Source organism: Megasphaera paucivorans, from assembly GCF_900103535.1.
Lineage (GTDB): Bacteria > Bacillota > Negativicutes > Veillonellales > Megasphaeraceae > Megasphaera_A > Megasphaera_A paucivorans.
This window is the reverse complement of sequence record NZ_FNHQ01000014.1, coordinates 1-57,671: the sequence shown is the minus strand read 5'-3', so window position 1 is coordinate 57,671 and position 57,671 is coordinate 1. Positions and strand designations below refer to the sequence as shown.

Annotated in this window: 54 protein-coding genes, 1 tRNA gene, 1 pseudogene and 1 riboswitch (1 of these 57 running past the window's edge); of the genes and pseudogenes, 10 read left to right on the top strand and 46 right to left on the bottom strand. The window is 41.3% G+C overall.

Annotation, left to right across the window (positions count from 1 at the left end; translation table 11 throughout):
• The 3 genes in view from BLR11_RS07805 to BLR11_RS07795 are tightly spaced (at most 2 nt apart) and all read right to left on the bottom strand, a layout consistent with a single transcriptional unit that may run on beyond the window.
• On the bottom strand, positions 1–1,004 hold the 5' portion of the coding sequence (locus BLR11_RS07805) for a histidine phosphatase family protein (RefSeq protein WP_091650347.1). It extends 79 nt beyond the left edge of the window; the window shows 1,004 of its 1,083 coding nt (coding positions 1–1,004); it begins with the start codon at positions 1,002–1,004; its stop codon lies off the left edge, out of view.
• 2 nt (positions 1,005–1,006) lie between these two features.
• Positions 1,007–1,843 (bottom strand): TylF/MycF/NovP-related O-methyltransferase, encoded by an 837-nt coding sequence (locus BLR11_RS07800; protein WP_091650342.1) that lies wholly within the window; start codon positions 1,841–1,843, stop codon positions 1,007–1,009.
• A 2-nt stretch (positions 1,844–1,845) separates the two neighbouring features.
• On the bottom strand, positions 1,846–2,769 hold the full coding sequence (locus tag BLR11_RS07795; RefSeq protein WP_091650339.1) for an NTP transferase domain-containing protein: 924 nt from the start codon (positions 2,767–2,769) through the stop codon (positions 1,846–1,848).
• Positions 2,770–3,148: 379 nt separating this feature from the next.
• Between BLR11_RS07795 and BLR11_RS07790 the strand changes: the two genes are divergently transcribed.
• Positions 3,149–3,784: a helix-turn-helix transcriptional regulator gene (locus BLR11_RS07790; RefSeq protein WP_091650336.1), complete on the top strand. Its 636-nt coding sequence runs from the start codon at positions 3,149–3,151 to the stop codon at positions 3,782–3,784.
• 92 nt (positions 3,785–3,876) lie between these two features.
• On the opposite strand, the gene BLR11_RS07785 is transcribed toward BLR11_RS07790, so the two are convergent.
• On the bottom strand, positions 3,877–4,731 hold the full coding sequence (locus tag BLR11_RS07785) for a hypothetical protein (RefSeq protein ID WP_091650333.1): 855 nt from the start codon (positions 4,729–4,731) through the stop codon (positions 3,877–3,879).
• A 302-nt stretch (positions 4,732–5,033) separates the two neighbouring features.
• Here BLR11_RS07785 and BLR11_RS07780 point away from each other — a divergent pair, with 302 nt between their 5' ends.
• Complete coding sequence (locus tag BLR11_RS07780) at positions 5,034–6,158, top strand: M20/M25/M40 family metallo-hydrolase (protein ID WP_091650329.1); 1,125 nt, start codon at positions 5,034–5,036, stop codon at positions 6,156–6,158.
• Positions 6,159–6,909: 751 nt separating this feature from the next.
• Here the strand turns inward: BLR11_RS07780 and BLR11_RS07770 are convergent.
• The 6 genes from BLR11_RS07770 to BLR11_RS07745 form a co-directional block, all read right to left on the bottom strand.
• Entirely contained in the window at positions 6,910–8,370 is a 1,461-nt protein-coding gene (locus tag BLR11_RS07770) for a sodium:solute symporter family protein (protein ID WP_091650326.1), read from the bottom strand.
• An 18-nt stretch (positions 8,371–8,388) separates the two neighbouring features.
• A complete protein-coding gene (locus BLR11_RS07765) occupies positions 8,389–8,634 on the bottom strand; it encodes a DUF3311 domain-containing protein (RefSeq protein WP_091650323.1) in 246 nt (81 codons plus the stop codon).
• A gap of 91 nt (positions 8,635–8,725) precedes the next feature.
• A complete protein-coding gene (locus BLR11_RS07760; protein ID WP_091650321.1) occupies positions 8,726–9,907 on the bottom strand; it encodes an amidohydrolase in 1,182 nt (393 codons plus the stop codon).
• Between the two features lie 272 nt (positions 9,908–10,179).
• A complete protein-coding gene (locus BLR11_RS07755) occupies positions 10,180–11,373 on the bottom strand; it encodes an MFS transporter (RefSeq protein WP_091650318.1) in 1,194 nt (397 codons plus the stop codon).
• Positions 11,374–11,469: 96 nt separating this feature from the next.
• A complete protein-coding gene (locus BLR11_RS07750) occupies positions 11,470–13,047 on the bottom strand; it encodes a thiamine-phosphate synthase family protein (protein WP_091650316.1) in 1,578 nt (525 codons plus the stop codon).
• 306 nt (positions 13,048–13,353) lie between these two features.
• Positions 13,354–14,124 carry an SDR family NAD(P)-dependent oxidoreductase gene (locus tag BLR11_RS07745; RefSeq protein ID WP_091650313.1) on the bottom strand — a complete coding sequence of 257 codons (771 nt, stop codon included), beginning with the start codon at positions 14,122–14,124 and terminating at the stop codon, positions 13,354–13,356.
• A 227-nt stretch (positions 14,125–14,351) separates the two neighbouring features.
• Here BLR11_RS07745 and gdhA point away from each other — a divergent pair, with 227 nt between their 5' ends.
• On the top strand, positions 14,352–15,701 hold the full coding sequence (gdhA, locus tag BLR11_RS07740) for an NADP-specific glutamate dehydrogenase (RefSeq protein ID WP_091650312.1): 1,350 nt from the start codon (positions 14,352–14,354) through the stop codon (positions 15,699–15,701).
• Between the two features lie 113 nt (positions 15,702–15,814).
• On the opposite strand, the gene BLR11_RS07735 is transcribed toward gdhA, so the two are convergent.
• Positions 15,815–17,722: a fructose-1,6-bisphosphatase gene (locus tag BLR11_RS07735; RefSeq protein ID WP_091650309.1), complete on the bottom strand. Its 1,908-nt coding sequence runs from the start codon at positions 17,720–17,722 to the stop codon at positions 15,815–15,817.
• 145 nt (positions 17,723–17,867) lie between these two features.
• A riboswitch (M-box (ykoK) riboswitch) is annotated at positions 17,868–18,029 on the top strand.
• A 335-nt stretch (positions 18,030–18,364) separates the two neighbouring features.
• Between BLR11_RS07735 and mgtA the strand changes: the two genes are divergently transcribed.
• The 3 genes from mgtA (at position 18,365) to BLR11_RS07720 (ending at position 21,949) form a co-directional block, all read left to right on the top strand.
• Positions 18,365–20,962 (top strand): magnesium-translocating P-type ATPase, encoded by a 2,598-nt coding sequence (gene mgtA, locus BLR11_RS07730; protein WP_218118748.1) that lies wholly within the window; start codon positions 18,365–18,367, stop codon positions 20,960–20,962.
• Positions 20,963–21,081: 119 nt separating this feature from the next.
• Complete coding sequence (locus tag BLR11_RS07725) at positions 21,082–21,570, top strand: HD domain-containing protein (protein ID WP_176762911.1); 489 nt, start codon at positions 21,082–21,084, stop codon at positions 21,568–21,570.
• A 25-nt stretch (positions 21,571–21,595) separates the two neighbouring features.
• The gene (locus BLR11_RS07720; RefSeq protein ID WP_091650397.1) at positions 21,596–21,949 is read left to right on the top strand and encodes an arsenate reductase family protein; all 354 of its coding nucleotides are present in this window, start codon (positions 21,596–21,598) and stop codon (positions 21,947–21,949) included.
• Positions 21,950–22,005: 56 nt separating this feature from the next.
• Here the strand turns inward: BLR11_RS07720 and BLR11_RS07715 are convergent, their stop codons facing one another.
• The 5 genes from BLR11_RS07715 to BLR11_RS07695 form a co-directional block, all read right to left on the bottom strand.
• Positions 22,006–23,172, bottom strand: a complete 1,167-nt coding sequence (locus tag BLR11_RS07715; RefSeq protein WP_091650302.1) for an amidohydrolase — start codon at positions 23,170–23,172, stop codon at positions 22,006–22,008.
• A 12-nt stretch (positions 23,173–23,184) separates the two neighbouring features.
• Positions 23,185–24,132 (bottom strand): AEC family transporter, encoded by a 948-nt coding sequence (locus BLR11_RS07710; protein WP_091650299.1) that lies wholly within the window; start codon positions 24,130–24,132, stop codon positions 23,185–23,187.
• A gap of 15 nt (positions 24,133–24,147) precedes the next feature.
• Positions 24,148–24,933, bottom strand: coding sequence for a carbon-nitrogen family hydrolase (locus BLR11_RS07705; RefSeq protein WP_091650297.1), 786 nt, complete (start codon positions 24,931–24,933; stop codon positions 24,148–24,150).
• Positions 24,934–24,952: 19 nt separating this feature from the next.
• A complete protein-coding gene (locus tag BLR11_RS07700) occupies positions 24,953–25,396 on the bottom strand; it encodes a cupin domain-containing protein (RefSeq protein ID WP_091650295.1) in 444 nt (147 codons plus the stop codon).
• A gap of 111 nt (positions 25,397–25,507) precedes the next feature.
• Positions 25,508–27,439 (bottom strand): heavy metal translocating P-type ATPase, encoded by a 1,932-nt coding sequence (locus tag BLR11_RS07695; protein ID WP_091650292.1) that lies wholly within the window; start codon positions 27,437–27,439, stop codon positions 25,508–25,510.
• A 237-nt stretch (positions 27,440–27,676) separates the two neighbouring features.
• Between BLR11_RS07695 and BLR11_RS07690 the strand changes: the two genes are divergently transcribed.
• Both BLR11_RS07690 and BLR11_RS07685 read left to right on the top strand, forming a co-directional pair.
• Positions 27,677–28,585 (top strand): ketopantoate reductase family protein, encoded by a 909-nt coding sequence (locus BLR11_RS07690; RefSeq protein WP_091650289.1) that lies wholly within the window; start codon positions 27,677–27,679, stop codon positions 28,583–28,585.
• Between the two features lie 25 nt (positions 28,586–28,610).
• Positions 28,611–29,525 (top strand): ketopantoate reductase family protein, encoded by a 915-nt coding sequence (locus BLR11_RS07685; RefSeq protein ID WP_091650286.1) that lies wholly within the window; start codon positions 28,611–28,613, stop codon positions 29,523–29,525.
• A gap of 72 nt (positions 29,526–29,597) precedes the next feature.
• Here the strand turns inward: BLR11_RS07685 and BLR11_RS07680 are convergent, their stop codons facing one another.
• The 13 genes from BLR11_RS07680 to BLR11_RS07620 all read right to left on the bottom strand — a co-directional run bounded on the left by BLR11_RS07680 (position 29,598) and on the right by BLR11_RS07620 (position 41,063).
• Positions 29,598–29,933 carry a hypothetical protein gene (locus BLR11_RS07680; protein ID WP_091650284.1) on the bottom strand — a complete coding sequence of 112 codons (336 nt, stop codon included), beginning with the start codon at positions 29,931–29,933 and terminating at the stop codon, positions 29,598–29,600.
• An 11-nt stretch (positions 29,934–29,944) separates the two neighbouring features.
• Positions 29,945–30,844 carry a hypothetical protein gene (locus BLR11_RS07675; RefSeq protein ID WP_091650281.1) on the bottom strand — a complete coding sequence of 300 codons (900 nt, stop codon included), beginning with the start codon at positions 30,842–30,844 and terminating at the stop codon, positions 29,945–29,947.
• Between the two features lie 9 nt (positions 30,845–30,853).
• On the bottom strand, positions 30,854–31,795 hold the full coding sequence (locus BLR11_RS07670; RefSeq protein ID WP_091650279.1) for a phosphodiester glycosidase family protein: 942 nt from the start codon (positions 31,793–31,795) through the stop codon (positions 30,854–30,856).
• A 35-nt stretch (positions 31,796–31,830) separates the two neighbouring features.
• Positions 31,831–32,643: a polysaccharide deacetylase family protein gene (locus tag BLR11_RS07665; protein WP_091650277.1), complete on the bottom strand. Its 813-nt coding sequence runs from the start codon at positions 32,641–32,643 to the stop codon at positions 31,831–31,833.
• Positions 32,644–32,766: 123 nt separating this feature from the next.
• A complete protein-coding gene (locus BLR11_RS07660; protein WP_091650275.1) occupies positions 32,767–33,732 on the bottom strand; it encodes a C-terminal binding protein in 966 nt (321 codons plus the stop codon).
• 143 nt (positions 33,733–33,875) lie between these two features.
• Positions 33,876–35,414, bottom strand: a complete 1,539-nt coding sequence (locus BLR11_RS07655; RefSeq protein WP_176762910.1) for a PhnE/PtxC family ABC transporter permease — start codon at positions 35,412–35,414, stop codon at positions 33,876–33,878.
• Positions 35,411–36,160 (bottom strand): phosphonate ABC transporter ATP-binding protein, encoded by a 750-nt coding sequence (phnC, locus tag BLR11_RS07650; RefSeq protein ID WP_091650270.1) that lies wholly within the window; start codon positions 36,158–36,160, stop codon positions 35,411–35,413. The genes BLR11_RS07655 and phnC overlap by 4 nt, the downstream gene beginning before the upstream one ends.
• 13 nt (positions 36,161–36,173) lie before the next feature.
• Positions 36,174–37,196 (bottom strand): phosphate/phosphite/phosphonate ABC transporter substrate-binding protein, encoded by a 1,023-nt coding sequence (locus BLR11_RS07645; RefSeq protein WP_091650266.1) that lies wholly within the window; start codon positions 37,194–37,196, stop codon positions 36,174–36,176.
• Between the two features lie 310 nt (positions 37,197–37,506).
• Positions 37,507–38,802 (bottom strand): L-cysteine desulfidase family protein, encoded by a 1,296-nt coding sequence (locus BLR11_RS07640; RefSeq protein ID WP_342707192.1) that lies wholly within the window; start codon positions 38,800–38,802, stop codon positions 37,507–37,509.
• Between the two features lie 246 nt (positions 38,803–39,048).
• Entirely contained in the window at positions 39,049–39,381 is a 333-nt protein-coding gene (locus BLR11_RS07635) for a CGGC domain-containing protein (protein ID WP_091650263.1), read from the bottom strand.
• A 48-nt stretch (positions 39,382–39,429) separates the two neighbouring features.
• Complete coding sequence (locus tag BLR11_RS07630) at positions 39,430–40,395, bottom strand: permease (RefSeq protein WP_091650262.1); 966 nt, start codon at positions 40,393–40,395, stop codon at positions 39,430–39,432.
• 33 nt (positions 40,396–40,428) lie between these two features.
• Positions 40,429–40,671, bottom strand: a complete 243-nt coding sequence (locus tag BLR11_RS07625) for a thioredoxin family protein (protein WP_218118747.1) — start codon at positions 40,669–40,671, stop codon at positions 40,429–40,431.
• Positions 40,672–40,733: 62 nt separating this feature from the next.
• Complete coding sequence (locus BLR11_RS07620; RefSeq protein ID WP_091650259.1) at positions 40,734–41,063, bottom strand: ArsR/SmtB family transcription factor; 330 nt, start codon at positions 41,061–41,063, stop codon at positions 40,734–40,736.
• 925 nt (positions 41,064–41,988) lie between these two features.
• Here BLR11_RS07620 and BLR11_RS13960 point away from each other — a divergent pair.
• Positions 41,989–42,162, top strand: a pseudogene (locus BLR11_RS13960) (IS256 family transposase); the annotation flags it as partial.
• A gap of 358 nt (positions 42,163–42,520) precedes the next feature.
• Here the strand turns inward: BLR11_RS13960 and BLR11_RS07610 are convergent.
• The 17 genes from BLR11_RS07610 to BLR11_RS07530 form a co-directional block, all read right to left on the bottom strand.
• Positions 42,521–42,609: transfer RNA gene (locus BLR11_RS07610), tRNA-Ser, on the bottom strand.
• Between the two features lie 58 nt (positions 42,610–42,667).
• Positions 42,668–43,777: a [FeFe] hydrogenase H-cluster radical SAM maturase HydE gene (gene hydE, locus BLR11_RS07605; protein WP_091650254.1), complete on the bottom strand. Its 1,110-nt coding sequence runs from the start codon at positions 43,775–43,777 to the stop codon at positions 42,668–42,670.
• A gap of 24 nt (positions 43,778–43,801) precedes the next feature.
• Positions 43,802–45,067, bottom strand: a complete 1,266-nt coding sequence (gene uraA, locus BLR11_RS07600) for a uracil permease (RefSeq protein ID WP_091650252.1) — start codon at positions 45,065–45,067, stop codon at positions 43,802–43,804.
• 28 nt (positions 45,068–45,095) lie between these two features.
• Positions 45,096–46,337: an FtsW/RodA/SpoVE family cell cycle protein gene (locus BLR11_RS07595; protein ID WP_091650248.1), complete on the bottom strand. Its 1,242-nt coding sequence runs from the start codon at positions 46,335–46,337 to the stop codon at positions 45,096–45,098.
• Complete coding sequence (gene trmB / locus BLR11_RS07590) at positions 46,321–46,995, bottom strand: tRNA (guanosine(46)-N7)-methyltransferase TrmB (RefSeq protein WP_091650244.1); 675 nt, start codon at positions 46,993–46,995, stop codon at positions 46,321–46,323. Before trmB ends, BLR11_RS07595 begins: the two co-directional genes overlap by 17 nt.
• Before the next feature lie 112 nt (positions 46,996–47,107).
• Positions 47,108–48,253 carry an HAD family hydrolase gene (locus BLR11_RS07585; protein WP_245675117.1) on the bottom strand — a complete coding sequence of 382 codons (1,146 nt, stop codon included), beginning with the start codon at positions 48,251–48,253 and terminating at the stop codon, positions 47,108–47,110.
• An 11-nt stretch (positions 48,254–48,264) separates the two neighbouring features.
• Entirely contained in the window at positions 48,265–48,984 is a 720-nt protein-coding gene (gene hisIE, locus BLR11_RS07580) for a bifunctional phosphoribosyl-AMP cyclohydrolase/phosphoribosyl-ATP diphosphatase HisIE (RefSeq protein ID WP_281240848.1), read from the bottom strand.
• Complete coding sequence (gene hisF / locus BLR11_RS07575) at positions 48,981–49,745, bottom strand: imidazole glycerol phosphate synthase subunit HisF (RefSeq protein ID WP_091650239.1); 765 nt, start codon at positions 49,743–49,745, stop codon at positions 48,981–48,983. The genes hisIE and hisF overlap by 4 nt, the downstream gene beginning before the upstream one ends.
• Positions 49,746–49,787: 42 nt before the next feature.
• A complete protein-coding gene (gene hisA, locus BLR11_RS07570; RefSeq protein WP_091650236.1) occupies positions 49,788–50,507 on the bottom strand; it encodes a 1-(5-phosphoribosyl)-5-[(5-phosphoribosylamino)methylideneamino]imidazole-4-carboxamide isomerase in 720 nt (239 codons plus the stop codon).
• 3 nt (positions 50,508–50,510) lie between these two features.
• On the bottom strand, positions 50,511–51,125 hold the full coding sequence (gene hisH, locus BLR11_RS07565; protein ID WP_091650234.1) for an imidazole glycerol phosphate synthase subunit HisH: 615 nt from the start codon (positions 51,123–51,125) through the stop codon (positions 50,511–50,513).
• A gap of 3 nt (positions 51,126–51,128) precedes the next feature.
• Positions 51,129–51,713 carry an imidazoleglycerol-phosphate dehydratase HisB gene (gene hisB, locus BLR11_RS07560; protein ID WP_091650231.1) on the bottom strand — a complete coding sequence of 195 codons (585 nt, stop codon included), beginning with the start codon at positions 51,711–51,713 and terminating at the stop codon, positions 51,129–51,131.
• Positions 51,700–52,782 (bottom strand): histidinol-phosphate transaminase, encoded by a 1,083-nt coding sequence (hisC, locus tag BLR11_RS07555; RefSeq protein ID WP_091650228.1) that lies wholly within the window; start codon positions 52,780–52,782, stop codon positions 51,700–51,702. The genes hisB and hisC overlap by 14 nt, the downstream gene beginning before the upstream one ends.
• Positions 52,779–54,065 (bottom strand): histidinol dehydrogenase, encoded by a 1,287-nt coding sequence (hisD, locus tag BLR11_RS07550; RefSeq protein ID WP_091650225.1) that lies wholly within the window; start codon positions 54,063–54,065, stop codon positions 52,779–52,781. Before hisD ends, hisC begins: the two co-directional genes overlap by 4 nt.
• Positions 54,066–54,077: 12 nt before the next feature.
• A complete protein-coding gene (gene hisG / locus BLR11_RS07545) occupies positions 54,078–54,713 on the bottom strand; it encodes an ATP phosphoribosyltransferase (RefSeq protein WP_091650222.1) in 636 nt (211 codons plus the stop codon).
• Between the two features lies 1 nt (position 54,714).
• Positions 54,715–55,929, bottom strand: a complete 1,215-nt coding sequence (locus BLR11_RS07540) for an ATP phosphoribosyltransferase regulatory subunit (RefSeq protein WP_245675116.1) — start codon at positions 55,927–55,929, stop codon at positions 54,715–54,717.
• A gap of 125 nt (positions 55,930–56,054) precedes the next feature.
• The gene (locus BLR11_RS07535) at positions 56,055–56,270 is read right to left on the bottom strand and encodes a DUF951 domain-containing protein (RefSeq protein ID WP_091650218.1); all 216 of its coding nucleotides are present in this window, start codon (positions 56,268–56,270) and stop codon (positions 56,055–56,057) included.
• A 2-nt stretch (positions 56,271–56,272) separates the two neighbouring features.
• A complete protein-coding gene (locus tag BLR11_RS07530; RefSeq protein WP_091650215.1) occupies positions 56,273–57,157 on the bottom strand; it encodes a mechanosensitive ion channel family protein in 885 nt (294 codons plus the stop codon).
• 266 nt (positions 57,158–57,423) lie between these two features.
• On the opposite strand from BLR11_RS07530, the gene BLR11_RS07525 reads away from it, so the two are divergent.
• Positions 57,424–57,671, top strand: a 248-nt coding sequence (locus BLR11_RS07525; RefSeq protein WP_176762909.1) for a UPF0236 family transposase-like protein, incomplete at its 3' end; no start/stop codon positions are given.

The following is a 57,671-nucleotide window of genomic DNA, read 5'->3' as shown; positions in this document are numbered from 1 at the left end:
GCTTCTGCCGTGAGGCACTTGCTCCAGCTTGAAGCAAACCGTTCTTCCAATGTAACTTTTTTATTACCGCATACTCGTTTATCGGCCAAATACAGAATGCCGGCTTCATCAATCCCCCCCGTTATTTCCCTTATGCAATGATGCTGTTCTATGGCTTGAGCAATTTTCATGTATCCTCGTTCTCGTAAGATAGTCGCTGCCATTTGTGGATGTGCACGTCCTGAAGATCGGCACAGATCATGAAGAAGTGCGGCAGCATGCAGTACCTTTTGAGAAACAGCCCCCTTTCCATCAAGCAGATAATTACTAATGCGCCGGCATTCATCCCATACAGCAAGACAGTGTTCTCGCACGTTTATCGGAGTGCCGCAATCATCCCATAATTCATGAATCTCTTTTATTGAAGGACCATCATCAGGCATTTTGCCAACGGCTGTGACAATAAGTTCATTCTCCGTATAATTAAGGACAGTAACACTGCCATAGGGTTGACGAAACATGGCATCAATTTTAGGATTCAGTTTCATAAGCCGGTACATCAAAGCTCGAATACTTCCTTCATGTGTCACTACAACAGCATTGTGTGCCGTTTTTTTTAAAATTCTTAAAACAACCTGCTGCATCCTATCGGCAGCCTGCTCCAATGTTTCCGCACCCAGTGGAACAACAGCCCAATCCTCCCCCCTTTTTTGATATAAATCAGGGTATTGCTGCCGAATTTCCTGAAAGCTTTTTCCTTCCCATGAGCCTACATTAATTTCTCTTAGCGCCGCCATTTCTTGGACAGGAATCCGTTCAGACGCAATAATTTCTGCTGTTTTTTTACTGCGCAATAACGGACTGCAGTAAATACTTTCAATGAACTCAAAATATGGAATCCATGCTTTGGCTTGTTTTATTCCCTCATCACAAAGAGGAACATCCGTCCGACTTCCGATACAAAAAGTTTTGTTATCAGGAAAAAACGGTTTTCCATGCCTGATCAAAAAAACATATTGCCCCATAATTACTCCTTTACCACAATAGCGGTACCATGGAAATCTCCTAAGGGAACAAGTGCTAAACGGCCATGCTTTTTCTCATAATCAGCAACTGCTTTTCGTATTCCTTTAAAGCGATTTGAATCCCAATCATGAATAATCAAAATTCCACCTGCCGCCATGCGCGGCAAAAACCACTCAAGAGCCGCCAATGTCGGTTCATATAAATCTGCATCCAGACTGACCAGTGCAAATACGTCCTGTATGTTTTTACACGTTGACGGAAAGTATCCCTGAAAAATCTTTGCATTATCTTTATGAGGAAGCCGTTCCCATACCTCTGCCGCGTTTGTATCAGAAAAATCATGCATATCGGCTTGAGAAAAGCCGCATTCTGCTTCTGTTCTAATATCGCGGTCGTCAAATCCGGAAAACGTATCAAATAAATACAATTTTCTATCTGGAAAAAGTTCATTTAACATAGCCGCAAACGCTCCTTTATACACGCCTAATTCAGCAATGGAACCTTCCACATTACAAATCCGTTCTGCTGCACGAAAAAGTACCGCGCTGCGCATATCCATGACATCTATAAAATCGGATAAAGAAACTATTTGCCCAACAAATCCGAGATTTTGTATCTGCTGTTTTAACTCTTTTGTCCGTACTGTATCACGCACTGCAATAACAACAATATCAGGACGAAGCCGCAGTGCTTTTTCCACTGAAAAGATGGGAATATTATATATATGTCCCGATACCGCATTATCTCCAAATGCCAGTATCCTAAACAGCGTATGGTTAATTAGTGCTGCCGTCGTCTTTCCTATTTGTCCCGCTCCCAGTACCACGATAGTCTTCATCTTCAGGGCTCCCAATTAAAATAATCGTCAAATGTATCTTCCGCATATTTTTTAACTGCCTTTGCATATTGTTCATAACAAAATAAAAGTTTTCTGCCATCTTCTGTAAGAATACTCATTCCGCCGGCTTCTCCTCCATGCTGTCGTTTTAAAAGAGGAAATCCGAGCCGCTCTTCCAATGCTGCCAACATCTTCCATGCTTTGCTATAAGAAATGCCGATTTTTTCACTAGCCACTTTGACAGTTCCTGAATATGCAACCATGTGAAGCAGCAATGCTGCATTTTTATCAAAAAGACGGCCTTCACGCATAAGAGATACATCCACTGCCGGCCTAAAAAGAAGTTTATTATTACGTTCCAGCAAATCCTTATATTCTTCCTTGGTATCTGCATCAAGCAAAATTCCTTCATCCTCCACGGCAATAAGCTTAATATCTTCGGCATAAAGATCAATCGCCGTTTTTAACCCACCGTTTCCCTTGTATTTTATAATTTTGTCGACAAGTGCACCGGATAACAAAACAGGATGCCCCTCCCGATTAAAATATACAGGTTTGGTCACATCCGATACGGTGTCAAGCAATTGCCGTACCGTGTCATATGTAAATAAAGGGATATCAGCCGGTGTAAAAAAAACACGATCACACAAGTTTCGGATAAAGGAAAAGCCCAGTAAAGCAGAGTCAAACATTTCGGTATGCTCATAATTGGGATTACGTACACAAATAACACCCATTTTAGCTATATGCTTTTCCAATAATTCAGCATGAAATCCGGTTACAACAACGATGGGAAAAACTTCAGCTTGCTGAAAATTCACAATCACTCTGCCAATAATAGACATGGCCCCCATACTCATCAAAGGCTTAAAATCTCCCATTCGCGATGACATTCCCGCTGCTGCAATGACTGCACCTGTTCTCATATATAATCCCCACCAATCGAGTTGTATTTTTTTATAACTCGCTGTTGTTTTGGTATATTATTCGTGATGTATCAAAAGGAATTTCTTTTGATACATCACGGTAACATATACTACAATCTGACATTTTCTTCATTGTATCATACGGTTTTTAAAAATAAATATGATAAATTCAAAAACATCATAGTATGCATTTTTGGTAATATAGATATTACAATAATGCATTTTTATTATTAATTATATTAAGAAACGTCTGCAATTTTTCATTATATTACTCAAATATAACTTAAATTTTTTTTGATTTATCAAAAAGAGTATGTTATATTGAAATCAAATCAAAAATTTCGTTATTTTATAAAAGAAAACCGAGGTGGAAAATGCAATGCTGGATCAAACACTGCTTACCCTTCTAGAACCCGTCGCTAAAGGTATTACCATGCAATTCGGTACAAATTGTGAAGTCGTTATTCACGACGTAAATGATACTTGCATGAACGCGTCTGTTATTGATAATAAAAATGGTCAGATTATTTCCCATCAAACAAATGATGACTCTTCTAACACTATGGGCGATGTATTTTGTGAAGATCAAAACAAGCCGAAAGAATATGCCAGTTACATAACAAAACGAACCGATGGCCGCATATTGAAATCTACAACGGTTTATTTGCGGGATGCTAAAAAAAAAATAATTGGCAGCTTTTCTATCCATTATGATATTACCAGTCTCATGCTGATAAAAAATGCATTAAATCCACTTACTTCTGTTCCCTGTTCCGAAAACAATCTGTCCCATACACCACTTCATGTAAATGATTTGCTTACCCGCTTAATCGAAGAATCCGTCCAAAAATCCGGAAAACCGGCAGCTTGTATGACTAGAGAAGATAAAATTGAAGCAATTAAATTTTTAAACACCCGGGGAGCCTTACTTATCACCAAAGCAGGCGATAAAATTTCTAAATATTTCGGTATTTCTAAATACACATTATACAGTTATCTGGATAGCGACGACTAAGTTTCTCAAGGGATAGCATAAAAAAAAACGATCTGCCACTTATGCAGATCGTTTTTTTTATATCAATATGTTTGCCAACAATATCGTACGTGTTAATTTTGTAAACCTGGCTTACAGGACATCTGCGGATGCATCGCTTCCATGATAGTTTTTAAACGTTCAGGCGCTATTCCCGTACTTTGAGACATATCTGTCATCATTTGCTCTGTATCATTCCGTTTTCTCTGCCAAAAATCATCCTGATGAGTTTTAAAATAATTTTGGATAGAATCTGCTTCAGTTTGTGTCATCTTTCCGTCTTTAATCATTTGCTCCATCATAATTTTATAATTGGCATATTGCGGCATCACCATAAAATGAATCTCTTTCAAACGTTCTGCAGAAATTCCCGTTTCCTCGGCCATTTTCTGCAGCATATTCTGCGAATCCGGACGTTCTCCGCTCTGTCGGTTCCATCCCGGTTTATGATTTACAAAGAAGTGGTGCATAGAATCCGCTTCCGCCTGTGTAATTTGCCCTTCCTGAACTAATTCTGCTATACGAGTTTGCATTGGCTGAGATACTTTATCATAGTCAGGTCTGGCAAAAATTTCTTTTATTGTTTGTTCTGAAATCCCTGTTTTATCAGGAAGGTGTTGTATCCATACTTCCCGTTCTTTTATCAGCTGATTGGTATGTTCTTGTATGATATTTTCTAATTTATCTGCCTGCTCCTGCGTGATTTTTCCTTCAGTTACCCTTGCCGTAATTCGTTCATGAAGAGAATCGCAATGATTGAATCCTATTCCATGTTGTCCTTGACTGACCCGATTAGTATTTGCCATAGGTGACACGACAAAGTTATTGGCCGAAACCGATATATACGGCAAAGACATAACAATAGCTGCTGCAGCACTTGCTAACATGCCTGCCATTATTTTTTGTTTTAAATTTTTTTCTATATGCATTGCATTCCACTCCCTTCTGTTACTACGTTAAGTATAAACAAATAGTATTACAACTTTGTTACAATTATTATACAAAAACAATGTGTTCTCTCCAGAACATCGTCTTTATTCTTTTTCCTCCCTACAGTATCTATTATGTTAATAGTTTTTAATGCAGCGCTTTGATTCTTCTGTTTCTCAGTTTAAAAAATATAAAGCCAAACTTTTTATTACATCATGCAGATAGTTATTGCTTTTTATTATAAAGACATTATAATATCCTTAGGTTCATTAAAAAGAACAACATAATGAGGGGGATTACCATGAACAAACCATTAGAACTAGCCGTACAAAAATTCATTACCGACAATAAGAAAGATTTAGTACAATTAATCATTGATATAAGTGCAATTCCATCTCCGACCGGCTCAGAACAAAAAAAAGCAGAGTGGATTCTGGAAAAATTGAATAGCTGGGGAGCAGACGGCGCTTACATAGATGAAGCTGGCAATGTAATATATCCCTATCATTTAGAAAAATCTGATACATTTCCGCTGTATAATGCTCATATAGACACTGTTTTCAACAATGTCACCACAATTGAACCAAAAATTGATGGGCATACACTTTACGCTCCTTCTTGCGGCGATAATAGTTCCAGTGTAGCCGGATTGTTATTTCTCATCCGTATGCTTCATACATTAAAAGTCGACTTACCTACAGGCATTCTTTTTGCCTTTAATGTTGGCGAAGAAGGGCTGGGAAATTTGAAGGGCAGCCGCTATCTTGTTAATACATGGAAAGAACATCTCAGTGAAGTGATCGCTGTCGATGGCAGCTGTAACCAATTTGTCAATCTTGCTGTAGGTTCTCGGCGCTATACCATTTCCATTACAGCAGAAGGCGGCCACAGCTGGGAAAAATTTGGCAACAGCAATGCTATCGCCGCAGCCTCTTCCATTATCTGCCAGTTGTACATGCAGCAAGTACCGACAACACCGAAAACTACATATAATGTAGGCACTATCTGTGGTGGTTCAACGGTAAATTCCATTGCGGAACAAGTAGAGTTTACCATCGATCTGCGTTCTGAATCAAAGGATGAATTAGAACGTATTGATGGGCATCTAACAACTATTTTACAAAAAGCGGATACAGAAAAAATACAAATCAAACAAACACTTATTGGGGAACGGCCTTGCAGTCAAGGAATCACCCAAGCAGAGATCTATGATCGTATTGCCGCTATTCGTGAAAACAACCAGCAGCCGATGAAATTTCATGCTGCCAGTACAGATGCTAATATTCCTTTGAGTATGGGAATTCCGGCCATTTCTTTTGGTATTTGTGAAGGAACCCGTGCACACTCCATCTATGAATCTATTGATTTGGATACGTTAGAAGGGGGAATGAATCAGTTGGCAGCATTTTTATTTTTTCATATGTAATAAATTTTTATATAAAAAAGCGTGGCAGTGAAATACCACCTCTATAAAAACAAATGAGGATCGCTTGCTCAAACGAGCAGGCGATCCGCATTTTGTGTTAAAATTTTACATACTCACATAAAAAATTCAAACATATATTATTCTAAAACAAAACAAGCAGTTTTACCACTATTTATTTCAGATTATCTGAATATCTGTGATCCCGTGCTGATTTTTGGTCGATTCATGGAGGAAATCGACTTGGAGAAATACCTGAGAAATTGTTCAGCGATATCAACAACCATATATTTGCCAAAGATCATGTGGATTTGACTCATCTGTATATAGACAGTTCGAAATTTGAGATAAATGCCAATAAATACAACTAGGTATGGAAAAAGCAACGGAAAAGTCACGAATTTACTCGATGAAATCAACGATGAGTTTGCCCGCTTTTGTATCAAAATTAATCCGAAGATACTTTTGGTATCATGAAAAATAACCGCTGGTACACAAAAATTATTCGAAAAGGCATGGAACAGGTACGTTTAGAGGTTTTTCGGGTTTCCATCGGGCACAATCTTTATAAATACCCCAATAAAAGACTACGCTTGAAGAAAGCCGCATAAACTGTAAAAAAAAAGTTTTTATGGAAAAAATGACTGTATGCCCTTTTTTCAGTAATTGCCTGTCAGCTACCTCAAGGTGCATAAAAAAAGAAGCTGTGGATAAAATGATTTCTCATTTTTTCACAGCCACTTTTTTATTTTAATTATTGAAGTTTCGTTTTTCCTTCTTTAGTCAAAAGACTGACTACGATAAAGACGATAAAGTTACAAACAAGAGCTACGAAACCAGCATTAAAGTGAATACCCATCAATGGGAACGGATCCATTTTATTCAACATCAAATAAAATACCAAGAATTCACCGACAAGAAGTCCGCAAATAGCTCCCAATTTACTAGATTTAGGCCAAAACATACCAAATACAATAAGCGGGAAAAACTGGGTAACTCCGGAATAACCGGTAAGAAGCAAATTAACTAAAAGGTTAGCATGGAAAATAGACAAATATAATGCAACAGCCGTCAAAATAAGAATAAAATACCGAGCAGCCTGTTTCATATGTTCCGGAGACACATTTTCATCTCCGCCACGGAACCCTTTAATATAAATATTACGAGATATCAAAAGTGATGTAGATAAAAGCAAGTCCGCCGCCGGAATCATACAAGCCAGCGCACCGGCACCACCTACAATACCCAAAACCCAAACGGGGAAGGAATCTTTTACCAAATATAAAAACGCCATATCTGCTACAGGCAATGGATTATTCATATACACCAACAACGCAGTAAAACCAACAAGCATAGGGCATATCAGCAGCAGATGATATACTGGAAGCCATACAGCATTGTGACGCGGTACATCCGGATCTTTAGCACTAAACGTATTCGTCGTAAAATGAGGCCACATATAAAAACCTGCCGCCATTACACAAAGCGTCGACATGGCCCAGCCTACATCCAACACTTTTGTACTTCCCGGGAAAATCAAATAGGTCGGATTAATTGCTTCAATCTTGGCAAACATTTCTCCTACACCGCCAAAATAATGGAAGGGGAGATAAATACCAAAGAAAAGCATAGCAAGCATCATTGCTATATCCTTAATAAGAGCAGTAGAAGCAACCCCTCTTAAACCACTTAAAAAAACAAATGCAGCCACCATGACAAATGCAATCAACATAGCGGTTATACGAGAAATCTCACCCAGCGAAGCTACTTCCACAATAAGGCCAAGTGCTGTAAGCTGCAACTGAAGATACGGCAATAAAAACGCAACGCCAATACAAGATACCAAAATCCCCAAGGGACGGCTGCTGTACAAATATTCGACCAAATCACCTTGTGTAACAAGTAAATGACTGTGTCCATATACACAAATTTTCGGCAAAATGTAATATCCTACCATATATGCCAAAGAGCCATATCCCAAAATATAAAAGGACGGTCCTCCCTTTGCATAAGCCCAGCCGCTGGCACCTAAAAAAGCAAAGGCTGTATAAACTTCGCCCGCCATAATAAACCAATTCAGCCAACGGCCAAAATTACGATCACCGACAGCCCAGCTTTCAGAATTCATTTTATGTTTCATACCGGGGATAGCTCCCAGTACAGAAATGCCAACGATAAAAATAAACAATATAATAATTGCACTACTATTCTCCATGAATGAGTACCTCCTCTCTTAATTTTCCTTTGATTTATGACCGTCTAACGCATGTTCAGCCGCTTCTGCATCAGCTTTTGCATGATTCTTCTTGTCTATCATATAAAGCGTATGAATACAAAACACAGATATAATGACACCAAGCTGGATCCAAAAAGCAAGAAACGGTACGCCAAAAATCATGGGATGTACCCGATTAACCCATGGCAATGCTCCAATAATCCAAATAAACGGCACTGCTGTCAAAAAAATTCGTAATGCCATAACAAAACCCCCTTCTTCATAAAATAGTATCCTAATATAACAAATATCACACAAATCCCACTAAACGCAAGAAATGGTGTCTCCTTACAGATTAATCGCAATGCGTTTTCAGCCAATCAATGGCACTCTGGGCATATACACCGGAACCTCCGGATAAAATCGAATCATCTATGGTAAAGTTATTACTGTGATGGGAATTGACGGCTCCAATCGCTGGGTTATTAAATCCCACAAAAGCAAAGCATCCCGGCTTATGTTCCTGATAGCGGGAAAAATCTTCGCCGCCCATGGTCTTCTGCATGTGAAATAAAGCCTTTTCTCCCAGAACTTTCTTAACAGCACCTTGCGCAATAGCTGAACATTCTTCATCATTCACCGTAGGCGGTACCATAATCCAATACTCAAATTCTGCCGTGGCCCCATACGCATGAGCCGTGTCCATGATAATACGTTCCATGGATTCCTTGAGGTCTTTTCCTACCTCCGTATTGAAATAACGAGTCGTCCCTTCCAGAACGGCTTCTCCTGAAATAATATTAAAACGGTCTCCGCTATGCAATGTTCCTATCGTCAATACGACCGGATCAAGTGCATTGTAACGGCGAGATACCAACGTCTGCAAATTCATAACGATTGCCGAAGCCGTGACAACTGCATCGATAGATTCCTGCGGTTGTGCCCCATGCCCGGATCTGCCATGGACCTTAATAATAAATTGCCCGCCCGCAGCCATACGGTCGCCTGCTTCTACAGAAATTTGACCGGCCGGTACATCAATCCAAATGTGACCACCAAAAATAGCGCCAATTTCATTATACCAATTCCCAAAATTAATCATATACTGCGAACCGCTGCCCATTTCTTCTGCCGGCTGAAAAACAAGATATACTTTACCGTATATATCATCTTTAACATCCAAAAGCATACGTGCTGCGCCCAAAAGCATCGCAATGTGACTATCATGACCACATGCATGCATTTTCCCTTCATTTTTAGATTTAAAGGGAACGTCATTCATTTCTGTTACATTCAATCCGTCTATATCGGCACGCAAAGCTACTGCTTTTCCCGCATGCCCTCCTTGTATCACGGCTACAAGCCCTGTGTTTTTTTCCGGATTGATAGTGTAGGGAACCCCCATTTTATCAAGCTCGTCAGCAATACGTCTCGTTGTTTCCACTTCTTCGTAACTGAGTTCAGGATATTGATGAAAATAACGCCGCAAATCGCGAACATAATCCTGATATTTTTGAACTAAATCCTTTACTTCCATTATTACCTTACCTTCTTTGTATTAAAATATTAAAGTTTAATCCACATTATACAATACAATCAAACTAGTTACAAGTAATTAATTACATTATTATTACAAAAACATTTCATTTACATTACGATTTATCATTATTATTCACTTTTATACCTGTTATGTCACATTAGATTATGTGATACTAATGCCGTTATTTGGCACATTATCTTCTATATAATAAAAATAATAATATACAATAAAAATATATTAAAAATCACAATTATTTTTTTCAATTTAAATTAAATTTTCATTTCAGACACTGAATATACCATTTTCCAACACCAAACAGCATTTATTAACAATACTCCCGCTGTAACAAAAAATACATTTTGGATTCCTATTGCTGCCGCCAAATGCCCCCCAAAAAAAGATCCGGCAAACATTCCCATAAATTGCGCCGATTGATTAAATCCGTAAATGCGTCCCAAACATAAGGACGGGGTATACTGCCGAATCAAATTATTGACAGACGGCAGCATACCCGCCAATGCGATTCCCAAGGCAAAGCGCAATATGCCAAGTTCCACCGGACTTGTTACTAATCCTTGCGGAACAAATGAAATGCCCGCTAAAATAAGAGAAAAAAATAATACCTTCTGCGATCCTATCCGATCAGCCAGTCGTCCAATGCGGGACGCCGTAAGCATGCTGGCAAAGCCTGTAGAAGAAAAAACAGCTCCGGCTATCAGTGCCAAGTGATCAGAAGACGCGACCAATTGTGCAATATACACGGTAATAATAGGTTGGATCGACATAGTAGCAAACTGCATAATCAGTGTAGTTATAAAAAGTCCGAAAATTAATTGCGGCTGCGGCAATCGATGAAACGTATCTTTTAACGTCAATGAGGCTGCCTGCACATGCGGCTTACATGTTTCATGAATTTTAAAAAGTGCTAAAAATCCCAAAAAACAGAAAAATCCTATAACAAAAAAAGTATGGCGGATACCGATGAGTTCCGAAAGGAAGCCGCCCAATAAAGGTCCCAAAAGAGTTCCACTGACCTGGCAAGTAAAAAACATGCCTAAGGCCCAGCCGGAATGATCCCGTGGTGATTCTTGGGCAATAAGCGGAATAACTGCCGCTTGAAAACCGCTCATAGCCCCTTGGGCAAGACGTAAGACCGCTAATTGATAAACATTCTGTGCAAATCCCATTCCTGTCATGATAACCGCCAGCCAAAGACTCGCCCGCAGCACCATCGGTTTACGCCCATACCGATCCGATAATCGTCCCCATATAGGAGAAAAAACAGCCAAGCTAATAAAGTTGCACCCGAAAATGATGCCTGACCAGCGTTCTATTTGCTCTATGTCATGTATCCCCAGTTCCGCCACATACAGCGGCAGCATGGGCGCCATTTGACTCATTCCCACGGACACTATAAACCCTGCACAACAACATATCCATAAATTTTGTTTCCATTTTTCCATATCCACGCCTGCCTATATTAATGTAATTTGACAATATATTATAGCATGGCACCTAGGATTTATCACGTTTTATACAAAATAATATTTACAGTATTTTTATATTGACTTATAATTTTTTTTAATACTTAGTACTTTTCTTTCTAAATCTATCAAGGAAGTACCTATAACTAAAATTAATGTTTCCAGATTAATTCGATCCGGGGTCGTCAAAATATCGGGAAGTACATCACAATGTGCTAAAACCGTATCCAAATCAATCAGAAATTCATTCCCTTTCTGTTGATAATTTTTACACGGCGGCATATCAATAGTAGTAAGTCCTGCCATATCACAAGCCTGCAAAACCGCCTTGTTCTTACGTAAATTCATTATACAGGCTGCTTCAGGAAAATACTTGCGCACTTCAAGAATGGATTCTCCCATATGGACACTTGCCCCCATTTCCGGTTCGCTTACTGCAACCGCCGTATCCTTAACACAGATAATTCTGCCAGGTATTCCTGCCACCTGGCTAAGTTGTTTGCCATTCTTTTTCACACAAGCAATATTAGCTCCAATTTCCGGTAAAAGTTTATAAATATTCTCATCACAAAATATAGCTGCAGTTTGTTTCAATGCCGCACACAACTTTTCTTCCTCTGATTGTATCTTATTCGCGTGAAGTGCTGCTGCTTCAAAAAAAACATCCCAGAATTTGTCTCTGCTTGGCGGCACGAGTTCTTTTAAATCTCCATTTTCTAAATACATACAACCCTGTGATGATTTTGTAATGGTTCCGATAATCCGGGCCTTTATCCCTGCTTTTTCATAGTCGTTCAAAAGCTTTTCGGTTGTTTCCGGTGCACAGGTAAGCACTAATGTCCCTTCACTAATGATTTCCCATGTATTCAGGTTAAAATACCCGCAAACAGCTTCTATATCATGCGGCCGCAATAAATCTTTTGTATTAATGACGACTCCCTTTCCGGAAGCCTGCGCAATTTCCCATACACCACGTTTTACGCCTCCCTCCGTGGCATCATGCATAGCATGAACGCCACGATTGTGTGCCGCTATGCAGGCATCCTTTACAACCGAAACTTCATGCATCCGCGCAAGGGATCGTTGTAAATCGTCTGTATCTATATTGTCCTTGAGAATCTCCTGTAACTCAAATGATAATAAGGCAGCGGCTTCTACTCCGCAGCCTTTAGTAATAATAACATTATCCCCGTCTTGTGCTCCCATCGGCGATATATAGGTATCACCGGTTCCCCATACGGTGATACCGCCAATAGTAGGTACCGTAACGGCTCCATAAAAACCGGTATGTCCCCCTACAATCGTAATGCCGATTTCTTTCGCATACCGACTGATAGCTGCAATAAGTTCCGCAATATAATCTTCCTCCGTATCCGGCGGCAGCAGTAAGGAATATGTCATATAACGAGGTTGTATTCCCATAACGGCAATATCACTAGCCCCTATATGAACGGTTACAAAGGCAAAATCATCGGCTGTCATAGACAAACTGGGAAAAATCGGATCTTCAGCAACTGCCATATATGAATCTGAAAGCCTCAATATGGCCGCATCGACTCCCATATGAGGTCCAATAACGACAGATTCTGCCTGCGTTCCTGTCTGAGTCAGCACATGTTTTCGAAAAAAATCATCATTTACTTTTCCTATCATTGGTATTCCCTCCTGTATCATACTTTCAAAATAAAATAATTTTAATTGCCTTTATTCACTTTTCCATAAAATCAAAAATAGCAGCAAAAAAAGAGCGGTTCTCTTACCCGCCCTAAAAAACGCCAAAAATGCGCACCTCCGGAAGAGTAAGCGGTCGATACTAACAGTATCCTCTCAACCTGTCATACAGGCTCCCATCGCATATTGGTCATCACTATATATGTTCTGCAGCAAAGCCAGGGCGCTCCCCCTCACTTCACAAGTAAACCAGCTTTAGTATATAGCACCCTAAACACACTGTCAAATTCACAGCTTGCGAAAAAATTCCCACAACTTCATACTACTTTGCACTGTCATGATTTTTGATAAAATAAGTCCAGCTTTACTAATCAAGCCAGGTACAGAAGTCATATGTCCCAAAGAAGAATCTCTAAGTGCCTGCCGTACAACGCTTTTACCCTGTAAAGAAAATAGATAATTTGTCACATAGGCTTTCTTTTCCGTTTTTTTGGCTTTTTTGATAAATTCCGTATCCTTGATCCAATAAGGACAGATGGCCGTAACCACAATATCGTGGTTACGCAATTCTTCGTGAAGAGCGCAACTATAATGATAAAGAAATGCTTTGCTTGCAGCATAGACATTTAAATACGGCAGCGGTTGAAATGCCGAAGCCGAACAAATTTCCAATATTCTTCCATGACTTGCCATATACGGAATTACCATTTCCGTAACCCATACAACGGCCTTGCAATTCAAGTCTATCATTGCCATACTATCAAAAATCGGAATGTCCTGCCCATATCCAATTCGGCCAAAACCGGCAGCATTAACCGCGATATCTACTATCGGTCGTTCTTTATCAAATATATGCTGAAGAATTTCCAAGGATGACTGCTGCGTTAAATCCAGTACAATAGATCGAAAGGGCGTTTGTATCTGTTTTCCTAAACTATCTAAGGCTTCCTTGCTACGCGCAATCCCCCAAATTTCATCTACTGTCCGTAATTGATCTATTTGCATGACAAATTCGTACCCTAATCCACTAGATGCGCCTGTTATCAATGCAATTCTCATATATATTCCCCCTAAAAAATGACCTGCCAAAACTATTTTCTAATGTAAAAGCGCTATCGTTTCGTCATTAAAATTGCATTATAGTTATTTTTATTATGTTTTTCCAGAATAATATATATAATTTTATCTTGTATACAGTATTTTTATTAAAATTATTTTGATTATTTTTAATTTTATTGTATACTGTAACTTGTATTATCGATATAAGCCCAAAGGAGCGAATACACATGGCAGATATGAACAAGTATGTTAATAACGTATTAGAAATGGTAGTTTCAAGAGACCCTGAACAAAAAGAATTCCACAATGCCGTACGCGAAGTATTGACATCAATTATACCCGTTTTGGAAAGTGACCCGAAGTATTATAACGCTAAAATTCTTGAACGTCTGGTCGAACCGGAACGCATCGTTATCTTCCGTGTTCCCTGGGAAGATGATAAAGGAGAACTCCATATCAATCGTGGATATAGAGTTCAGGCAAATAGCGCCATCGGTCCGTATAAAGGCGGTTTGCGCTTTCATCCCACTGTAACTCTTAGCATTCTAAAATTCTTAGCATTTGAACAAATTTTTAAAAATGCGCTGACGGGTCTTCCCATCGGCGGCGGCAAAGGTGGCTCTGACTTTGATCCAAAAGGAAAATCAGACAAAGAAGTCATGCGCTTTTGTCAAAGCTTTATGACGGAATTGCAGCGCCATATCGGACTTAATACCGATGTTCCTGCGGGTGATATCGGTGTAGGCGGACGGGAAATCGGTTATCTTTTCGGGCAATATAAACGGCTTCGCAATGCCAATGATGCCGGTGTACTTACCGGTAAAGGCTTAACCTACGGCGGCAGCCTTGTGCGTACAGAGGCTACCGGGTATGGTCTTCTTTACCTCGTAAAGGAAATGCTTGACGACAACAACATCGATATAAAAGGCAAAACCATCGCGGTATCCGGTTCCGGCAATGTTGCCATTTATGCCATCCAAAAAGCGCAGGAATTAGGTGCCAAGGTCGTGACCTGCTCCGATTCCAATGGGTATATTTATGACCCTTCCGGCATTGACCTTGCTCTCGTGAAAGATATCAAAGAAGTTCGCCGGGCCCGCATTCAAGAATATATAACGCATCATCCTCATGCAGAATATCACGAAGATCCGTTCAGCGAATGGAATGTAAAATGCGACATCGCACTTCCTTGTGCCACACAAAATGAACTGGATCTTGCAAGTGCTGCCGCACTTGTAAAAAACGGAGTAATAGCTGTCGCCGAAGGAGCCAACATGCCTTCTTCATTGGAAGCCATTCAATATTTCCAAGAACACGGCGTCCTTTTTATTCAGGCAAAAGCCGCAAATGCCGGCGGCGTTGCTGTTTCCGCATTAGAAATGTGTCAAAATTCTGCACGGTTGGAATGGGATTTTGAAGCAGTTGATCAAAAACTTAAAAATATTATGACAAGTATTTATCACCAAGCTAAAACAAACGCAAAAAAATATGGCGTAGAAGGTGACCTTGTTGCTGGTGCCAATATTACTGCCTTCCTCAAGGTAGCCGACGCTATGATTGCACAAGGAAATTATTAAAATCGATACCGACGTAAGGAAAAACTATATTAATACAGGGTTGAGCGAAATATTTGATTTTCTTTTCGCTCAGCCCTGTATTTTTTCTATATACCATCATACATTACTTGTTTTTATACTTTTCGTTCCAAAATCAGCCCATTGCGATAGGCACAGAGGAGAGCTTTCAAATCTTCAATCATCGTCAATATTTTTTTCCCATTATCTGTATCACCAATCATAACACGCTGCGGTTCCATTTCCACTTGTGTTGAATCGGAACCAATATCGGCATTGGTCATAAGGACTTGATGAACATCTTTAAACGGGTAATGCGCTTTTATGCGCATTCCGTGAGAGTTGAAAATCAGCGTATATCCGGCAATGCCCGTAGATGATTGATAGGCCCGGCAAAAACCGCCATCAATACAAAGCACTTTCCCTCCTGCCCGGATAGGACTTTCTCCTTGTACCACCTTTACCGGTGTATGACCGTTAATAATGTGCCCCTGCGGAGAATCAATACCAAATTCATGGAGAATCCGAACACACGTATCTGGATCCTTTTCCCACGTATAATAAGGATCCTGCGGCTCTTCCCAAGTCCTTTTATCTTCAATATATGTCCGTTCAAAAGTCTTAACCACACGTCCGGAAACAGGAGACTTATCTCCACACCAAAGATACCACATATAATCCAGGCTATCCTGATCGCGTTGTTCATATGCCTTGCGTGCTATGCGATCTGCATAATCCATAAACGTCTTTCCTTTATATGACCTGCCATTATAAAACATTTCACGAAATGTTCCATCCTCATTGATGGGTATTCCTCCGTGAAATAAAAGATTTCCGTTAAAGCAGCGATACATAGATCCATGACTATAAAGAAAACTCATATGGCGGGCTAAGCGCTCACTTTCCAAAAAAGCCGTACGCAAATCAATAACGATTTGGTGTTCTTCCGGTGACAACGTATACGGATCTATCGGATTACGTGTTGGAAAATCGATGCTTTTCAATGGATAGGTTCCTCCATCAATAGCAATGGTTCCTTCTTTAAGATTCATTTTATGGAACAAAAGCCGGTCATCCATATTATACTCCGGATGACGGATAATCGTTTGTCCTTCAAGTTTAAATAAAATTACATTGATAGCCTTTACCAGCGGATCGATATTATCTTCTTTCGTATACGTATCTCTAGCAAAAAGTGCCAAAGGCCGCAGACTGATACCATATCCGCTTTCTAATATTTCCAGATTATTATAGCGGATATTATTTCGTAATACATTGGCAATACAGGCATCACTGCCAGCAGCAGCTCCCATCCAAAGAATATCATGATTTCCCCATTGAATATCAAGCGAATGATGCTGCATCAAGTTATCCATAATTTTATCGGCATGACCGCCTCGATCATAAATATCTCCGATGATATGAAGATGATCCACAGCCAATCGTTTAATGAGTGCGGCCAAGGCATATATAAATTCTCTCGTGCTGCCCGTTTCAATAATGGTGTCAAGAATTTTTGTATGGTATACATGACGATTATTATCTTCATCGGACTGTGCATGTATCAATTCATCAATAACGAAGCGGAATTCTTCAGGCATAGATTTACGCACTTTAGAGCGGGTATATTTTGAAGATAATAATTTAGCCAGACGCAGTAAATGATGCAGCGTTTGGATGCGCCACGTATCATTCACTTTATGTTTACGGTTCAATAAATCCAGTTTTTCTTTAGGATAATAAATTAAAGTCAATAAATCGTCCTGTTCTTCAGTTGTCATAGAATTAGCAAAAATGGTTTCAACCTTTTCACGAATTACCCCGGAACAATTATTCAAAATATGGTAAAAGGCTTCATATTCTCCATGAAGATCACTCATAAAATGTTCTGTTCCTTTAGGAAGATTGACAATAGCCTGCAAATTTATGATTTCTGTAAAAGTTGCCTGCTGCGTAGGGAATGATTGTGACAACAACTCCAGATATTTTAGATATTCGGCTGAAAATTCTTCCTCATTTTTCATAATAACTCAACCCCATCTTTATTTTATTCGGCCGTACATTGTTATTATTATCATATCACGATTCTCGTCTAAATTGCGAATAAATATATAAACTTCCTGCAAAGACTTGACTTCAAATAAGTTATCAAGTATACTACTCCATGAATCAACACTCCGATAAGTGAGGCTACTATAGGGATACGGACTGCTGCCACGAAATGATGGAGACATCATAAGACGGTCTGAACAGTCAATGTCGAAGCCAAGGCATTGAATAATGCAGTTACATCGCCCTATTGAGCCAAAGCTCAAACGGTTGCAATATGTGCTGTTATTTTAAGTCATGCAATCGTTTAGATTGTATGGCTTTTTATTTTTTGGCAGTTTTGTTGATTTTGGTATCCTGAATTTTTCTAATTCTGATTTTACTATACTCTGCCAAATTAACTATTCTTTTTATTATACCAATTAATGAAGTGAGGTGAGAAAAATGGAAGCTGGAGGCAGTAATACGACACAACCCCGAGAGAATTATGTATTGTCAGAAAGCTGCCTATTTTCTTACCCGCAGCCTTATAAAATAAATACGTAGTTTTTTCGGACTTGTGTCTGTGTTCTCCAACAATGGCTTACGCCATCATTTACCACAGGAGGTACAGACTTATGAAAAAAACACTAACGGCATCTGCACTGACGGCAAAACAAGTACTTGAATCGCGTCAACGATTTGGTACCAATGCCGTAACACACGGCAAAAAAATTCCTTTGTCAAAACGTATAGTCAATGCTTTTATCAATCCTTTTACTATCGTACTATTCATTTTAGCTGTTGTATCGGCTTTTACCGACATTATTATGGCAGAACCCGGGGAAGCGAATCCGACTACAGTCGGCATTATTACTACTATGGTTCTCATTTCCGGTATCCTTCGTTTTGTACAAGAAACCCGTTCAGGAAATGCCGCCTCAAAATTGAGCGATATGATACAAACTACAGCCTGCATAGAACGTCAAGAATCAGGAAAACAAGAAATTCCCATAAGCGAAATCGTGGTTGACGATATCGTTTATATTTCGGCTGGCGATATGATTCCTGCCGACATGCAGATTATAACCGCCAAAGACCTTTTTATCAGTCAATCGGCACTTACCGGTGAAAGTGAACCGCTGGAAAAAACAGGCGTGTATGCCGGCAGTGAAGAAATCTCACCCGAAAACAAAAACTTAGTTTTTATGGGCAGTACTGTTGTCAGCGGCAGCGGCATAGCCATTGTCCAAACGGTAGGAAATGCGACTATGCTGGGCCAAATTGCCAAACATTTAAATAAGAAACCCGTGGCTACCACCTTTGATAAAGGCGTCAATTCGGTGTCCTGGGTCCTTATTCGATTCATGCTGATTATGGTACCTGTCGTACTGTTCATTAATGGCTTTACCAAGGGTGATTGGATGAATGCCGCTTTATTTGCTATTTCCGTTGCAGTCGGGTTAACTCCGGAAATGCTTCCTATGATCGTAACCACCTGTCTTGCCAAAGGGGCCGTTGCTATGTCACAGGAACAAGTTATCATCAAAAATCTGAATGCCATACAAAACCTTGGATCCATGGATATCCTATGTACCGACAAAACGGGCACCCTTACACAGGATAAAGTAGTGCTTGAATGCCATTTAGATATTACAGGAAATGAAGATACGCGAGTCCTGCGTCATGCTTTTTTAAACAGTTACTATCAAACGGGCCTAAAAAATCTTATGGATATCGCTATCATCGACCGAACAAAAGAATTGGTCAAAACAGACGGTTCTCATGCTGTTATTGAAGATAAATACAACAAGGTCGATGAAATTCCGTTTGACTTTGAACGGCGCCGTATGAGCGTTGTCGTCGCCGACACCACGGGAAAGACACAACTCATTACCAAAGGTGCCATTGAAGAAATGCTCCGCATCTCTTCGTATGTAGAATATCAAAATCAAGTTATGGAACTGACAGAACCTATGAAGCAACTAGTTCTTAACCACGTAGATAAACTTAACAGCAAAGGCATGCGCGTCCTTGGAGTTGCTCAAAAAACAAATCCGTCTCCTGTTGATTCTTTTTCTACTGCAGATGAAGCAGACATGGTCCTTATCGGGTATCTCGCATTTCTTGATCCTCCCAAGGAAACAACGGCTGCTGCAATCAAAGCATTACATGATTCCGGAGTTACCGTCAAAATTTTAACCGGTGATAATGAAAAAGTAACACAATGTATCTGTCAGCAGGTCGGACTTACTATAGAAGGAATACTGCTCGGTTCGGAACTAGCGGGTATGGACGACGCGATGTTATGCCAAAAAGCAGAAAAAACAACGATTTTCGCCAAATTATCCCCTACAGAAAAAGAACGAGTCGTAACTGCGCTGCGAAAAAACGGTCATAGCGTCGGATATATGGGAGATGGTATCAATGATGCAGTTGCAATGAAAGCAGCTGATGTCGGTATTTCTGTTGACACCGCCGTAGATATTGCAAAAGAATCGGCAGACGTCATCTTGTTGGAAAAAAATCTTCTTGTTTTGGAAAAAGGTATCCTGGAAGGCCGAAAGACCTATGCCAATATGATTAAATATATTAAAATGACCGCTTCATCAAACTTTGGCAATATGTTTTCTGTTCTCATTGCGAGCGCTTTCCTGCCATTTCTTCCTATGTCGGCAATTCACCTTATTCTGCTGAATATGATTTATGACATTTCCTGTACAGCAATTCCATGGGACAATGTAGATATAGATTACCTCAATATGCCGCGGAAATGGGATGCCCTTTCCATCAGTCGTTTTATGATAGATTTAGGTCCTATCAGTTCTATTTTTGATATTGCAACTTATATTCTTATGTATTTTATCGTTTGCCCCGCTATATGCGGCGGATCTTACTACTCACTTGGCGAAAATCAGCAGTTGCTTTTTATTTCTCTTTTTCAAACCGGTTGGTTTATTGAATCCATGTGGAGTCAAACATTAGTTATTCATATGCTGCGAACACCTAAAATTCCTTTTTTCCAAAGTCATGCTTCTTGGCAAGTAACCCTGCTTACCTTTATGGGAATTGCCATATTGACGCTGATACCTTTCACCACACTGGGCAATGCTATCGGACTTCATTCTCTGCCGTTTTCTTACTTTATTTTACTAAGTATTATTATTGCAGGATATATGATTCTGGTTACTTTTAGAAAAAATCTTTATGTAAAGAAATATGGAGAGTTGCTATAACCACATAAACGATTCCAATAGTCTCCCTGCCGAGAGCCATTTATCTTGTTTTTTTACTAGTCATAAGACTGCAACAGTTATATAATATAAAAAAAACATCCTATAAAGGAGCTTGACTGATGCATATCTCTCAACTAATACAAAAAGCAATTGAATTTGACAGCGGCGATGCACGGCGTATTCAACACTTTCTCAAAGTATATCAATTCGCCGCGCTTATAGGAACCTTGGAAAAAATACCTGCCGCACAGCAAGAAGCACTGGAATCGGCTGCTATCCTGCATGATATCGGTATCCATGCTGCAGAAGAAAAATACGGCAGTTCTGCCGGAAATTATCAGGAAATAGAAGGTCCTGCTATCGCTCATCAAATACTGGAGGAGTTCTCCTGTTCGCCGCAATTCATAGACCGGGTATGTTTTCTCATCGGGCATCACCACACATATAATCAAGTAGATGGTGTTGATTATCAGATTCTTATAGAAGCTGATTTTCTCGTAAATGCGTACGAAGATAATCTGACTCCCTCTGCTATCAAAACAGCAGCAGCCCGGTTATTCAAAACAAAAAACGGAACACTGTTATTAAAAACTATATACAATATTTAATTTTTTATAAGGAGGCTGCATTATGATGATATTTATTTGCTATCCTAAATGTACGACCTGCCAAAAAGCAAAAAAATGGCTGGAAGAAAGAAACATCAGTTTTGATTTTCGTGATATCAAAATCAATAATCCTACAGCAGAAGAATTACAAAAATGGCACAAGCGCAGCGGTCTTCCTCTAAAACGTTTTTTCAACACCAGTGGTATCCCTTACCGGGAACTACAGTTAAAGGAAAAACTCCCCTCCATGAGTGAAAGTGAGCAATATGCGTTGCTGGCAACAAATGGGATGCTGGTCAAACGCCCGCTTCTTATCGATGATACAACGATACTTGTAGGTTTTAAAGAATCGGAGTGGGCAGAAAAATTGCAACAATAAAAAAACGGTTCTGTTTAGTCGGTTGTATAAATGACTACGCAGAACCGTTTTATAGTTTATTGACAGGCTTCTGAAAATTCTTTTTTCATACTATTTCTTACAACTTCATCCGATGCCATCCTCAAAATTGTTTTCACCATGATATGGGCACCTTGTAAAATAGTAGATTCTATATTCTTATTTTTTACCATATCGGCAATTTCCCTAGAATGTCCCGGATAGAAAGTATTACCCATAGCAAGCTCTATATGAACAGCCGGACATTGATGACTTACATTGCCAATATCAGAGCTTCCTCCATCACGTTCTTCTTGAAAGGGTATATGCATGTCCCGTAAAACCTGCCGAACTGCCTCCGTTGCAGTTTCATTCCAAAGCATATCATCAAATGCATATCCCCATTCTTCCACCTCATAGGTCGTTTCCGTGGCAATAGCCGCTCCTTTAAAACAATTCATAACCTTAGCAATAACAGTATCAAGATATTTTCGCTGCGTATGGCGAATACAGCATTCCACTTCAGAATAATCCGGAACAATATTAGATGCCGTTCCCCCATGAACTATATATGATCCAATACGGGTTTCCGGACGTACATGTTGACGCAGCATATCCACTGCATGCAAAGCCAGCATGGCTCCATTCAAAGCATTGCGTCCCTGCCAAGGCTGCGCCGCAGCATGCGCCGTCTGTCCATGAAATTTGATACGATAATCGCTTAATGCCAAGAAACGGGAATTAGGGGTTGTCTCATTAGGAGAAACATGAACCATCATAGCCAAATCATATTCTTTAAATATATTTTGTTTGCACATGACCACCTTACCGCCCCGCAATTCTTCATCAGGTGTACCGATAAGGTCAATATCCACTGGAATATCTTCCATGTCATGAAATGCTGCTGCCGCCAAAAAGCTCATAGCTCCATTGGCAGAGTGTCCGCACCCATGTCCAATATCAGGCAAGGCATCATACTCCGCTAAAAGAGCAATTTTCATAACCGGATGAATACTGCGCTTAATACTTGCTTTAAAGGCTGTCGCCTGTCCATTAAAATGCTCTTCTACCTTCATTCCCAAATCGCGGCACTCTTTTACATATGTCGCACAGGCATGATATTCTTCGCCGGATAATTCCGGATCATTTGCAATTTTTGAATTAATGCAGTACGCAGCACGGCTGTGTTTTTTTAAATTTTCTTCCATTATACTTTCTAAAGACATATCTTCCTCCTGTTAACCGACAATAAACATATATATAGGAATAACAAGCATCCCTAATATAATAGAAATGAAACTTACCGCTGTGGAATATTCCACATCCGCGCCCACAGACTTAGCAACGATAGTCATGTTGGTCATAGCCGGCATACTGGCCTGCATGGTAAATACCTTTGCCGACATATCCGTTACGGGAATAAACGGCAGCAAGATAAGAACACAGGCAGGACAAACAACAAACCGGCCAATAAGTGCGCCAATAACATCCCGGTCCCAAGTAATCTGGGTTAACGGAATAGTACTCATTTCTATACCAATAACAATCAACGCCATAGGCGTCGCTACATTCCCTACATATTGAAAAGAAGCTATAACAAAATCAGGTACCCGTAAATCGAATAAAGTCATCGCAAGTCCAACCAAAAATCCTAATAACGGCGGTGAAAAAACTTTTTTTAAGGCCTGCAGGGAAAACATTGACATGCCCGATTTGCCGGCCATGGTATCATTGACGATATGATATACTCCCAGCGTCCAAAACATAACCGTATTGGCCATGTAATACAGCATAACGGAAGGAATGCTTTGCGGACCAAATAAAGCCAGATTAACAGGCAGCCCGATAAAAATCGTATTGGCAATAAAGAAGAACACGATAAACAAGCCTTGGCGATCTTTATGAATATGCAGAATTTTTACAACTATGCGGCCTACAATATAGGCTGCTATAATAGATGCAAAAGGAAGTACTAAGTCCGGCGCCATAGCCAGCAAAGATTCTCGGGTAAAATCCTTCTGAATATTGCAAAACAAATATAAAGGAAGAGAAATTTTCATAATAAAACGTGTAAGCAGCGCGCTGCTGGCTGTATCAAACCAGTTCTTTTTAGCTAAGACAAAGCCGATTCCAATAATAAATAATACTTCGAATATCCCCTGTAAGCCGTGAATAGCTCCTTCCATCTCATCAACCTTCTTTTATTCTATATTGTAGAGCTCCGGCCGTCGATCATGAAACACATTGATTTTATCCCGAATACTTTTAATTACTGAAAAATCCAGATCTGCGGCAACAATTCGCTCCTCATCTTCTCCTTGCGCGATTATTTTCCCCCAAGGATCGATCAGCATCGTATGTCCGCAGAATTTCAGCGTTCCGGCAGTACCGCAGCTATTGACAGCAGCAATAAACAATTGGTTCTCAATCGCACGGGCCTGATTCAGAATTTGCCAGTGATTTAATCGCGGATACGGCCAAGCTGCCGGCACAAAAAGAAGTTGAATCCCTGAAAGTGCTGCCTTTCTTACCCATTCACAAAACCGAATATCATAACAAATAACCGACGCCATCTGCACTTCGTCTAAGGAAAAAACATTCACAGCATTTCCTGCAGTAAAGACTTTTTCTTCTTTTCCCGGGGTAAACAAATGCACCTTATCATATGACGACACCATAGTACCTTTCCGATCCACAATAAAGGTAGTATTGTACAACTGACCATTGCGCTTGTTAGCAACAGAGCCGCCAACAATATTTATGCCGTATGTTTTTGCCAGATTTTCCAAGAACGGCTTCGTCCGCTCCCCATCTGTATCCGCCAATTCTTCTACATTGGGGGGATAAAAAGATGTGTTCCACAATTCCGGCAATACAACACTATCCGTTCCCTGTTCGGCCGCCTTGCATATTAATCGTTCGGCGGCAGCATAATTAAACTCTACATCACCTAATTTAACGGCAAATTGTATGGCTGATACTCTCATATATATCCCTCCCGGCAAGTCAGCAGCTTTCAAAAAAATTTTTGATTTCCTGATGCTGTTTCATGTCTTTCAATTCTTCTGCTGTCGGTAACTTAACTTTATCACGATCCACATTGACCAGACAGAGAAATCCCAGCGGTTCTCCTTTATTAGCACGAAACTGATGCACTTCCTGCGGTGCAATAGAAATTACATCTCCACACGTTACATCGTGTATGTGCTCACCAAGCAGGACCTGGCCCTGTCCTCGGAAAACAACTACCAAATGAACATGTTCATGATGCTCCAGCGTAGAGTACCCCCCCGCCTTAACTTCAAAATAACGCAGCTGACAGGGAATATTTCCCATTCCATTGAACAAAACTTGGCGCGTCACATCTTTAAAAGGGCTGCCATCATTCTTATATATTAGACGATCTACATCATCCCAAGAATAATCAGCTTCATGAAAATGACGAATCATACGCGTACCGCCTCCATTTTTATTGATTATTCTATTATAGACGAGGCAGTGTGCTTACGCAAATGAAAGATATATAAAACACACTATCTCATATGAAATTTATCATACCTGTTATTTTTTATACAACATACGTGCTGCATTCAATACACATAAAGCGGCCACTCCGGAATCGGCAAAAACAGCAGCCCACATAGAGGCATACCCAAAAAATCCCAACACGATAATAATGGCCTTGATGCCAAGTGCAAAAGCTATATTTTGCGTTGCAATATCTACCGTTTCCCGTGCAATATGCATAGCTTGGGGAACCGCATTCATTTGAGAGTTAAGAAAAACCACATCCGCAGCTTCTACAGCCGCATCTGCTCCGCTGCCCATAGCCGCTCCTACGTCAGCTCCAGCTAAAACCGGAGCATCGTTAATGCCATCTCCAACAAACATAACGGGACCATATTTTTTACGAAAATCTGCCATATGTTCCACTTTATCCTGCGGCAGCAGTTTTGCCTTCACTTCATCCATGCCTGTTTGCCGCGCAATATATGCAGCCGCATCCTGTGAATCCCCGGTAAGCATGGCCGTGACTGCGCCCAATTCATGAATTTTCCGAACTGCCGCTGCCGCGTCAGGTTTAATGGTATCGGAAATGATAATACGTCCCCAGAAAATATGATCCACCGCAACAAATACTTCTGATCCGTATCCCGGATTTTGTATAGATGGTATCATCACCCCATTGCGGTCCATTAATTTTTTATTGCCGCACAAAACGGTACTTCCCGCTATTTCAGCAACGATACCTTCTCCTGCTATCTCTTGATTTTTTACCGTTTTATATAAAACTAAATTTTTATTTTTTGCTTCCATGACAACACTCTGTGCAATCGGATGCAAGGACAGTTGCTCCACGGAAGCACACATACGCAATATCTCATCCGATTTCGCCGAACCTTCCGGCATAATAGCTTGCACGGTAAAGTTGCCTTTTGTAACAGTTCCTGTTTTATCCATAACAACCACTTTAATGCGTTTCATTTGTTCAACAGCATTACCGCCTTTAAATAAAATTCCTTGTTTAGAAGCCGCTCCTATACCTGCAAAAAAAGATAACGGAACACTAAGTACCAATGCACAAGGACAGCTAATAACTAAAAAAGTCAATGCTGTATAAATCCATTGATGCCATTCCCCCGTTATTACCGAAGGTATAAGCGCCGTCATAACAGCTATACCTACAACAATGGGTGTATATACGCGGGAAAACCGGGTAATAAACCGATCCAATTTAGGTTTATTGGCAGCTGCCGTTTCAACCGATTCTAATATTTTAGTAACCATTGATTCTGACAATCTTTTTACGACCTCTATTTTCAGCACTCCAGAAGTATTAATACCTCCGGACATTACACGGTGTCCTTCCTCACATAAAACAGGCACCGGTTCTCCTGTTACGGCTGAAGTATCAACAAAACTGCGGCCCTCAATGACTTTACCATCCAGCGGAATTCTATCTCCCACACGGACCAGCAATATATCCCCTATATCGGCCTCCGCTGCTGGGATTGTCTCCCAATCATTGTTTTCTGTAATCCGCTGCACTGACTGCGGCCGCAAATCAACCGCCTTCATAATCTGCCCGCGGCTTTTGTCAACAGCTCGTTCCTCAAAAGCTTCTCCAATTCGGCTAAAAAGCATCACCCCGACAGCTTCCGGATATTCTCCAATTGCAAAAGCACCCAAGGTCGCAGCCGCCATAAGAAAAGTTTCATCAAACGGACGTCCGTGGATCATATTAGACACGGCAGACTGAAGAATATCTTTTCCTAATAGTAAATACGCTATACTATATAAAATGATATCATATGGTTCTGATATTACTCCGGATACAAACGTGAGTAAAAATAAGGCAATTCCCAAACCGGCCATCCAAATATTCCTTTTTTTTTCTGCGTGGTCGTGATTACAACAAGAACAATGTGCAGGTTCATGATTTTTCACGGAGACACAAACTTCCTCCATAACAGGAATACTATCTTTATTCATATTTTCTCCTCCACTCTATTATATTTTCTGTACCATTATCATATCATTATTTCAATATATGTTCAAGTGTTCATATGTTTTTTTTTACAACTACATACAAAAATAAGAAATAAGAAAATTTTTCAGCAAATTAAAAAAAATAACATATTTTTAATTTTGACAAAACTTTTCTATGTTTCTTCTTGGCTTTGATATATAATAAAATAGTATTTATTATTACTGGAAGGAAGGGTTTTTATGAAATTGATGGTAACCGGCATTGGCGGTGTCGGAGGATATATCGCCTCTGTCCTGTGTGCAAATCATAAAGAAGTGACGCTCATTGCCCGCAAAAAAAGATGCCACGCATTACAAGAAAAAGGTCTCGTTCTTCACAGTGAACGCATGGGAGAAAAAATATTTCATCCCACCGTGTTGGAAAATCCTGCCGACGCAGGTATTCAGGATGTAATTTTTGTCTGTGTAAAAAATTTTTCACTGCTCGAGGCGTTGACGGCAATTCAGCCTTGCATCGATTCCCACACGATCATTGTGCCTATCCTTAACGGCATTGACCACTATGAAACAACCTGCCGCTTTTTAAAAGAAGGAATCGTTATTAACGCGTTGATATATATTACCGCAGCCTATAACGAGGACTATTCCATTACACAAACCGGCGACTATGCCAGAGTATTAGTTGATGCCCCCAATAAAGAACACGCGCAGTGTGTTGTATCTTTATTAAATCACGCAGGAATTCTTGATTGCTCTATCCCCCAAAATATGGATGTTGAAATGTGGACAAAGTTTATCACCAACTGCGCATATAACACAATTACAGCACGTTACCAATGCACAACCCGGGGACTGTTAAATCCACCGGAACGGCTGCAGGAATTTCATACTTTGCTTGAAGAAGCCTGCTTTGTTGCTGAAGCAAAAAACATTCCCATTCCTTATGATTTAGCGGATTCTGTATTTGACCGCATGACGCAGCATCGCACCTTGGATGCTACCAGTTCCATGGCACGTGATGCTATGGCTCATCTGCCCATTGAATTAGAAACCTTCAGCGGCTATCTAGTAAGAACAGCTCACGAATCAGAGGTTCCTGTGCCCCTTTCTGAACGAATATATAAGGAATTAAAAGGAATGACAGAATAGTCTTATCCTATCGGAGGAATATATCATGAAAATAATGGTAACAGGTATTGGCGGTGTCGGGGGATATTTAGCTTCTGTTCTTTGTGCAAATTACACAGGGGTAACCCTTATTGCCCGCAAAAAACGTAAGGAATCGTTGCAAAAAAATGGTCTTATCCTGCACAGCGATTATTTTGGCGAGCATGCTGCCTATCCGCACATCACCGATGATCCAGCAAGTACGGGCATACAAGATATAATTTTTGTCTGTGTTAAAAATTATTCACTGGAAGCCGCTGTGTCGGCAATTCTGCCTTGCATCGCTGACCATACCATTATTGTACTTGTTCTAAACGGAGTCGATCATGCCGCTGCTGCCCGAAAACTGATAAAAACAGGTCATATAGTGGATTCTACCATGTATATCAATGCTGCTTACAATAGCGACTATTCCATTCGGCAAATGGGAAAATTTGCCCGCATTTTTATCGGTTCAGACAATGTCTCCTGCAACGAAAAAGTTTACACGCTCTTAGATCATCCAGGATTAAAATGTCGCATTGCCGAGGATATCCAAGTAGAACTATGGAATAAATACATCACTAATTGCGCATATAATGTTATTACCGCATATTACGAAAGTACTATCGGTGAAGTTTTTAAAAATCCACAGCGTCTTACAGAATTTCGTATTTTGATAGAAGAGGCTTATGCAGTAGGAAAAGGCGTAGGTGTCAATCTTGATGCAGATCTTACAGACACCATCTTCCAACGTGTTGCGGAACAAAAAAACAAAGACACTACCAGTTCACTGGCTCGTGATATAATCGCCCGCCGGCAAAGTGAATTGGATACATTCAGCGGCTATTTGGTACGAACTGCCAATGAATTAAATATTCCGGTTCCGCTTTCTGAAAAGTTTTATCATGAAATAAACCAACGAATCAAAGAAATACAATAAAGTAAAGGCGTTCAGGGAAAAATTCCTGAACGCCTTCTTTTTGCAATATATACTGTCAATCATCCATTATATTTATTGCTGTTTTAATTTTTTGGATGTCTTAGGCACGGTCTTGATTAGAACATTTCGGCCGTCTTTCACCACTTCAAAAGAAATATCTCCTATGCCATCTTTATAATAGGCCATTTTAATATCCAACAAGAGATTTCCGACCTTTTCCTGTAAATCAGGGGTAAAGAATTGAGCTCGGAAATCTGCCGCGGTCTGCTTCTTTCCTGCCCTATTGACAACGGGCCGCTTACCGGTTTCTTCATCATCCCATGCCGTATTTTCAAACGTAATTTCTTCTTTTATGCCTGCCATCATTTCATTTAATGATCTGTTCTTAGGAATTTTATTTTTTGCCATAATACAGCCCTCTATTTTTTTGCATTATCCGCCTTATCGGAGGCTTCGTGCATGCTATTTAATGTAATCTTTGAAAACTCTTCCGGCGTACTGTATGTTGCTATTTTCTTAAATCCTACGCCCAGTCTGCCGCGATATGCAGCAATGACATTATCCTCTTTATTCATTTCTGCTATGAATATTTCCTGTCCGTCAATACCGATCAAGCGGAATTTCCCACTGGGAGAAATGGTGCGCCAACTGCTATCTGAGCCTTTAAACATATACACAACACCGGTTCTCAGATTATCATAGAAAAATACATCCTGATCATAAAATACGGAAATCCGGCCAATATTCTCCGCCTGAACACGAATGCGCCGTGTATCATAATTAGCATCTGTACGATAAATGCGATATTGATCTTTTCCTACTTCCAATTTCATATACACGACATTGGTCGCTGTAGAATAGGCTACATCTGTAATCTTGCTATCCCGCGGCACATCTTCAATCGGCGTATCCAGCTCATGATCCGGATACAGCGGATTATATTGCGCTATATACACACCAAATTTCCCGGTTTTACTATCATTTCCATACGAAGCAAAGATAGCCAAATCCCGATCCGGCAGCCATTCAAAGAAGGATACCTTCCGGCCATGCAGGCTAACATGCTGCGGCTCACCTTTTTTGCCGGCTTCATAAATATTGACCTGATCATCCAATATAGTTGCCATAAACCGCTTATCAAAAGAATAATAGGACTGTCCTGTTGGTTCTACACCAAAACCAGCCGCTTCCTGCTGGCTGGTACTGCCAATTTGAAAGTCTGAAGTTGGTGCAAAGAGGACTCTATCCAAATAAAAATATATACCCAATTGAATAGCTATCCCGATGGCAAATGTCAAAAGAACCTTTCCTAGCTTCATACGTTCCTCCTATTTTACGATAAATGCTGTCGGAATCATGCGTTCCCCCAACAAATCGGCCGGTTTATTCACAACCTCACCGTTCAAAAACAAAGTCGAACTCGAACCGCCATCAAGATTTGCCGCTATGTAAGCACCCTGTTCATACATAATGTTTTGCAAATCGCGGAGAGTAGCACCTATAGCGTATCCAGGCTGTCTCCCGTCAATCACCAGAAATAACACGGTACCATCTTTACGCTGGCCGATGGCCGTACGCGGACCAACACCCCAGCCGCCATCACCATTTGTGATCATCTTCTGTCCATTGACAATTAAGGCCGGGCCAAAAGAAATACCTTCCTGCACACCCATAGAAATCAAATCTCCCTTGCTATAATTACCGGCAAGAAGATTTCCGTCTTTATTAAAACCAATAAATTCATTCACTTCACTGTCACTGGAATCCGCACCAAGTAAAAACTTGCCATTATGTATAATGAAACCGTAGGGACTACGGCCAGTGCCCGTACCATTGGCATCGTAAAATCCACCGGCGTTGATAGCAGCCACCGCATTGTTTTGTTTGGCAATATCGCTGGTTGTATCACCCTTTTCTTCCATATTCTCTGCAGTTGCCACCTTAACTCTTTTAGGGTCCGGTATTTCCAATAAAAAACCCTTAAATCGGCTGGAATCAATTTTCTGCAGTTTCAAGGTAGAATCGGTGCGATTCTTAAACTTAAACAATTCTTGTTTTGGTGCTGTACTAATACCACCCAGTATCTTATCGATCTCATCTTGAGAAAAAAGCCATGTAATATATTGCGGATGACGGCTTTTTAAAATAGCTCCCACGACAGTCCGCTTAATATTATCAAAAGGACCAAATAAAACAACAAAAGGTGATGTAACCGTAAAAAACAGGAGCAGTACAACAACAAATTTTGCAACTTCTTTGTATTTTTTCATTCTCAACCTCTGAAAAAAAGATTTGGGACAACACGTTATCGTTGATCGTACTGTTCTGTCGTCACGCGTTGCTTAAAATTAGCGATATCTACAGCATTTCCAATCCATATACGTTTAACAGCATACGGATCATCTCCATATTTCGCCCAACCGCCGTTCATGGTAAATGCTAATTTAATGCCGGCCTTTTTTAAAGCTGCTTCAGCTGCCGGATTATTGCCCCCATAGGGATAACAGAAAAATTCATTTGTGATTCCCAGCTGCTGCTGCAGTTCTTCCTGACTTTTTTCAATTTCATCATCTAATGTATGTTCCTTCATCTCACTCAGCCGGTTATGATGATATCCATGGGAGGCTATGACCATCCCGCTTTCCTGCATCTCTTTAATTTGTTTCCACGTAAGCCGCGTGCTTTGATCGGCATCATAAGTAGGAATAAACACGGTACATTTAAATCCGTACTCTTTCATTATCGGCATAACAATAGAATACGTATCAGGATATCCGTCATCAAAAGTCAGTACGACCGGCCGCACCGGCACCGGCTTATTATGAACCATATATTCATATAGCTGATTTAAAGAAATGGGATGGAAATCATTATCTTTTAAAAATTTCATCTGCTCCCGCAAATGCGCTTCCGACAATACCGCATCATTATCCTTTACCTCCCCGATCATGTGGTACATGAGAACGGGAATCCCTTTAGGCGGAACAGCCATTTCCACCTGTTTTTGCGAAGTTCCTGCCGCTACTCCGCTATCCGCTTTCTGCGTAGACGAGCTGCCGCACCCTGTCAGTATCATACAACTTACCAAGAACAGACAGCTCCATTTCCAAATGCGCAAGATAATGAACCCTCCTTTGCATAATATTCAGTGCAATAGACATAAAAAAGTTAACGCTAAGTCATATTGTACAAAATTTATGAAATATATGCAAATCCTATACAATACATATAATGTCTGTACTTATTTTTCCCTGGTTGTAATAATAGGTAATTCCTTCATCCGTCCCTCAAAAAAAGCGCGGATAAAACGAACGGCATCGTTCTTCAATGCTCGTTCCGCCTCTACAGAATGGCAGCTGCACTGCGGTGTCAGTAAAAATTCCGGACGATCAATCATTTTCAACATCACCGGGCTGGGATGCTCCATCGACAAGACGTCCAAAGCCGCACTGCGGATATGACCATCATCGACAGCATGATATAAGGCCGCTTCATCAACAAGACCGCCTCGGCAGCAATTAACAAACATGCTGCCTGGTTTCATCTGCTCAAATTGTTCTTCTTGAAATATATATTGTGTGGTGTCATTCAAAGGCATATGCAGCGATACAACATCGCATTCTGCCAATAGTACATCTAAATCAACAGGTTTTACACGATTTTTAATCATTATCTTTTCACTGACAAACGGGTCATACGCGTCAATACGACATCCAAAACACTGCATGCGTTCAGCCACGGCACGTCCTATATGTCCAAAGCCAACAAGACCGATAACCGTATCAGAAACCCGATGTATAGGCCACGCAACAGTCCCATACTGCCACCGATTATTATTTCTGATATCTTCCTGATATTCCGGAAGCTGGCGTATCAGCGCCAATATCATAGCACATGTATGATCCGCAATATCTTCTATGCAATATGAGGGATTATGTATTACCGTAACGTGACGTGCCAATGCGGCAGCTAAATCGACATTATCATATCGTGCAGATAGGATAACTATAAGTTTCAGCTGATCAAGTTTTTCCAGCAAATTCTTCGTAACCGGTTCATCTCGACAGACAAGCACCTGCGCCTCTCTGCATTGTTCAGCTAATTCCTCTTCATTCAAAGCGGGGCAATACGCTACATGCGCAATATCGCCCAAACTCTCGCCAAACCCATCGTCGTCATTATGACCTAACACACTTATGTGATACATTATCACGGCCCCTTTTCCTTATAAAAATTTCATGAAGTTACAAATATACACTTAAATATATATCACAAATCAACGCAATTATCAACCAAAAAGGAAAAAGAGCCTCTTTCTTACTGCGAAAGAAGCTCCTAAAAAACGATATGTCATGTATTGATTCCTCTTTTTTTCCGACTTTGTTCTGATACTATTTCCACACCCGTTACCAGTAACATCAACCCCCATAAAAGAGCTCCCGCTTCAGACCAGTTATAATGCATCATGGCTAACATCAGCGGTGTCCCGATTCCGCCGGCACCAACGAGTCCCAATACAGCCGCATCCCGTATATTGATATCAAACCGGTACAACACAGCCGATACATATCTGGGATAAATTTGCGGCAACATAACATATTTTACTTTTCCTAAAAAAGAAACGCCCATAGCAGTATATGCCCGATACGTACGAAAATCCATATCATCAATAGCAATAATAAAGCGTTTCGCCAGTAACCCAATACTGCATACGGCTAATGTCAAAACTCCGGCAAAAGGTCCCGGTCCCGTAACACGGATCCACATCAGTCCATAAACAAATACAGGTACCGTTCGTATAAAAAGCAATACAAGTCTGGCGAATAAGGCTGCCGGACAGGGAAATAACCGAAAATTAGCCGTAAAGGAAAATACTGCAGCCATGCACATGCCGGCTAATGTACCTAAAAAAGCAATACAAAACGTTTCATATAATAAATACGGCACACCGTCATACTCCAACGAAAAAAGCATTCCGAAATCAGGATGAATCATCCCCTCTATAATTGCATGGGCTGCAGAAAAGCCGGAAGTGTCTGTATGGGGAAAGGACAACAGCAGCAACGACGTACCCGCAAAAAAGACCACACTGCTCCATACTGCCAAACGCTCTGTCAGTGTCAGTTTTCTTGCACCCCTCAACACCCGGCGAAGCCATTCGCTTATTCCTTCTGTACTCAATACTACGACATACAAAAGAAGCAAAATCATCCCCACTTGACTATATTGCCGCCACGAAATCTGTTCATTTAAGAGAATGCCAATTCCGCCGGCTCCCACATATCCCAAAATAGCAGCATGGCGAACATTGGCTTCCAATATATACAAAACATTTGTCATATATCCCGGCAAAACGGCCGGAAGAATCGTTCTTATAAACGCCCGGGTACGACCACAACCAGCCGCTTCCAAAGTCTGTGCCGTTATAAAAGACATACTCTCTATATCCTCATATCCCATGCGGGTCATTACGGCAAACGTATACAGCGCAAGCCCTATCGTTCCCGCCAACGTTCCCAGACCCAAAAGGAAGGTACAAATCAAAGCCAAAATAAGTACCGGAATAGTACGTATACAATGAATGATTCCTTTTAAAAGGATCCGCAGCCACCGGTGCTGGTTATTGTATGCATTGGTAACAAAAGCTCCTATAAAGCCGCATATAGCTCCTATCGCGGTCCCTGCCAAGGACATTTGAACAGTCGCCCACAACGGTTGTAAAACGACAGCAGCATAGGCTGTATCCGGCGGCAGCATTGCCCGAAAAATATCGAAAAAGCGACTGCCTCTCTGTATAAGCAAAAAAGCAGAAAAATCCACGGTCTGTCCGGCCGCCACGATGAGCACTATACAGAATGCTGCCGCTGCGGCCTTATGTTTGCATATCACGATATCCCTCGTCCATACAACTGGACGAAATCCTGTTCTGTCCATTGTTCCGGCGCTGCATCATAATATATTTTCCCCTCTCTAAGTCCAATAATACGATCAGAAAATTTTTTGGCTTGTTCTACATTATGACTATTCATCACGACCGTCAGTCCCTCCTGACGCTGAAGTTTTCGCAGCAAAACAAGAATCTGCTGTGCTGTCATAGGATCTAAGGAGGCCACCGGTTCATCAGCCAGCAGTACCTCCGCTTTTTGCAGCAACGCTCTTGCAATGGCTACCCGCTGTTTTTGCCCGCCGCTCAAGGAAGCAGCAAGGGCATGTTCCTGTTCCGCCAAGCCCACCTGCTGCAAAGCAGCTCGTGCCTGCTCTTGAACGCGTGCAGGAAAGTGACCGCTTAATACTCGCCAGATAGGCATATCTGCTAAGCATCCATTCAACACATTTTGCAGACACGTACTTTCTTCAACCAGACAAAAATCTTGAAATACCATTCCCACACGATGCTGCACTTGCCGCCTTTTCTGTCCGTTCAACGTATCGAAACGCAGACCCCCGACCCACACCTCTCCCGATACGGGACAAGCCATATGATTGAACAGCCGCAGTAAGGTTGTTTTACCTGCTCCGCTGGGGCCGATCACAGACACGAACTGCCCCTGTTTGATCGTTAGAGTAATGCCGTGCAGGATAGGTTTATGCTTATGATAACTCTGATACACATTTTTCAGTTCTAACATATCCATATAATGTCCTGCCTTATTTCAGTAATTGCTGTACTTGGCGCTCGCCATCATAATTTGCTCGATCGGCCCAATCATAGCCCTTATGCCCAATTGTCTTCAAGACCTCTATTCCTTCCTTAGTCTTACCTATTTCAATAAGGGATTCTCCCAATGCTTTTCGGAAACCTTCATCCTGCATAATTTTAGAATTGTTGCTGACACTTACTGTGTCGTTAAAAATTTTATCAGTTATGGCAATCATGCCTGTCTGTTCCCATATATCCTGCGTCCCACCTAATTTTGTCTGCCAATTTTTAGCCATATTAGCACGGATATGCGAATAGGCCACCAAAACATCTACCTGTCCTGAAGCAAGGCGTGCTAATGATGTCGTATAAGAATCAGCCTGGACCACATGAGATAAATCAGATATTTTCTTGCCATATTGTTCTTTCAGCCACAAGGACGGATACATATATCCCGATGCCGATGCCGGACTCATGACCGACCAGGTAAGATCATTAAGTTCCTGCCAGGTTGGCTTTTGTCCGCTCTTTACCTTCTGCAGTAATGCCTGTCCCTTCGGACTCGGTCCTACCATAATGCAGGAACGATAATACTGGGTCAAATCGTCAGTAAATTTTTCCGGCGTTCCATCATTCCATTTCTGCAAATCAGTTGTATCTTTATCAATACCGTTGCGCAGCGCCGTAAGTAAAACGGAAATATCTTTGTCATACAATACATAGGTGGCTCCTGAAATAAATCCCATGTCAGCACTACCGGCACTCAACGCTTCTCCCACTGCATTATACGAGGTACCGACAGACAAGGTAACTTTCTTTATATTATATCCTTTCTCTTTCATTTTACTTTGTATCATCTTACCAAGCGGCGCCGTATGGGTCTTCATTGTATCGGCATCCTGGTACGGGGAAATCGCAATCTTCAATTCTGCAATATTCTTCCCGTCTCCGCCGGAAGGTGTACTGCTGCAGCCTGTCAGCAAAAGACTCCCCATAAATAACGCCGCCGCAAGTATTCGTATTGTTTTCATACGTAACGATCCTCCTTATATAATTTACAATGTTATAAAAATAACATACCCTCATTTTTTATAAAAAAAAAGACGGGTATATACAATACCCGTCTGAACCACCGTAAAATGCGTACCCAAACAGGCATCCGATATCATGTATCGGCGGTCGATGCTGCAAGCATCCTCTCAATCCGTTACACGGATTCCCATCGCATTTCCGGTCATTAATATGTCTTTATATACATATAGCAAGATAAAGGAGCTCCCCCTCGTCTCACAATTAAACCAACGTAAGTATATAGCAGGAAAAACGCACTGTCAAGACAGATTACTGATTCTTATGCAGCATAATATCCAATATCTGTTTATCTGTTTCCTGCATTCCCTTTGTAGCCAAGACCCCGATATTTCGCAGGGACTCATCAACAGTATCTGACACCAGTCCTTCATTTCCACTCACCCGCTTGCCATCAAGGGCCAACATAACAGAACGAAATGCGGAGCCGGAAGCGGAACCAACCTTCATGGCACAGCTGTTCGCCGCCCCATCACAAACCATTCCCGTAACATCCCCGGTCATAGAAGATAAAGCCCGTGCAGCGGTATCATAATCGCCTGTCATAAGCAGCGCCATGCCGGCAGCTCCCCCCATACTGGAGGTCAATCCACAGCAAAGTGCCGACAATTTAGGTAGAAATCCATGGATATAAATAGCCGTCATATGAGAAAAGGCTAATGCCCGTATCAGCTTTTCTTCCTCTGCCCCTAAATGCCGGGCTACGACAGTAACCGGAACCGTCGCACAAATTCCCTGATTACCGGAACCGGAGTTAGACATAGCCGCATACGGGGCTCCGCCCATACGAGCATCCGCCGCGGCGGTCGTCCGCATTACCACTTGGTTGAAAAGATCGGTTCCAATTAAATTTTTATCAATTTTATCGGCCATGGCATGCCCCATGCCAAGCCCATACTCACCGCTTAAACCGATTTCAGACAATGCATCGTTGAGCGTTGCTGCTTCCTTAATGAAGGAAAGCATCGGTAAAGGTGCCTTAACAGCAAATTCATATATATCATAAAAAGTCAATGAGCGAAGAAATTTGACATCCGGATCGATTTCCGCTGTTTCGTTCTGTGGCAAAGAAAATACTATTTCTTCATCCTTTTTAATAAAAATAATATGTGTGTGGCTGTCGGCAATGCAAACTTGTACACAATGTCCCTGTCCATACACATTGGCTTCTGAATACAAAACCTGCGGTACGTCTTTGACAGCCACTGTCGCCAACCCGCTGTCCACCATATTCTTAGCCTCGGTTACTTTATCTTCATGCAGGTTTCCCAGCACCTGCAGCCCGCCTTCCGCATCCCCATCCAGCGCACCGATAGCAGCTGCCATCTGCAGTCCCGGTCTGCCCGTCCCCGGAACAGTCACACCCATGCCATTTTTCATTAAATTCGCCGATACATACGCCTCTACCCGTTCTGCCGGATAGCCAAGATGCTTAGCCGCCACCGCTGCCGCATAGGCTAATGATATCGGCTCCGTACACCCGGTTGCCGGCATAACATTTTTTTTCATGATTTCTATCATTGTTTCCCATTTCATTGTCTGTGTCAATTCTATTCGCTCCTCCTCAAAAAACGCACCCTATACTGCAAGTTATTATCCACGTTAAATATATAACGCAGCTTCTGCTCTGTCAACAGGTTCCACAACAGCAGCATAAAAGAAACTATGTCAATTTGTTAATCAAAATTCCCCTTATGCTTACCTATCGGATATATCCGCAATACAAAACTCTCCCCCTGCCAGCGCATGAGGAGAGAGTTTTTTTAGATCAACACAGCACAGCGAATCGCCCTATCAATGGCTATATGTCAAAATTCGAATATCGTCACGAAGTCTTTTGCGCAAAACGGAAGGCATTCTATCTTTGTTAGGACAGGGAAATCCAATAGGGGAACCTTGGGTTATGCAAGAAGATAAAACAATGGTATCACAGCCGTTTTTAACCATATTTTCAGCCCGGGTAATTGCTTTTTTGCCAGGACATCCCCCACAAGTATTTATATTCATCAGTTCAATCTCTTCCTGGATATCTTGAAACGCTCCCATATGCTCTTTTATCGCTTTCAAGCAAAGAGTCGTCCCACACATATCCTCTGTCTGCAAACATCTGATCAAGCCTATTTTCATCTTACCATCTCCCTCTATCACCATATACCTCTGCCATATCACATCATGTTACAGTAAAAAATTGAATAAATAGCCTGTAAAGATAATACCCATTCCAACGACGCCGAAGAAGATAACCAGCAGACGCGGTTTGAGTACCTGTTTTAGAAGAATCGCTTCCGGAAGACTTAACGCGGTCACTGCCATCATGAACGAAAGCGCCGTTCCCATGGAAACACCGGTTCTAGTCAACTCACCGACTAGCGGAATAACACCCGCCGCATTGGAGTACAGCGGTATTCCGATCAATACAGCAATGGGAACAGCAAAGGGGTTGTCTTTTCCTGCATACTGCGCCAAGGTTCCCGCCGGAATCCAGCCATGGATAAAACCGCCGATAGCAATGCCGAGGAGAACATAGATCCATATGCGTTTAATTAAATCACGAGTAAAAATCCACGCATCATATAGTCTATTTTTCATACGCGGTTCAACAATTTCCATGCTAGGTATATTTTGCATTTCATAAACATACGCTTCTACAAATTTTTCCATTTTCATTCTGCCGATAATCATTCCCCCTATCATAGCAATAATTTCTCCGGATAAAATATAAATCAACATAATTTTCCAGCCAAACAAACCGTATAAAAGACCTACGGCGATTTCATTTACCATAGGTGCCGCAATCAAAAATGAAAAAGTCACACCCAAGGGAATTCCGGCTTCTACAAATCCGATAAAAAGGGGAACTGCAGAGCAAGAACAAAACGGAGTTACGATTCCCAGCAGAGCCGCCAAGACATGTCCGACTACTTGATTTCCTTTTGTATGGGAAAGAATCTTTTTTGTTTTTTCCGGAGGAAAATAGCTGCGAATAAACGTAATGGCATAAATAATAATTATCAAAAGTATCAATATTTTGACTGTATCAAAAATAAAGAAATTAATAGCACTGCCCAGTTTGCTCTCCGGCAAAAAACCCAGCGCCGTATAGGTTAAAAAATCAGCAATTACCTGCAGCCAATCAAACATAGTGCACCTCCTTCTTGCTCATTATGATGAAAATCATTGTTCTTCGGTAATATATCGCTTAATTTCTTCTACCGTGCATACCTTCCCCGCCATTTTCACCTTTTCCTTGATTACAATAGCCGGAGTCCGCATGACACCGTATTTCATGATTTCGCGGATATCCTGTACTTTAATAATCGTACTATCGACTTGTAATTCACAAACCGCTTTTTGTGCATTTTCTTCGAGTTTTTTGCAATTAGCACACCCGGAACCTAATATTTTAATTTCCATCATGACTGCCCTCCCTTCTCTACTATAAATAAGTTTTTTTAAACTAAAAAAATAAAAACAGAATCTTACATATTTTTTCGCTGCAGCCATGCATTCAAATGCTGTATATCTTTTTGATATATTTCTATACTTCTCAAATTATCATACACTAGACGATCCAGAAATTTCAGCCGTTCATCCCGCAATATTGAATAATATGCCCATTGTGCCTGCTTACGGTCAGCTGCTAATCCCGCATTCTTAAGATAGCAAAGATGCCGGGATGCTTTAGTCTGCGTAATCTGTAACGTTTCCATAACATCACATACACACAGTTCCCGTTCATATAATAGATTTAAAATTCGTAACCGAGTTTCATCAGATAATGCCTTTAATACATTAACTATTGTCTGCATCTATGAATCCTCCCTCCTTGCGTATAATCAAATAACCGTATAACCGTATACTCGGTTATACGGTTATTATATACTATCAAATGAACAGTTGCAAGCCTGTATCGCCTACCATTTCAGTATGGGGAAAACCATTATATACGTTAGTATGAAAACATGATTGATGAGCCTTAACCAGCTGATTAATCAGTTAAATCGCTCCCTCGATAGCTTCTACCTCCTTATGCCAAATAGTATTATACTATCCGTCTCGTTCTTCAAATCCAGCAAAATTTGTGCTATTCTCTTTTAAGCTCTCGATTACTAAACCATATTGTCGAGAATGTCCTACAATTTCAAAACATACAACCTCCTATAAAAACAATTCCCATGCATATCTTGCCGCATAAAAAGTGGTCATGTTATATCGGTAAATACCCGTTAAACATATACACCATACGTACATGTTTAATATGTAACAGCTTTTATATAACGCAAAAAATCCTTGTTTTTCCACAAGGATTTTTGAATTCTAACCCACTTATTCCTATTATTTAAGAACTTAATTGTAACCAAAAAGCAAGCGCCATCATAGCCACGATATATAACAAGAAAAATAAAAATTGTGTTCTCATCTTTATCCACTCCCTATTGGATCTAGCATCCCAACAAATAAAAAATTATTTACGCTCTAAGTGTATCCCAAAAAAAATTAAGATAGTGTAAAAAAGATGAGCACCGATATGAAATTTGTATAAAAAATACTTCAGTCGTATGAATAGGAAACACTCCTACATATCTTCGACGAATAACCGGGAGTACCCTCTTTCCTTTAGTTAATTAAACGAAAAATAGAGTACAATTAAGTTCGCAAAAGTAAAAAAAGGAAAAAGCCATCAAAACTCCGAAAAGGTAAGTAGCGAGCAAACCAATAAGGAGTGAACAAATGATGACTTACCTAAATTCTACCGTATCTTTTGAAAAAATGCTAATGAAATTTATATCAGAGGAAGATCCGATGCAATCCATGCTCAAATGGCTCTGTGAACGTCTAATGGAAGCTGAAGTAGAAAGTAAGCTTTGTGCCGAGAAATCAGAACGGAACAAGGAACGCCAGGGATATGGGCTGCCACATATATCTATCCAATCATTCCGGAAAATGGCCGTGACATATGTTCTTCCATCTGTAAATCTTAAAGAAGCATCAGAATTTGCCCGACACTCTAATATTCAAATAACAGCAAAAGCCTATTCAGAAGTTCTTTCCAGCAGAAGAGAAATACCGACTATGTTACTAAACAATATTGTTGATGATGCTATTCAATCTCAAGGAATAAAAATAAACATCCCAACAAAAAACGATAAAATAATTCCAATAAACGCCCCTGTTGCAGAAAAAAAGTCCCAAAAACAAGCCCCAAAAGCTAAATAATGAAAAAAATATGGGTTCTCGATTATCTCGAGAACCCAGTAATTGTCTTTGGCGGAAAGGGTGGGATTCGAACCCACGGAGCTTTAGAGGCTCGACGGTTTTCAAGACCGCTTCCTTCAACCACTCGGACACCTTTCCATACCGGATAATATTATACCAAACATAAGTGATTTGCGTCAAGAAAATATCTTGCGTTTCATTCAAATAAATCTTTTTTCTTTGAAAAGTGAGGCGAATCTCCCCATTTTTCAAACCCAACCGTATCTCCTACGGATGCAACACGTCCTTCCAAACAGTGTCGGCATTGTTCCGGACTGTCTTCGACACAAGGTTTATTATCATAAAGCAGATATTGTGAACGAAATTTCGGCAGCGTAACGATTGGCATCAAAACATTGGCTCCCGCTTTCAGTCCCAATTCTCTTCCCAAGGGGTGCAATGCCTGCAATGCCGTAGTCGCGGCAATATTCACGTCACGGAGAAACAGCCGGGTTACAGCAATCATGTTTAATCCCAGGGTCAGACGGCGTGATTTACACTGCGGTGAATCACCGCCTGCAGTAAGGACATGTTTTCCGACAGGGGTATTATGGTGGACCACATAGGGACCCATTCCAATCATATCGATATCCATATCTCGATAAAAAAGAATATCGTCCGCTAAGTCCTCTATGGTTTGTCCCGGCAAGCCGATCATATCTCCTGTCCCTACTTGATAGCCTATGCGGTGCAAGGATTCAAGACAGCTCTTGCGTACAGCCCATTCATGATGACCATCCTGCGGATGGAGCTGTTTATATAGCTCCGGATTGCTGGACTCAATACGCAATAGATAGCGGTGTGCTCCGGCTTCAAACCAACGGCGATAGGTATCCTCTTTTTGTTCTCCCACACATAAGGTTATCCCGAGTTCACCATGGCTCATTGTTTTAATGTCCCGCACGAGTTGCTCGATATACGCAGCAAAATCCGCATCTTGTCGTTCACCCGATTGTAAGGTCAAGGATCCATATCGATTTTCATAGGCCCATTGCGCCATGGCTAAAATATCTTCCCGTTCTGTATCAAATCGTTCCACTTCGTGGTTGTCTCTCCGGATACCGCAATAACAGCAGTTCTTAATGCAGCGGTTGGAAAATTCGATGAGACCTCGATAATAAACGACACGTCCCACACAGTCAGCTTTCACGGCGTAAGCTGCCTCATAAAGCTGCTGCAGTTGTTCGGTATCCGTCAAACGTAGCAGCTCTATCAAATCATTACGAGTCATATGCTGTTTTTTCAATAATTGTGAAAAACCATTCATCTTATATCTCCCACTATAGATACCTTATTTTTCGTAATTATCGACATGTAATTTTTCAAACACCAAAAAAGCTAAGCTCAGAATCATAGCTACAACCGTAGCCAGTCCCATTCCTTTTAGTTGTACCGGCCCCAAAATAATGGTAGCTCCGCTTAATCCGGAAACCATCGTTACCGCCGTAAGAATAAGGTTCTTAGAACGTGTATAATCTACCTTTTTTTCAATAAGCATACGAATGCCGGAACTGGCAATAAAGCCAAACAGCAAAATGCATACTCCCCCCATTACAGGTGTCGGAATCCCATGAATCAAGGCAGCAATTTTTCCAACAAACGAAAAGATAATAGCAAATATCGCAGCACCGGCAATAACCCAGACACTATACACGCCTGTAATTGCCATAACTCCCATATTTTCACCATATGTCGTATTCGGAGTCGATCCAACAAGTCCGGAAATAACGTTAGACAATCCATCGGCAAATAGCGAACGATGCAGTCCCGGATCTTTAATGAGGTCACGTCCTACAATATCACTTGTCACAAACAAATGCCCCAAATGTTCCGCAAAAACCACAAACAATGCCGGCATAATCATCATGATCGCACTGAGGTTAAACTTCGGTGCATAAAAAGTTGGCGCTGACAGCCATGCTGCTTCTCGGACCGGAGTAAAGTCGACTACACCCATAAAGAAAGAAAGAACGTACCCTGCCACAACGCCGATCAATATAGGAATAATACCGACAAATCCTCGTCCCAATACGGTCGCCAAAATAGTAACAATGAGAGTAAACATAGAAATGATCATAGCTGTTTCATTTGTCATTCCTTGTGTTTCACCCAAAAATCCGGACATGGTCATCGCCAAGGGTGCTAATTCCAGTCCGATTATAGCGACAATAGCTCCCATTGCCGCCGGAGGAAATAATACATCGATCCAGTGCGTTCCCACTTTATCTACTACCAGTGCTAAGATCATGAAGGAAAACCCGAAAACAATAAATCCCCCTTGTGCATCTCCGTACGTCATTCCCGGGGTAGCACAAACAGCAAGAACGGGAGAAATAAACGCAAAACTGGAACCCAGGTAAGCAGGCAGCCGTCCTTTACACAAGTATAAATACAAAAGAGTTCCAATCCCATTCATAAATAAAGCAATGGCCGGATCTACATGAAGTAGAAAAGGAACCAGGACCGTAGATCCAAACATAGCAAATAAATGCTGTAAACTTAACGGAATGGTCGGTAATATCGGCAACCGTTCATCAACCTGAATAATTCTTCTCATTATAATTATATCCTCCTCAGCAAATCAGTTAATGTAAAGGAAACTGGCTTTTTGTTTCCTCCTTCATAGACGGCAGCGTTGTTACGCGTGCCGACATTTGTGCCTCTCGAGCCGCCTCATTCAAATTTTTCTTGGCAATATTCAACAGCAGCGCCGCCGCCGCCATATTGACAATAAGGGAGGTCCCGCCGTAACTGATAAAAGGCAGCGGCACCCCCACAACGGGCAGCAATCCACTTACCATTCCTATATTGATAAATCCTTGTCCGCCTATATATAATGTACTTCCTAATGCCAAAAGCATTCCGTATTTGTCCAGCGCATGCAGCGCACACATGCAGCCGCAATATACAATAACTGCAAATAAAGACAGCATAACGATGGAACCGATAAGGCCCCATTCCTGGGCAAAAATGGCAAAAGCAAAATCGGTATGCGCTTCCGGCAAGTAACTAAACTTACTAACGCCCGTACCAACTCCTTGACCGGTAATACCGCCGGAGCCAATTGCAATCAGTCCCTGCACCGTCTGATACCCCAGCGTCTTTTCATAAGACCACGGATCAATCCATGAAATAAGCCGGTTGCGTCTATACACTGCACTCAGTGTATAAATCAAACCCATGCTGACAGCAACCAAAATCGGCAGTTTTGCTCTGGATATATGCGCTCCGCTGGCAATAACCATAATAACAGGAATCAGCAATATCACAATAGCCGTCCCTGCATCCGGCTGTTTGGCCACTAGAATGGCCAATACCAAGGGAATCCAAAGTGCTCGTTCCGGTTTCAGCTTCCAGCGCTTCCAAGCAGGCGCCTTTTTCTTATGACTCATGGCATGTACTAATTCTACAGGTTTATCTTTATCCAACAACTGTGAAAGTATCGTGGCTGTATAAATAACGCCTACCAACTTAGCTAATTCGGACGGCTGAAAGGTAAAAAAGCCAATCCCCAGCCACCGCCTGGCTCCATTGATATGAATACCGGCAATAAAAACAAGCACAAGCAGCGTTACCGTTATAAAACAGATAATTCCCAGATGCCGGCGCCAAAAAGTATAGTCCACGCGATACACGAATAAAGCCGGTATCACTCCGATAAAAAGAATAATAACCTGTCGAATCAAATGATAGTAGGTGTTTCCAATCATACGATCCCCAACAAACGTCGAGCTGAATACGTTGACCAAACCAAGAACAATAAGCACGGAAAACGCAACAATCAGTCCATAATACACACGACGCATTTTTCTAGTTTGGCGATCCATCTCCCGTCACCTCCACAGGGCATGCAGCCACACAATGAAAGATGGGTTGTCCCTTGGCGCTGAATTTGGCTTCATATTCAGTCATTGCCTCATTTTGGATATCGCTATGATGTAAATCATAGGTAACTTCAGACAAATCCCATTGCCGTTCTTTACATTCTTCTAATGTAAATTCAAACAGACCTGCATTATCTGATTTAAAATATATTTTCCCTTCATGCGATAATATAGCGGCATATCGATCGAGAAAATTACGATAAGTTAATCGTCTTTTGGCATGCTTCGCTTTGGGCCAAGGATCACAAAAATTAATAAAAAACCGATCAACCTCACCCAAATCAAATATTTCCGGTAAATTTCCTACATCAAATCTAAGCAGCTGTACGTTTTTTAATTGTGCCTCCGCTGTCTTTTTCGCTGCATAATATAACACGCCTATTTGAATTTCAATACCGATAAAATTAATCTCCGGATGCAGCAGTGCCATTTGGGAAATAAAATTGCCCTTACCGGTTCCTAGTTCTACCCATAGCGGAGCCTGCGGATCAGGAAATAACGACCGCCATTTTCCTTTCCATTGTTCACAATGCACTAAACGAACAAAGGATCCATACTCTTTGATGGCCTCATCAATCCATGGTTTTCTACGTAAACGCATCCTTTACTCTCCTTATTTTCATACATATTTATTTGCAAAAATAGGCTGATTCGACGGGAATCAGCCCAAAGCTCAAATGCCTATTTTATTATATAAACTTAGCGTCCCAGTGTCAAACATTTTTACCAGTTGTATCGCCCGGCAGAATATCTAAAATATGTTCCACCGAATCGACGATATAATCAGCTCCCTCCGATTCAAACATCGTCCGTGCCTCGCGTCCTTCCAATCCTGTAAGCGTGCCGATCATGACGGCACCCATCGCTTTAGCGCACCACACATCAGAAAGAGAGTCACCCACAACATAATACGTCCCGTTTTTAAATGCCTCCGGATTTTCTGTATATGCACGGTAGTTAGATGGTTCTTTGCCAAATGCCCCTAAATAATAAGCAAACGGATTGGGTTTGCCGAGCGGCATATGCAGCATTTCTTCCGCAGCCGCCACATCCGTATCTGTAGAAATATAAAACGGATCAAACTCAGAAAGCCAGCCGTAGGTCTCAAAGGGGACCTGCATTTCTATTTGTGATCGACCGCTGGCAATGGCAATTTCATATCCTCGGCGTTTTAATTCCTGAAATACATAGCGAATTCCCGCTATCGTTCCAAGCGGTTCTTCTTTATGAAGAAACCCTTCTTTTCCCTTGGCATATGACGTCTCCCCATATATTTTTTCATAAAGGGAATCCCCAAAATACCAATGTTGAAAAGACCGCTGATGCAGCTGCCAAAGCGGTCCGCCCAGCGGGGCCCATTCTCTTACAGCAGCTCCTACTGTTTCTGCCATGGCTTGACTCAAGGAGGCAAATACCGCTTCTTTATCTGCTGTCGGAGGCACCACCGCCAGTAGCCGCTGTTCTACGTCATCGGCTGTGGGAATCACATATGGCCTCAGCATCGTCCCTAATTTCTGTACATCTTCTACCGTATGCAGAGACAATGCACATACCTTGCCATGTTCCCGGATATATTGCTCTAACAGCAGCCATATAGTAGTCACTATATGAGCATGTACCATATCCCAATTGCTATTAATCCCATGACTTTTCAGCCATGACAATATCTCATCATTTTTCCAAAACCGCGCCCGCAACGTCGTGATTTGTTCTTCCGTCACGTCGGCAGTTACTTGTTCCTCATCTAAATGCATATACTGAGGACTGTGATACCATTCCCATACAACCAAAGCCGAGACATCGAAATAACGTTTTTCACTGAGCAGTACGCCATCTATATCAAATATTACTTTTTTCACAGTATGTCTCCTTAAAAAGTCTTATCCTGATGTCCTATTTCCTTTTTATTTCCTTCGATGTGAGATCTTGCTTCCAGCACCGCCATAACATCATTGACAGTAACTCCTGCATTTTCCCACAATACGGATAAATGATACAGTAAATCAGCCGATTCCTTGCATACTTCTTCACGCAAATGATCTCCATTTTCGGATATATCTGTCACAACGTGATCGGCATTTTTTGCGGCAATAATAACTTCCGCTGCTTCTTCGCCGATTTTTTTACAGATTTTATCAATACCCGCACTAAACAAATACGCCGTATACGACTTTTCTGTAGGATGAATTTTCTTCTCCCTGATTTCTTTTTGTAAATCACTTAATATAGCCACAGACCCGGTATATGGCTTCGCTGCAAACTCCTGCAGCCGGCGAAAAAAACAGGATATATTGCCCGTGTGACAGGCCGCTCCCGTCTGATCGACCTGCAGGAGCAGTGTATCTGCATCACAGTCGACCGCGATGGCCGCAACCCGTTGTACATGTCCCGAGGTTTCTCCTTTGTGCCACAAGCATTGCCGACTGCGGCTATAAAACCATGTTTCTTCTGTTTCTATCGTTTTACGCAATGATTCTTCATTCATATAGGCAACCATGAGGACCTTTCCACTGCTTTTTTCCTGAACAACAGCCGGAATCAGGCCTTGTCCGTCATATTGTATATGGCTTAGATTTACCGTGTACATCATGCCTCCACCTCTCTCATGGGGATTCCTTTTTCCTGCAGGTACATTTTTAAATCAGGAATGTCGATTTGTCCAAAATGAAATACTGATGCCGCCAGTGCCGCATCAACGCCTACATCAAATACATCTTTAAAATCTTTCATGGTTCCGGCTCCGCCCGATGCAATAATCGGTACCGGAAGTTCTATCGCCAGACGCCGGTTTAATTCTAAGTCAAACCCCTTTTTTTCTCCGTCTGCATCAATAGAATTGATACAGATTTCTCCAGCTCCCAAGGCAACTCCCTGTTTAGCCCAAGCAATCGCATCAATCTCGGTATTTTTGCGGCCGCCTTCAACATAGACATCCCAACTGCCCCGATTATTACGTTTTGCATCAATAGATAAAACGACACATTGATTGCCAAACCGAGCTGCTGCTTCCCGAATAAGTTCCGGCCGGAGGACTGCCGCGGAATTAACGGATACTTTATCCGCACCTGCCAGCAATACCTGCCGAAAATCTTCTATGGTACGGATCCCGCCTCCTATAGTAAAAGGAATATTTATTTCTTCGGCAACCGCTTTTACAACATCAATAAAAATACCTCGTTGTTCGTGGGTTGCTGTAATATCATAAAACACCAATTCATCCGCCATTTGATCCGAATAAAATTTCCCTAATTTAACCGGATCATCTACATCTTGTATGTGTTTGAATTGTTTGCCTTTCACTACCCGGCCGTTGCATACATCCAGACAAGGAACGATTCGCTTTGCTAACATAATGCATCCCCCTTATAAATTTATATTGTTAGGATTCTGTTTTTAATCTTCCTGCGACAGTTTCCGTATTTCTTCCATCGTAACTTTCCCTTCATATAAGGCTTTCCCCGTAATCGCTCCATATACGTTCAATTTCTGCAATGCTTTTAAATCCGATATACCGCTTACACCGCCTGATGCTATCAGCCGGATATCAGGTAATGACTGCAGTTTTTCCATCATTTCCATATTCGGTCCGGAGAGCATTCCGTCCCGGCTGATATCGGTATAAACAATTGTACGAATGCCAATAGATAATAGGAATTTTACAAACGGGACAACGGCTTTATCGCTGTTGTCCACCCAGCCGCGCGTTGCTACTACATCGCCCTTAGCATCAACAGATACCGCTAATCTATGTCCGTATAAGCCAGCCATTTCTGTAATAAATACAGCATCCTCCACCGCTTTTGACCCAATGATGACCCGGCTGACCCCATTTTCAAGATACGTTTTTATTGCTTTTTCACTTCGTATTCCCCCTCCTACTTCAACGGGAATAGGAACTGCCCGGCAAATGCGTCCAATACTATCAACATTGCTGAGACTGCCGGAAAATGCACCATCCAAGTCAACGATATGAAGATATTCAGCGCCCTCACCTGCCCATTTTTTAGCTGCTTCTACGGGATCCTTAAAGTACGTCGTACTGTCTTCTTTAATGCCCTGCCGGAGTCGTACAGCATGTCCGTTTTGTATGTCAATTGCTGGTAATACAATCATATATTATCCTTTCTTGAGGTGCTTCAAAATATTTTTTAAAAGCTGTGCCCCAACAGCGCCGCTTTTCTCTGGATGAAACTGCATTCCCAAAACATTATCCTTACCGCAAATTGCCGGAACTGCCTGTCCATAACAAGCCGTTGCAATAACATCCAATGAATCCACGGGAGATTTATAATACGAATGAACAAAATAAGCATAGGGATGTGCTGCTAATCCTTCCTGCAGCCAATGAGATTGACAAAATTCCAACTCATTCCACCCCATATGGGGAACTTTAAGCTGTGTATGAAAAGGAACTATTTCACCTGGCAAAAAACCAAGTCCTTTATACACACCGCCTTCATAATCTGTTTCAAATAAAGCCTGCATACCCAAACAAACACCTAAAAAAAACTTTCCCGCCTTTACCTGTTCTTCCAATAGCGGAATGAGATCAAATTTCTCCAAATTTCCCATCGCATCGCGGATCGCACCGACACCGGGAAGTTCGATTAATTCGGCATTGCGGATAACCTCCGGATCGCGGGTGATTTTCGGATCCTCCCCCAGTCTTCGCCACGCATGATATACATTGGCCAAGTTACCCACTTCATAATCAATAACAGCAATTCTCATAATTTACAGCACCCCTTTTGTCGAAAGAATATTGCTGTCCTCCCCTTCGATATAGACAGCTCGTTTAAGCGCATGCCCCAATGCTTTAAATACGGATTCCACGATATGATGTGCATTGGTTCCATAAAGAGTTGTTACATGAAGATTCATGCGTCCGTGAACAGCCACAGCATATAAAAACTCCCGCAGCATTTCTGTTTCAAATGTCCCGATACGTTCTGCCGGTATTGCTACATCATATACTAAATAAGGACGGCCGCTCAGATCAATGACACAACGAGTCAATGCTTCATCCATCGGGCAGTAAAACATACCGTACCGGGTAATTCCCGCCTTATCGCCCAGTGCCTTGTACAGGGCTTGCCCCAAAACAATGCCCAGGTCTTCGATCGTATGATGTGTATCGACTTCCAAATCGCCATGAACATGGATAGAAATATCCATCCCGCTGTGACAAGCTAATAAATCAAGCATATGATCAAAGAACCCAATGCCCGTAGAACCTGCAAAAGATCCAATTCCATCTAATTCTATCGACATGGCAATTTGCGTTTCCGCTGTATTCCGTTCGATTTCAGCAGTCCTCATGGCTGGCCTCCTTTTGAAATACTTTCAGAATTTTATTTGCTACATACTCTGTTGTTGCTGTAATACGCAGACAATTCGCCAAATCCGCACGATTTCCATAAGAACGAACGCAAATATCGGCTTCGCTAAGCGTTTTCACATACCGAGGTCCATCATAAGTCCGTACTAAAATAAAATTGGCCGCACTAGGAAAAACTTCTACTCCCTTTATTGTTCTCAACCGCTCTATCAAATAGTCTCTCACCGCAATAGTTGGCGGAACATTGTGTTTTAAAATTTCTTCACTATGTTCCAAGGCCACTACTCCCATAAGTTGTGTAAAACTATTTAGATTGTACGATGGTTTTGTAAGGGATACGGCATTGATAATATCGGCATTAGCCACACAATAGCCCAAACGAAAACCGGCAAGACCAAAAGCCTTAGATAACGTACGAATAACAATAAGATTATCATGAGAATGGAGACGGGATATCATGCTTTCCTGTCCAGAAAATTCCATGTATGCTTCATCTACGACTACAATGCCGGGTGATGCTTGGATCATTTTTTCTATCAAGGAAACCGGCCATATATCCCCTGTCGGATTATTCGGATTACAAATAAAAGTAACCTTAGGCTGCCATTTGCGGATAGCCTCCAGAAAGGTTTCTCCCTCACGTTTAAAATCTTCGGAATCAGGTACTTTAACAATCCGGGCTCCCAACACTTGTCCGTCAATTTCATATACATCAAAGGTGGGTACATGTACCAGTATCGTATCTCCCTCATCAATAAACGTATTAAGAATCAGCTGAATCATTTCATCCCCGCCGTTACCTGCCAATATTTCATTATATTCAGCAGAAACATATCGGCCTAACGCCTTGCGGAGAGTGTTTGCAAACGGATCCGGATAATGATACGAAGGAAGTTTGGCCAAACGAGTTAAAAAATCTTTTTTTACATCAGGAAAATTAAAAATGTCATAGGGGCTTTCGTTTGCATTAATCACTATATGTTCCTTGATTTCCGGAACTTTATACGGAGTAAAACTGCGAATTGTCTTGCGGAGCCATTCCTGTTTCATTTCATTCTCCTCCTAACGGCCATTCCATGGGCCTGCAGGCCTTCAACATCAGCAAATTGAGCAACTTTATCTGCGATCTGTACAAAAGCCTGCTGATTATATTCCAACACACTGCTGCGTTTGACAAAATCATACACTCCCAGCGGTGAAGAAAATGCTGCCGTTCCCATAGTCGGAAGTGTATGATTGGGACCTGCAAAATAATCACCGACAGGTTCGGGCGTATACGCTCCGATAAAAATAGCGCCGGCGTTAATAATATGCTCCACATAAGATTCCGGTTCGGCAAAATCAATTTCCAAATGTTCCGGTGCAATAAGATTCATTATGTCAATCGCCTGTTTCCGATCTTTAGTAATAAAAATTTTGCCATAATTTTTAATAGAATCAGCAATAATATCTTTTCTGGGAAGTTCTTCCATTTGTCTTTCTATCTCTGCTTCTACAGCCCCGGCCAACGCTGCATTTGGCGTTACTAAAAATACGGCTGCCCGGCGGTCATGTTCTGCTTGAGCCAGCAAATCAGCGGCAATCCAAGCAGGATTCGATGTTTCATCGGCCAAAATCCCTACTTCACTGGGGCCTGCAATCATATCAATCCCTACCGTGCCGAAAACAAGTTGTTTCGCCATGGCTACGTAAGCGTTACCGGGTCCTACTATTTTAAATACAGGAGAAACAGTTTCTGTCCCATAAGCAGCCGCGGCAATTCCTTGTGCACCGCCTATTTTATATATTTCCGTCGCTCCGGCAATACGTGCTGCCGCCAGAATATACGGATTAACCTTGCCATCTTTTCCCGGGGGAGTAAATACCGCAATAGAAGGTACGCCTGCTACATGTGCCGGAATCGTATCCATCAATACGGTAGAAGGATACGCCGCTGTTCCTCCCGGCACATACACACCAACACGTTGAATAGGGGTGTATTTCGCACCAAGACGAACGCCGTCCCGAAAGGTATCTATCCACGTTTCTTGTTTTTGCCGTTCATGATATTGCTGGATATTGTCACGCGCTTCTTCAAGAATTTTTATAAAATTTTCCCCTACATAGGTAACTGCTTCATCTATTTCATCTGCACTAACCAAAAAATTTTCTACCCATATCCCATCAAATTTTTGGGTCATTTCTCTAACTGCTGCGTCCCCCTGCTCTTGAACCGCGGCAATAATATTTTCTACTTGTTCACGAATCCCTGCGGTTTCCGCTTGATCTCTTTTGGTAATCCGGCGGATATCACGCAGCTTCAATCCTTCATCGGGCACTTCAATCCATTCCACACTATATTCCCCCTATGCTTCTGCATTATTACGTTTGATGACATGAATAAGTTGCTGTATTTCATCTATTTTCAGTTTAAAAGACACCGTATTGCAAATCATCCGAGCACTGAAATCCATAAAATACTGCAATACGTCCAATCCGTTAGCACGTAACGTATTGCCTGTTTCTACAATATCTACGATTACATCCGATAATCCCACGATCGGAGCCAGTTCCACCGACCCGTTCAGTTTAATAATATCCACACTATGGTGATTATTTTCAAAATATTGCCGGGCTATGCGGGGATATTTTGTACCCACCGTAATTCGTTTCGTCATATCTACCTTTTTTCCGGCAATGCCGGCCACAGCCATACGACAGCAGCCAATTCCCAAATCCAATATTTCGTATACATCGGCACCCGAACATTCTTCAATAAGAACATCTTCACCGACAACGCCAATATCTGCCGCCCCCCGTTCCACATATACAGCAACATCCGGGGATTTTACCAACGTTACTTTTATCGTTAGCCCTACATCTTCGAAGATAAGCTTTCGGCTATCTTCCGAATACGTTGGAAATTCATAACCGCTTTTTTGGAGATAGGTCATGACTGTCTTAGCAATGCGCCCCTTGGCAAGCGCCATATGGATAGACATATTAAAGCCTCCTCATTTGTTCTTCTAATTCCTGAGCAGTTAATTGCTTTGTCTCCTGGTAATATATCCCGTTTTCATATACGGCATGAATGCTGTAATCCCGACTATCAATAAAAGTAGAACAAGGATACGCTGCCACACGAAAACCGTGCCGCCGCCAAATCATCAAATCACGAATCAGTGATTGATCGCTCTCAGAATAAGAAATGGCCAATTGAAAAGACGGTTCCGTACCTTCTAATAAGCCGGCATCACTCATAAATTCATATAACAAATTGATATTCATTCCAAAACCGCAGGCTGGCCGATCAACGCCAAATTGTGCGGATAATGTATCATAACGTCCGCCGTCAATGACATCATATAACGCGCCATCTACATATACTTTAAATACCATATCAGTATAGTAACCCAACTGACTGGCAAAACCAAAATCGAGCTGCACTTTATCCGCATATCCGGCATATAAAATGTAATCGTAGGTCTTTTCCAGTCGCTTCAATGCCTGTTGCATTTCTTTATTAATACAATATTCATATGCCTTACTTAACGTAACTGCATACGATCCGAAAAGCATGGGAATGGCTTTGAGTGCCTGATATGCTACTCCTTCCAGCGATAAAGAATCAAGATATTTAGTATACGCTACCAAATTTCGTTCCGCCATGTATTTACGCAGGTGTTTTTTTTGTTCCTCAGCCAGCGATAGTCCGGCAAAAAGAGCATCTGTATAGGCAACGGTTCCTATATCAATACGTATATGCTTAACAGATAAGGCATCCAGTATTTCTGCCGCCATGACAATAACTTCGCCATCACACTCCGGACTTGCATCTCCCAGTATTTCAATACCGCCTTGTAAAAAATCTTTTCCGTAAGTGCTGCGACCGTAATATTCACGAAAAACGGTACTCACATACCCAAATTTAAGCAGCTGGTCTGCCCGCGGAAATTCACGTGCCGCAGTCTCAACAAGAGGTAAGGTCACATCGGGACGAAGGACTAGTACCCGGCCATCCGTATCTATCGTTTTTACCATTTCCTGCCGCAGCTGCGGAAAAAAATGGCGATATACATCATAATCTTCAAAGCTTGGAGTCTCAATAATTTTGCATCCATGATTCATAATAACCGAAGTTAATTTGCTTTGGATGCGATCATAATTGCGCATTTCATCATGATGCAGCATCTTGACTCCGTCTAAAGTATTATTCACTTGCATGCACCTCCTTCATCCTTTTCTTTATCGTATTATCTCATCACCTTGCTAAAGCATAAAAGTAATGTTGATATGAATTGTACCATAAAGTTATCCACTTGAAAATACCTTTATTACTTTTTTTATATATTTTTTGTATCTGCATCGGCGGTAAAAATAATTTTTTTCACCGCTTTTTCAAATTTAGGACGCGGAAGCATTACTCGATGTCCGCAACCGCGGCACCGAATGACAAAATCCACTCCTACACGCATGACTTCCCATTCATTAGAACCACAGGGATGCGTTTTTTTCATTTGTACAATATCTCCTACATGATAACGAACAAAACCTATCATTATTATGCCTCCTCTTTTTTCTCTTTACTTAGGGAATTCTCTTCTTCTATCGTCTTTGTCATCTGCGTTTCAATAACAAAACGGGCCATAGCGATATGCGCTGCCGCAAGGCGTTTTGCCGCCTCATACCGATATGCCGTACATACACCATATGCATCACTGCGGCGGGCCGGTATACTGACTTCATAGATAAACGAATTTCCCTCCATTTGGACCAATCCGCCAACACTTGCACCTTCTTCATGTACATCCGACCGCTGCGAAACAACGCCCAGCGCTTCCTGCAGCACAGACAAGACAACATCGGGATCTGCACTTTGGCTAACTCCGATACGAATGGTTGCGACGTACATTCCTTTAGTATAGTTACTGACAATGTCAATCAATCCATTGGGAATCGTATGAATAACTTTGTCGGGAGAACAAATCTTAGTCGTCCGCAGATTCACATCGATAACCGTACCGCTATATCCTTTTACCGTAACAAAATCTCCAATGGAATATTGACCTTCCAATATAATAAAAAAACCAGCAACAAAATCCTTAACCAAGCTTTGTGCCCCAACGCCTATAGCCAGACCGATAATGCTGGCACCAGCCAACAGAGAGGTTGTATCGACACGGAGCTCATTCAAAATCATAATAACGACCAAGAAACAAAAAATGACAAAAATAACGCTGTGTACCAAAGAATGAAGCGTCGTTGATCTTCTTTCCTGTTCTTTAGATAATTTAACAAACCGTATATCAAATAATCGTTCAATAAGACGTTGAATAATAATATATGCAATATAGGATACCACAAGCAGTAATATAATACGTACGCCCTTTTCCAAAAGGGTAAGCGCAATATCTCTTGTTAAGGAATCTGTGAAAAGACTGTCCATAAAAAGCTCCTTTATAGTATAATATGTATTAAAATTTTAGTAATTTTCTCTATTTCTTACTATCTATGTTCATATTACAGCAAAGATATAGGTTCTGCAAGTAATACCGCTTGTATAAATTTTTACGTGCACAAGAGTATCCCTACAACATATATCGCGGCTTAGTGTAAAATAGTTCTCGGTAAGATATTGCAAAAAAAAGAAAAGACCTAGATAATAGATATATTGCCTAGCCAGCAAAATATATCACAACCGAAGGTCTTCTCATGGAATATATTATAGCAGAAATTATCAAAACAATAAAGGAATCCGATACCGCGATCATACGCGAAACAAAATTATTGCAGCTGTTTATGCGGGTTTTCACAGAGGCACTGGTGTGTGCGTTAGAAACGATGGATACAGAATTGGTGGAACAGTACAAGCACCAAGGGTATCAGATTGAACGACGGGATCGCCGTACGATACAAGGACTATTCGGCACCGTTACCTATCAGCGCCGTCGCATACGGAA

Excerpts from the sequence above, each read along its gene's own strand:
- BLR11_RS07800 (WP_091650342.1), bottom strand. The coding sequence starts at position 1,843 with ATGAAGACTATCGTGGTACTGGGAGCGGGACAAATAGGAAAGACGACG.
- BLR11_RS07795 (WP_091650339.1), bottom strand. The coding sequence starts at position 2,769 with ATGAGAACAGGTGCAGTCATTGCAGCAGCGGGAATGTCATCGCGAATG.
- BLR11_RS07790 (WP_091650336.1), top strand. The coding sequence starts at position 3,149 with ATGCTGGATCAAACACTGCTTACCCTTCTAGAACCCGTCGCTAAAGGT.
- BLR11_RS07785 (WP_091650333.1), bottom strand. The coding sequence starts at position 4,731 with ATGCATATAGAAAAAAATTTAAAACAAAAAATAATGGCAGGCATGTTA.
- BLR11_RS07780 (WP_091650329.1), top strand. The coding sequence starts at position 5,034 with ATGAACAAACCATTAGAACTAGCCGTACAAAAATTCATTACCGACAAT.
- BLR11_RS07770 (WP_091650326.1), bottom strand. The coding sequence starts at position 8,370 with ATGGAGAATAGTAGTGCAATTATTATATTGTTTATTTTTATCGTTGGC.
- BLR11_RS07765 (WP_091650323.1), bottom strand. The coding sequence starts at position 8,634 with ATGGCATTACGAATTTTTTTGACAGCAGTGCCGTTTATTTGGATTATT.
- BLR11_RS07760 (WP_091650321.1), bottom strand. The coding sequence starts at position 9,907 with ATGGAAGTAAAGGATTTAGTTCAAAAATATCAGGATTATGTTCGCGAT.
- BLR11_RS07755 (WP_091650318.1), bottom strand. The coding sequence starts at position 11,373 with ATGGAAAAATGGAAACAAAATTTATGGATATGTTGTTGTGCAGGGTTT.
- BLR11_RS07750 (WP_091650316.1), bottom strand. The coding sequence starts at position 13,047 with ATGATAGGAAAAGTAAATGATGATTTTTTTCGAAAACATGTGCTGACT.
- BLR11_RS07745 (WP_091650313.1), bottom strand. The coding sequence starts at position 14,124 with ATGAGAATTGCATTGATAACAGGCGCATCTAGTGGATTAGGGTACGAA.
- gdhA (WP_091650312.1), top strand. The coding sequence starts at position 14,352 with ATGGCAGATATGAACAAGTATGTTAATAACGTATTAGAAATGGTAGTT.
- BLR11_RS07735 (WP_091650309.1), bottom strand. The coding sequence starts at position 17,722 with ATGAAAAATGAGGAAGAATTTTCAGCCGAATATCTAAAATATCTGGAG.
- mgtA (WP_218118748.1), top strand. The coding sequence starts at position 18,365 with ATGAAAAAAACACTAACGGCATCTGCACTGACGGCAAAACAAGTACTT.
- BLR11_RS07725 (WP_176762911.1), top strand. The coding sequence starts at position 21,082 with ATGCATATCTCTCAACTAATACAAAAAGCAATTGAATTTGACAGCGGC.
- BLR11_RS07720 (WP_091650397.1), top strand. The coding sequence starts at position 21,596 with ATGATATTTATTTGCTATCCTAAATGTACGACCTGCCAAAAAGCAAAA.
- BLR11_RS07715 (WP_091650302.1), bottom strand. The coding sequence starts at position 23,172 with ATGTCTTTAGAAAGTATAATGGAAGAAAATTTAAAAAAACACAGCCGT.
- BLR11_RS07710 (WP_091650299.1), bottom strand. The coding sequence starts at position 24,132 with ATGGAAGGAGCTATTCACGGCTTACAGGGGATATTCGAAGTATTATTT.
- BLR11_RS07705 (WP_091650297.1), bottom strand. The coding sequence starts at position 24,933 with ATGAGAGTATCAGCCATACAATTTGCCGTTAAATTAGGTGATGTAGAG.
- BLR11_RS07700 (WP_091650295.1), bottom strand. The coding sequence starts at position 25,396 with ATGATTCGTCATTTTCATGAAGCTGATTATTCTTGGGATGATGTAGAT.
- BLR11_RS07695 (WP_091650292.1), bottom strand. The coding sequence starts at position 27,439 with ATGAATAAAGATAGTATTCCTGTTATGGAGGAAGTTTGTGTCTCCGTG.
- BLR11_RS07690 (WP_091650289.1), top strand. The coding sequence starts at position 27,677 with ATGAAATTGATGGTAACCGGCATTGGCGGTGTCGGAGGATATATCGCC.
- BLR11_RS07685 (WP_091650286.1), top strand. The coding sequence starts at position 28,611 with ATGAAAATAATGGTAACAGGTATTGGCGGTGTCGGGGGATATTTAGCT.
- BLR11_RS07680 (WP_091650284.1), bottom strand. The coding sequence starts at position 29,933 with ATGGCAAAAAATAAAATTCCTAAGAACAGATCATTAAATGAAATGATG.
- BLR11_RS07675 (WP_091650281.1), bottom strand. The coding sequence starts at position 30,844 with ATGAAGCTAGGAAAGGTTCTTTTGACATTTGCCATCGGGATAGCTATT.
- BLR11_RS07670 (WP_091650279.1), bottom strand. The coding sequence starts at position 31,795 with ATGAAAAAATACAAAGAAGTTGCAAAATTTGTTGTTGTACTGCTCCTG.
- BLR11_RS07660 (WP_091650275.1), bottom strand. The coding sequence starts at position 33,732 with ATGTATCACATAAGTGTGTTAGGTCATAATGACGACGATGGGTTTGGC.
- phnC (WP_091650270.1), bottom strand. The coding sequence starts at position 36,160 with ATGGATATGTTAGAACTGAAAAATGTGTATCAGAGTTATCATAAGCAT.
- BLR11_RS07645 (WP_091650266.1), bottom strand. The coding sequence starts at position 37,196 with ATGAAAACAATACGAATACTTGCGGCGGCGTTATTTATGGGGAGTCTT.
- BLR11_RS07635 (WP_091650263.1), bottom strand. The coding sequence starts at position 39,381 with ATGAAAATAGGCTTGATCAGATGTTTGCAGACAGAGGATATGTGTGGG.
- BLR11_RS07630 (WP_091650262.1), bottom strand. The coding sequence starts at position 40,395 with ATGTTTGATTGGCTGCAGGTAATTGCTGATTTTTTAACCTATACGGCG.
- BLR11_RS07625 (WP_218118747.1), bottom strand. The coding sequence starts at position 40,671 with ATGATGGAAATTAAAATATTAGGTTCCGGGTGTGCTAATTGCAAAAAA.
- BLR11_RS07620 (WP_091650259.1), bottom strand. The coding sequence starts at position 41,063 with ATGCAGACAATAGTTAATGTATTAAAGGCATTATCTGATGAAACTCGG.
- hydE (WP_091650254.1), bottom strand. The coding sequence starts at position 43,777 with ATGAATGGTTTTTCACAATTATTGAAAAAACAGCATATGACTCGTAAT.
- uraA (WP_091650252.1), bottom strand. The coding sequence starts at position 45,067 with ATGAGAAGAATTATTCAGGTTGATGAACGGTTGCCGATATTACCGACC.
- BLR11_RS07595 (WP_091650248.1), bottom strand. The coding sequence starts at position 46,337 with ATGGATCGCCAAACTAGAAAAATGCGTCGTGTGTATTATGGACTGATT.
- trmB (WP_091650244.1), bottom strand. The coding sequence starts at position 46,995 with ATGCGTTTACGTAGAAAACCATGGATTGATGAGGCCATCAAAGAGTAT.
- hisIE (WP_281240848.1), bottom strand. The coding sequence starts at position 48,984 with ATGATGTACACGGTAAATCTAAGCCATATACAATATGACGGACAAGGC.
- hisF (WP_091650239.1), bottom strand. The coding sequence starts at position 49,745 with ATGTTAGCAAAGCGAATCGTTCCTTGTCTGGATGTATGCAACGGCCGG.
- hisA (WP_091650236.1), bottom strand. The coding sequence starts at position 50,507 with ATGATTGTATTACCAGCAATTGACATACAAAACGGACATGCTGTACGA.
- hisH (WP_091650234.1), bottom strand. The coding sequence starts at position 51,125 with ATGAGAATTGCTGTTATTGATTATGAAGTGGGTAACTTGGCCAATGTA.
- hisB (WP_091650231.1), bottom strand. The coding sequence starts at position 51,713 with ATGAGGACTGCTGAAATCGAACGGAATACAGCGGAAACGCAAATTGCC.
- hisC (WP_091650228.1), bottom strand. The coding sequence starts at position 52,782 with ATGAAACAGGAATGGCTCCGCAAGACAATTCGCAGTTTTACTCCGTAT.
- hisG (WP_091650222.1), bottom strand. The coding sequence starts at position 54,713 with ATGTCTATCCATATGGCGCTTGCCAAGGGGCGCATTGCTAAGACAGTC.
- BLR11_RS07535 (WP_091650218.1), bottom strand. The coding sequence starts at position 56,270 with ATGATAGGTTTTGTTCGTTATCATGTAGGAGATATTGTACAAATGAAA.
- BLR11_RS07530 (WP_091650215.1), bottom strand. The coding sequence starts at position 57,157 with ATGGACAGTCTTTTCACAGATTCCTTAACAAGAGATATTGCGCTTACC.